Source organism: Brevibacillus sp. (assembly GCF_003521185.1).
Taxonomy (GTDB): domain Bacteria; phylum Bacillota; class Bacilli; order Brevibacillales; family Brevibacillaceae; genus Brevibacillus; species Brevibacillus parabrevis.
On sequence record NZ_DOTK01000089.1, the window covers coordinates 1 to 57,671 of the forward strand.

51 protein-coding genes and 1 other annotated feature are annotated in these 57,671 nt (G+C 54.4%); of the genes, 37 read left to right on the plus strand and 14 right to left on the minus strand.

The genetic code is table 11. The features are described 5' to 3' along the window. Positions 1-36: 36 nt before the first annotated feature. The gene (locus DEP07_RS25755) at positions 37-426 is read right to left on the minus strand and encodes a VOC family protein (RefSeq protein ID WP_063228603.1); all 390 of its coding nucleotides are present in this window, start codon (positions 424-426) and stop codon (positions 37-39) included. Between the two features lie 20 nt (positions 427-446). After that, entirely contained in the window at positions 447-1,310 is an 864-nt protein-coding gene (locus DEP07_RS25760) for an S-layer homology domain-containing protein (RefSeq protein WP_122963036.1), read from the minus strand. A 187-nt stretch (positions 1,311-1,497) separates the two neighbouring features. Between DEP07_RS25760 and DEP07_RS25765 the strand changes: the two genes are divergently transcribed. Next, positions 1,498-1,947, plus strand: a complete 450-nt coding sequence (locus tag DEP07_RS25765; protein WP_122963037.1) for a DinB family protein — start codon at positions 1,498-1,500, stop codon at positions 1,945-1,947. Here DEP07_RS25765 and DEP07_RS25770 read toward each other — a convergent pair. Beyond that, positions 1,944-2,765 (minus strand): MBL fold metallo-hydrolase, encoded by an 822-nt coding sequence (locus DEP07_RS25770; protein ID WP_122963038.1) that lies wholly within the window; start codon positions 2,763-2,765, stop codon positions 1,944-1,946. The two genes, DEP07_RS25765 and DEP07_RS25770, sit on opposite strands and share 4 nt — an antisense overlap. A gap of 174 nt (positions 2,766-2,939) precedes the next feature. Between DEP07_RS25770 and hrpB the strand changes: the two genes are divergently transcribed. Then, positions 2,940-5,462 (plus strand): ATP-dependent helicase HrpB, encoded by a 2,523-nt coding sequence (gene hrpB, locus DEP07_RS25775; protein ID WP_122963039.1) that lies wholly within the window; start codon positions 2,940-2,942, stop codon positions 5,460-5,462. A gap of 156 nt (positions 5,463-5,618) precedes the next feature. Here the strand turns inward: hrpB and bluB are convergent, their stop codons facing one another. Next, entirely contained in the window at positions 5,619-6,302 is a 684-nt protein-coding gene (gene bluB / locus DEP07_RS25780) for a 5,6-dimethylbenzimidazole synthase (protein WP_063228607.1), read from the minus strand. A gap of 139 nt (positions 6,303-6,441) precedes the next feature. On the opposite strand from bluB, the gene DEP07_RS25785 reads away from it, so the two are divergent. The 6 genes from DEP07_RS25785 (at position 6,442) to DEP07_RS25810 (ending at position 12,530) form a co-directional block, all read left to right on the plus strand. After that, positions 6,442-7,125 (plus strand): response regulator transcription factor, encoded by a 684-nt coding sequence (locus DEP07_RS25785; RefSeq protein WP_122963040.1) that lies wholly within the window; start codon positions 6,442-6,444, stop codon positions 7,123-7,125. Further along, the gene (locus DEP07_RS25790) at positions 7,118-8,524 is read left to right on the plus strand and encodes a HAMP domain-containing sensor histidine kinase (protein ID WP_122963041.1); all 1,407 of its coding nucleotides are present in this window, start codon (positions 7,118-7,120) and stop codon (positions 8,522-8,524) included. Before DEP07_RS25785 ends, DEP07_RS25790 begins: the two co-directional genes overlap by 8 nt. Positions 8,525-8,683: 159 nt before the next feature. Beyond that, complete coding sequence (locus tag DEP07_RS25795) at positions 8,684-10,321, plus strand: efflux RND transporter periplasmic adaptor subunit (protein WP_274875041.1); 1,638 nt, start codon at positions 8,684-8,686, stop codon at positions 10,319-10,321. A 3-nt stretch (positions 10,322-10,324) separates the two neighbouring features. Continuing rightward, positions 10,325-11,047 (plus strand): ABC transporter ATP-binding protein, encoded by a 723-nt coding sequence (locus DEP07_RS25800; RefSeq protein WP_122963043.1) that lies wholly within the window; start codon positions 10,325-10,327, stop codon positions 11,045-11,047. Then, a complete protein-coding gene (locus tag DEP07_RS25805) occupies positions 11,044-12,261 on the plus strand; it encodes an ABC transporter permease (protein WP_122963044.1) in 1,218 nt (405 codons plus the stop codon). Before DEP07_RS25800 ends, DEP07_RS25805 begins: the two co-directional genes overlap by 4 nt. A gap of 53 nt (positions 12,262-12,314) precedes the next feature. After that, positions 12,315-12,530: a hypothetical protein gene (locus tag DEP07_RS25810; RefSeq protein WP_063228613.1), complete on the plus strand. Its 216-nt coding sequence runs from the start codon at positions 12,315-12,317 to the stop codon at positions 12,528-12,530. A 405-nt stretch (positions 12,531-12,935) separates the two neighbouring features. Here DEP07_RS25810 and DEP07_RS25815 read toward each other — a convergent pair whose 3' ends face one another. Next, positions 12,936-13,268: a hypothetical protein gene (locus DEP07_RS25815; protein WP_173596155.1), complete on the minus strand. Its 333-nt coding sequence runs from the start codon at positions 13,266-13,268 to the stop codon at positions 12,936-12,938. Positions 13,269-13,503: 235 nt separating this feature from the next. Between DEP07_RS25815 and DEP07_RS25820 the strand changes: the two genes are divergently transcribed. The 3 genes from DEP07_RS25820 to mscL are packed head-to-tail and all read left to right on the plus strand — an operon-like array spanning position 13,504 to position 15,758. Further along, positions 13,504-14,352: a nucleoside hydrolase gene (locus DEP07_RS25820; protein WP_287103211.1), complete on the plus strand. Its 849-nt coding sequence runs from the start codon at positions 13,504-13,506 to the stop codon at positions 14,350-14,352. Next, positions 14,349-15,281, plus strand: coding sequence for a nucleoside hydrolase (locus DEP07_RS25825; protein WP_122963047.1), 933 nt, complete (start codon positions 14,349-14,351; stop codon positions 15,279-15,281). The genes DEP07_RS25820 and DEP07_RS25825 overlap by 4 nt, the downstream gene beginning before the upstream one ends. A gap of 12 nt (positions 15,282-15,293) precedes the next feature. Continuing rightward, positions 15,294-15,758, plus strand: coding sequence for a large-conductance mechanosensitive channel protein MscL (gene mscL, locus DEP07_RS25830; RefSeq protein WP_063228617.1), 465 nt, complete (start codon positions 15,294-15,296; stop codon positions 15,756-15,758). Positions 15,759-15,889: 131 nt separating this feature from the next. On the opposite strand, the gene DEP07_RS25835 is transcribed toward mscL, so the two are convergent. The 4 genes from DEP07_RS25835 to DEP07_RS25850 form a co-directional block, all read right to left on the minus strand. Then, the gene (locus DEP07_RS25835) at positions 15,890-16,591 is read right to left on the minus strand and encodes a YczE/YyaS/YitT family protein (protein WP_122963048.1); all 702 of its coding nucleotides are present in this window, start codon (positions 16,589-16,591) and stop codon (positions 15,890-15,892) included. 270 nt (positions 16,592-16,861) lie between these two features. Beyond that, positions 16,862-18,589, minus strand: coding sequence for an amidohydrolase family protein (locus tag DEP07_RS25840; protein WP_122963049.1), 1,728 nt, complete (start codon positions 18,587-18,589; stop codon positions 16,862-16,864). 312 nt (positions 18,590-18,901) lie between these two features. Further along, the gene (locus DEP07_RS25845; RefSeq protein WP_173596162.1) at positions 18,902-19,879 is read right to left on the minus strand and encodes a LacI family DNA-binding transcriptional regulator; all 978 of its coding nucleotides are present in this window, start codon (positions 19,877-19,879) and stop codon (positions 18,902-18,904) included. Between the two features lie 180 nt (positions 19,880-20,059). Then, complete coding sequence (locus tag DEP07_RS25850) at positions 20,060-20,830, minus strand: YheC/YheD family protein (protein ID WP_309539004.1); 771 nt, start codon at positions 20,828-20,830, stop codon at positions 20,060-20,062. 181 nt (positions 20,831-21,011) lie between these two features. Here DEP07_RS25850 and DEP07_RS25855 point away from each other — a divergent pair, with 181 nt between their 5' ends. From DEP07_RS25855 to DEP07_RS25890, 8 genes are all read left to right on the plus strand, one after another. Next, positions 21,012-21,890, plus strand: a complete 879-nt coding sequence (locus DEP07_RS25855) for a helix-turn-helix transcriptional regulator (protein ID WP_287103213.1) — start codon at positions 21,012-21,014, stop codon at positions 21,888-21,890. A gap of 90 nt (positions 21,891-21,980) precedes the next feature. Then, positions 21,981-22,358, plus strand: coding sequence for a VOC family protein (locus tag DEP07_RS25860; protein ID WP_122963052.1), 378 nt, complete (start codon positions 21,981-21,983; stop codon positions 22,356-22,358). Positions 22,359-22,591: 233 nt separating this feature from the next. Further along, on the plus strand, positions 22,592-24,538 hold the full coding sequence (locus DEP07_RS25865; protein WP_287103214.1) for a transporter substrate-binding domain-containing protein: 1,947 nt from the start codon (positions 22,592-22,594) through the stop codon (positions 24,536-24,538). Further along, positions 24,519-25,886, plus strand: a complete 1,368-nt coding sequence (locus DEP07_RS25870) for a sigma-54-dependent transcriptional regulator (protein WP_274875044.1) — start codon at positions 24,519-24,521, stop codon at positions 25,884-25,886. The genes DEP07_RS25865 and DEP07_RS25870 overlap by 20 nt, the downstream gene beginning before the upstream one ends. Further along, positions 25,883-26,893, plus strand: a complete 1,011-nt coding sequence (locus tag DEP07_RS25875) for a TAXI family TRAP transporter solute-binding subunit (RefSeq protein ID WP_287103215.1) — start codon at positions 25,883-25,885, stop codon at positions 26,891-26,893. The genes DEP07_RS25870 and DEP07_RS25875 overlap by 4 nt, the downstream gene beginning before the upstream one ends. A gap of 283 nt (positions 26,894-27,176) precedes the next feature. Next, positions 27,177-28,496 (plus strand): MFS transporter, encoded by a 1,320-nt coding sequence (locus tag DEP07_RS25880; RefSeq protein WP_287103216.1) that lies wholly within the window; start codon positions 27,177-27,179, stop codon positions 28,494-28,496. 199 nt (positions 28,497-28,695) lie between these two features. Further along, a complete protein-coding gene (locus DEP07_RS25885; RefSeq protein WP_287103217.1) occupies positions 28,696-30,111 on the plus strand; it encodes an FAD-binding oxidoreductase in 1,416 nt (471 codons plus the stop codon). Further along, positions 30,104-31,402 carry a (Fe-S)-binding protein gene (locus DEP07_RS25890; protein WP_287103218.1) on the plus strand — a complete coding sequence of 433 codons (1,299 nt, stop codon included), beginning with the start codon at positions 30,104-30,106 and terminating at the stop codon, positions 31,400-31,402. Before DEP07_RS25885 ends, DEP07_RS25890 begins: the two co-directional genes overlap by 8 nt. Positions 31,403-31,475: 73 nt before the next feature. Here the strand turns inward: DEP07_RS25890 and ytvI are convergent, their stop codons facing one another. Continuing rightward, positions 31,476-32,507 carry a sporulation integral membrane protein YtvI gene (gene ytvI / locus DEP07_RS25895; RefSeq protein ID WP_122963059.1) on the minus strand — a complete coding sequence of 344 codons (1,032 nt, stop codon included), beginning with the start codon at positions 32,505-32,507 and terminating at the stop codon, positions 31,476-31,478. Positions 32,508-32,771: 264 nt separating this feature from the next. Between ytvI and DEP07_RS25900 the strand changes: the two genes are divergently transcribed. From DEP07_RS25900 to ileS, 13 genes are all read left to right on the plus strand, one after another. Further along, entirely contained in the window at positions 32,772-34,046 is a 1,275-nt protein-coding gene (locus DEP07_RS25900) for a cation:dicarboxylate symporter family transporter (RefSeq protein ID WP_122963060.1), read from the plus strand. A gap of 170 nt (positions 34,047-34,216) precedes the next feature. Beyond that, the gene (locus DEP07_RS25905; protein ID WP_122963061.1) at positions 34,217-35,125 is read left to right on the plus strand and encodes an NUDIX hydrolase; all 909 of its coding nucleotides are present in this window, start codon (positions 34,217-34,219) and stop codon (positions 35,123-35,125) included. A 24-nt stretch (positions 35,126-35,149) separates the two neighbouring features. Next, positions 35,150-35,995 (plus strand): TIGR02452 family protein, encoded by an 846-nt coding sequence (locus tag DEP07_RS25910; RefSeq protein ID WP_173598384.1) that lies wholly within the window; start codon positions 35,150-35,152, stop codon positions 35,993-35,995. Beyond that, a complete protein-coding gene (gene pnuC / locus DEP07_RS25915) occupies positions 35,992-36,705 on the plus strand; it encodes a nicotinamide riboside transporter PnuC (RefSeq protein ID WP_173596172.1) in 714 nt (237 codons plus the stop codon). Before DEP07_RS25910 ends, pnuC begins: the two co-directional genes overlap by 4 nt. Then, positions 36,693-37,715: a multifunctional transcriptional regulator/nicotinamide-nucleotide adenylyltransferase/ribosylnicotinamide kinase NadR gene (nadR, locus tag DEP07_RS25920; protein ID WP_173598383.1), complete on the plus strand. Its 1,023-nt coding sequence runs from the start codon at positions 36,693-36,695 to the stop codon at positions 37,713-37,715. Before pnuC ends, nadR begins: the two co-directional genes overlap by 13 nt. A 78-nt stretch (positions 37,716-37,793) precedes the next feature. Then, positions 37,794-38,381 (plus strand): DUF1802 family protein, encoded by a 588-nt coding sequence (locus tag DEP07_RS25925; protein ID WP_122963065.1) that lies wholly within the window; start codon positions 37,794-37,796, stop codon positions 38,379-38,381. 128 nt (positions 38,382-38,509) lie between these two features. Beyond that, the gene (locus tag DEP07_RS25930) at positions 38,510-39,490 is read left to right on the plus strand and encodes a quinone oxidoreductase family protein (protein WP_173596174.1); all 981 of its coding nucleotides are present in this window, start codon (positions 38,510-38,512) and stop codon (positions 39,488-39,490) included. A 38-nt stretch (positions 39,491-39,528) separates the two neighbouring features. Next, positions 39,529-40,005, plus strand: coding sequence for a GNAT family N-acetyltransferase (locus DEP07_RS25935; protein ID WP_173598381.1), 477 nt, complete (start codon positions 39,529-39,531; stop codon positions 40,003-40,005). Between the two features lie 231 nt (positions 40,006-40,236). After that, positions 40,237-40,677 (plus strand): Rrf2 family transcriptional regulator, encoded by a 441-nt coding sequence (locus tag DEP07_RS25940; protein ID WP_122963068.1) that lies wholly within the window; start codon positions 40,237-40,239, stop codon positions 40,675-40,677. Positions 40,678-40,751: 74 nt separating this feature from the next. Continuing rightward, the gene (locus tag DEP07_RS25945; protein WP_173598380.1) at positions 40,752-41,144 is read left to right on the plus strand and encodes a hypothetical protein; all 393 of its coding nucleotides are present in this window, start codon (positions 40,752-40,754) and stop codon (positions 41,142-41,144) included. Between the two features lie 36 nt (positions 41,145-41,180). Continuing rightward, positions 41,181-41,744 (plus strand): thioredoxin family protein, encoded by a 564-nt coding sequence (locus DEP07_RS25950; RefSeq protein ID WP_173596176.1) that lies wholly within the window; start codon positions 41,181-41,183, stop codon positions 41,742-41,744. A 32-nt stretch (positions 41,745-41,776) separates the two neighbouring features. Next, the gene (locus DEP07_RS25955) at positions 41,777-42,982 is read left to right on the plus strand and encodes an MFS transporter (RefSeq protein WP_122963071.1); all 1,206 of its coding nucleotides are present in this window, start codon (positions 41,777-41,779) and stop codon (positions 42,980-42,982) included. 70 nt (positions 42,983-43,052) lie between these two features. After that, positions 43,053-43,311, plus strand: a binding site (T-box leader). 53 nt (positions 43,312-43,364) lie between these two features. Next, positions 43,365-46,445 carry an isoleucine--tRNA ligase gene (gene ileS / locus DEP07_RS25960; RefSeq protein WP_287103219.1) on the plus strand — a complete coding sequence of 1,027 codons (3,081 nt, stop codon included), beginning with the start codon at positions 43,365-43,367 and terminating at the stop codon, positions 46,443-46,445. A gap of 54 nt (positions 46,446-46,499) precedes the next feature. On the opposite strand, the gene DEP07_RS25965 is transcribed toward ileS, so the two are convergent. Both DEP07_RS25965 and DEP07_RS25970 read right to left on the minus strand, forming a co-directional pair. Then, positions 46,500-46,880 carry an ArsR/SmtB family transcription factor gene (locus tag DEP07_RS25965; protein WP_122963073.1) on the minus strand — a complete coding sequence of 127 codons (381 nt, stop codon included), beginning with the start codon at positions 46,878-46,880 and terminating at the stop codon, positions 46,500-46,502. Beyond that, a complete protein-coding gene (locus DEP07_RS25970) occupies positions 46,881-47,294 on the minus strand; it encodes an SRPBCC family protein (protein ID WP_173596178.1) in 414 nt (137 codons plus the stop codon). It abuts the gene before it with no gap. A 198-nt stretch (positions 47,295-47,492) separates the two neighbouring features. Here DEP07_RS25970 and DEP07_RS25975 point away from each other — a divergent pair, with 198 nt between their 5' ends. The 4 genes from DEP07_RS25975 (at position 47,493) to DEP07_RS25990 (ending at position 53,583) form a co-directional block, all read left to right on the plus strand. After that, the gene (locus tag DEP07_RS25975) at positions 47,493-48,062 is read left to right on the plus strand and encodes a TetR/AcrR family transcriptional regulator (protein WP_173596179.1); all 570 of its coding nucleotides are present in this window, start codon (positions 47,493-47,495) and stop codon (positions 48,060-48,062) included. Positions 48,063-48,158: 96 nt separating this feature from the next. Continuing rightward, positions 48,159-49,412, plus strand: coding sequence for an efflux RND transporter periplasmic adaptor subunit (locus DEP07_RS25980; protein ID WP_173598377.1), 1,254 nt, complete (start codon positions 48,159-48,161; stop codon positions 49,410-49,412). Then, complete coding sequence (locus tag DEP07_RS25985) at positions 49,405-52,509, plus strand: efflux RND transporter permease subunit (RefSeq protein ID WP_287103220.1); 3,105 nt, start codon at positions 49,405-49,407, stop codon at positions 52,507-52,509. The genes DEP07_RS25980 and DEP07_RS25985 overlap by 8 nt, the downstream gene beginning before the upstream one ends. Positions 52,510-52,626: 117 nt before the next feature. Next, entirely contained in the window at positions 52,627-53,583 is a 957-nt protein-coding gene (locus tag DEP07_RS25990; RefSeq protein WP_122963078.1) for a Gfo/Idh/MocA family protein, read from the plus strand. A gap of 94 nt (positions 53,584-53,677) precedes the next feature. On the opposite strand, the gene DEP07_RS25995 is transcribed toward DEP07_RS25990, so the two are convergent. After that, entirely contained in the window at positions 53,678-54,643 is a 966-nt protein-coding gene (locus DEP07_RS25995; protein WP_287103221.1) for a DHH family phosphoesterase, read from the minus strand. A 163-nt stretch (positions 54,644-54,806) separates the two neighbouring features. Then, a complete protein-coding gene (locus tag DEP07_RS26000; RefSeq protein WP_122963080.1) occupies positions 54,807-55,697 on the minus strand; it encodes a LysR family transcriptional regulator in 891 nt (296 codons plus the stop codon). Between the two features lie 116 nt (positions 55,698-55,813). Here DEP07_RS26000 and DEP07_RS26005 point away from each other — a divergent pair, with 116 nt between their 5' ends. Beyond that, complete coding sequence (locus tag DEP07_RS26005) at positions 55,814-56,974, plus strand: MFS transporter (RefSeq protein ID WP_122963081.1); 1,161 nt, start codon at positions 55,814-55,816, stop codon at positions 56,972-56,974. The last annotated feature ends 697 nt before the right edge of the window (positions 56,975-57,671 follow it).

Sequence of the window (57,671 nt, forward strand, 5' to 3'; positions counted from 1 at the left end):
CCCCCTCCTACTCGATTTTTTGCAGTGAAAAGCTTGTTAGCGGGTGCTTTCAAACAACTCCAGCCACTCGCCATCCGGTCCGCGGAAAAACATGTAGCGGGAGCCGTTGGGGAGAGTGGTGATCGCCTCGTCGATAAAGGAGACGTCAAGCTGTTTGAGCCGCGCGATTTCTTCTTCCAGGTTGTCCACAGCGAGTGCGAGATGATGAACTTTGCCCTCTACAGGCAGAGAGTCGTTGTAGCCGTGGATCAGCTCCAGCTCGGTTTCCGGGCGGCCGGGGAAGCCGAGGAAAGCGAGCGTGATAACTTGGTTGGAGTGCACCAAGGTGCCTTTTAGCTCCATGCCAATCACGTTCGTATAAAAAGCGATGGACGCATCCAAATCTTTTACCATCAAGCCGACGTGCTCGATTTTTTTGATCGCCACTTTGATTTCCCCCGTTACATTTATTTGCTGGAATACTTCGCAAGCGCTCCGGTTTGCTTCAGGCGCAAGTACAGCCTGTGCAAAATCGTGACCGCTTCCGCACGAGTCAGCATGTCTTGTGCCTCAAATTCTCCGTTGTAGGCTGTCATGATGCCTGTTTTTTGCAAGAGAGCGAGATCGCTGGCGACAATGCCGCTGTAATCATCCGGGATGTGCAGTTCATTGCCGTCTTTGGCGAACAACAGAGGAAACAGCAGGTTCGTTTTATTGCCCGCGTTTTCGTCGTAGCGCCCATCCTCTTGAAGGGGATGGCCCATAAACAGCTCGTCATCTGAGTAAGAGCTGACGACTATGGGAACATCGCGCATGGCAGAAACGATCTGATACACTTCTTCGTTGGACAGATCCTCCTCCGCCAGCATGAACAGCGGGAGAAGGTTGACCGCTCCGATGCGATTCAGCTTGGCGTCAGGGTAGAACAGATACCCTTTCGGGGAGGATTGGACGGCATTCCACCAGGAGATGTTGATGAGCGAGCTGATTTCTTTGTACGCCCAATGATTGCTAGGAACATCGGCAAATTGCTTGATCGAATAGCTGTTATCGTTCGAACCTTGACCAGAGCTGTTCGGTCGGTAGCGATCAAACAGCCGATAAATCATCACGGTCATCTCCGCTTTGTCTACGAATCTCCCTGGCTTGAAGGTGCCATCCGGATAGCCGCTGATCACGCCTTTTCCGACCATAAAGGAAATGGCGTCCTCCGCCCAGCCGTACTCTGCGGAATTGACGTCGGAAAAGCGCGTAGCAGCCTGCGCGGGAGCTGATGTTGCCAGAACAGTGCCAAAAATGAAAACAAAAAATAGCCAGAGCTTTCTTCTCATGTTGCCTCCTTTGCTGATCGCGTTTGGCGAGGATCATACGGGTATGGAATCAGTGCTTCTTTCTAGTATATCGCCTGAACGAAAAAAAGGAAGACTTCACCAATACCGATGACGGCCATCGAACTCTTCTATTGGTGCAGACGGGCCGGATCTGATAGGGTGAAAAGAAAGCAGAGGAGGAATGAGCATGGAGCAACAAATTGCTAGGCTGGAAAAACATTTGCTTGCCGTTTCCCAAACATTTCAGCAGATCGGAGAGGAGAAGGCGGCAAGCCGTCCTGCTCCCGGGAAGTGGTCCGCCAAGGAAATTTTGGGTCATTTGTGCGATTCGGCGATCAACAATTTGCCCCGATTTGTCCGGGCACAGACTGAACAGCCGTATGTGCTTATTCCGTATCAGCAGGATGAATGGGTGAAGGCGCAGGCGTACCAGCAGCGGACCGTTGAAGAGATTGTTCAGCTCTACAGCAGCATGAACCGCGCGATCATCACCGTGATCTCCGTCATGCCAGCATCCGCCTACGACCATTCCTGTACGACTGCCGATGGCACAGCCGTGAGCTTGCAGTGGCTGGTGCAAGATTACGTGGAGCACATGGAGCACCACCTCGACCAGTTGCAGAGGCAAATCAGCTAGAATAGCGATGACGGCTCGCTGCTTCCTTGATCCGAGAGCACAGAAGTAACGATGTGCCGGGAGTCGAACTCACCTTCCGATAGTGCGATGATCGGAGATGTTTTTGCAAAAAGCTTCGAATGGATCTCTGCGGCAGTCAGTCCTTGCTGGTGCAAGTGCACAATCTCTCCCTGCAAATGGAGCAGGTCGTCCAGCTTGCGCGACAACAGAGCTTTTCCCTCGGCGATGTAACCCGCGTGCGCGCAGAACATGGCGCCAAAATCGCGTGTCAGCACCTGGCGAAGCGATTGGATCAGCAGCGGGATGGATTCGTCTTGCAAAATCACTTTCGTTTTCGTCCCGAGAAACAGGTCGCCAGAAAACAGGCGGCCTGTTTGTTTGTCAAAAAACGCGACGTGGTCATGCGCGTGTCCAGGTGTATGGATGACCTCCCAGTCGATGGAACGGGAATGAACAGTCTCTCCCAGAGGCTGTGCGGCAAAAGGCTCGCGCACTCCCCAAACCAATTGGCGATACAGCGGGTAGTCTGCTGGCTGCAAGCATTGCCCTACCCCTTTTTCATGGATGAAAATGGGCACGCCTTTGGTGCTGGCGATCCAGGCTGCGTTGCCGCTGTGATCTTCATGGCTGTGTGTCAAAACAACCGCGTCGAACGAGGCTTGCGAAAAACAGTCGATCAAATCAGTGGCAAGTGATTGCGGGCCAGTATCGATCATCATGCCGTCTGCCACATACACGCAGATGCCGGATTCGCGGCCAGCTCTTTTCACCACGCCTTCCAGACATAAAACATTTTCATGCTGATGGACTTCTACCACGTTAACACCCCCGTATTTTCTTCATCCTGCTGCCAGATCCGCTTCCGCCCTGCATTGAACGTATGCTCATTATACTATTGAATGATTATTCAGTCATTTGTCAATCTCTTTTCCTGTCGCTCTAATCGTGTATGATGATTACAGAATGGATTTGGACATGAGGTGAAACACAACATGGCATTGCCTATTGATACCGTGTTGCCGCAGCTGATCGAGACGCTTGCGGCAAGCAACAGCGCGGTGCTAGTCGCAGCTCCCGGCGCGGGAAAGACGACCAGGGTGCCGCTTGCTTTTCTGGAGCAGGCGTGGCTGTCCAACAAGCGCATTCTCATGCTGGAGCCAAGGCGTCTGGCAGCCCGTTCGGCGGCGGGTTACATGGCGCGCAAGCTTGGGGAGCAAGTGGGAGAGACGGTCGGCTATCGGGTCAAGCACGATACGCGAATCGGCCCGAACACGCGGATTGAGGTCATTACGGAGGGTGTCCTGACACGCATGCTTCAGGACGATCCGGGTCTGGAAGCTGTCGGTCTGCTTATTTTTGACGAGTTTCACGAACGCAGCTTGCATGCCGACCTCGGACTTGCCCTCAGTCTTCAGACGCAAAGCCTGTTTCGCCCCGACCTGCGCATTTTGGTCATGTCAGCGACGCTTGCGGCGGAGCCTGTCGCCCGGTTGCTCGGTGACGCTCCGATCATCGTCAGCGAGGGCAGGGCTTTTCCGGTCGAGACGCGCTTTTTGCCCAAACCGCTGAATGGTTCCGTGGAAGAAGAGATCGTCCGTCTCGCGCTCGCGGCGCTTATGCAGGACGAGGGAGACATGCTGGTATTTTTGCCGGGAGCCAAAGAAATCCGCACGACGCAAGCTCTGTTGGCGAAAAGTCAGCTTGGGGCACAGGTGCGCGTATGTCCGTTGTACGGAGCGCTTTCGCAGCAGGAGCAAGATCGGGCGTTGCGTCCCGGGCAGCCAGGAGAGCGCAAAATCGTGCTCGCGACTTCCATCGCGGAAACGAGCCTGACCGTAGAAGGCGTGCGGATTGTCATCGATAGCGGTTTGAAAAGGTATCCGCGCTTCTCTTCGCGCACCGGGATGACGCGACTGGAGACAGGGCGTGTATCGAGATCGTCCGCAGAACAGCGCATGGGCAGGGCGGGCAGGCTGGACACGGGCGTCTGTTATCGCTTGTGGACGGAGCAGGAAGACCGGATGCTTGCCGCGCACGATTCGCCGGAAATCATCGACGCTGACCTAGCGCCGCTTGCTTTGGAGCTTGCGGCTTGGGGCGTGAAGGATGTCGAGGAGCTGCAATGGCTGGATATCCCGCCAAAAGCGGCACTGGCCCAGGCGCAAGAGCTGCTTCAGCAGTTGGGAGCACTGGACGCTCATGGGCAAATAACGGCGCATGGCCGGGTGCTGGCCGGGATGGGACTGCATCCGAGGCTTGGGCAGATGATTCAGCGAGCAAGCGAGCTGGGACTGCTCGATTTGGCTTGCGAATTGGCTGTATTGCTGGAAGAGCGGGATATCGTTCGCGGGAGAGGGGCTGCGGCTGACGCGGATATTGGCTCGCGAGTCGAACTTCTGCGGTTCGTGGCAGGAAATCGCGGGGAGGGACGTTCTGTTCACGGACATGGGCTGCAAGTGGAAGAAGCCGTTTGCAGCAAGCTGTGGAACGACGCGGCGCAGTTGAAGCGGCAGTGGAGAAAAAGCGGGGAGCCAAAGACAAGCGTGAGCGGCGACATCAGCCAGACAGGCAGACTGCTGGCATTTGCTTATCCAGATCGGATCGCGCAGCGCAGGGGCGACGGGCGATATTTGTTGCGCAATGGCCGTGGAGCAGCGTTTGGGCTGGAGCAGCCACTGGCTTTTGCCCCGTATGTAGTAGCGCCGCTTCTTGACGATCAGGGAGTAGACAGCCGCATCATGCTGGCAGCGCAAATCGAAGAGAGCGAACTGCACCAGGACTGGGCCGGGCAGATCAGCGAAGAAACAGCCGTCTGGTGGGATCGTTCCGCTGGCGCTGTGCGGTCGCGTACCCGCAAGAAGCTCGGTGCGCTCATCTTAAAAGAGACGGCGGCAGACCGGGATGACGACGCCGTGTTGCACGCCTTGCTTACCGGCATCAGGACAGAGGGCCTGGCGATACTGCCATGGAGCCGTCACGCCCGCCAGCTCCGGGAGAGGTTGCAGTTCATGAGCGACCTGTTCCCGGAATGGCCTCGCGTCGATGACGAAGCTCTGCTCGCTACGCTGGAAGAGTGGCTTGCGCCGCATGTGTACGGCATGCGAAAAAGAGACGAGCTGCAACAGCTGTCTCTGGCTGCCATTTTGGACGGGATGCTCGGCTGGGACGAACGGCGACAACTGGACGAGTATGCGCCCACCCATGTGCGAGTTCCAAGCGGATCGAACATTCCCGTCGATTACAGCGATCCGGCTGCGCCCAGTCTGTTTGTCCGGCTGCAGGAGCTGTTCGGCTGGCAAGACACGCCGCGCATCGGGCGTGGAAAAGTGCCGCTAACGCTTCACCTGCTGTCTCCGGCACAGCGTCCGGTGCAAGTGACGAAAGACTTGGCGAGTTTTTGGCAGCAAGCGTACTTCGAAGTGAAAAAAGACTTGAAAGGGCGCTACCCGAAGCATTACTGGCCGGACGACCCGCTGACGGCTGTTCCGACAAACAGGACGCGCCCGCAGAACTAACTCATCTGCTTGCGCTGCCAGCACGATCGGGTGATATTTCCCAATTTCGTAGTTCCATGTGAGCAAGTCGGCTTTTCGCTGAAACTTGCGGGCAGGGTAGTTACGTCAGGAACATACCGAGATTCACGTACTACCCTCCACTTTGATTGGGGCTGCCTAGTTTTCCGGCAGCCCTTTTTGTGCGTGCCGGGCACTTTCTCCCCAGCTGTTGCGATAGATCAGTTGTTGCAAGTCTTGCCGCTGTGCCCATTTGTGCAGCTCTAAAAGCGGCCGATCCGGGTAGTGGTCTGTATAGCCAATAGATAGCAAGGCAACCGGATCGATATGCGGCGGGATGTGCAAAATGCGGCGGACGTCTGCTTTTTTGTAAAAGCTCACCCAGCCCATCGCCAAGTCTTCGGCATACGCTGCCAGCCACATGTTCTGGATGGCGCAGCTGACAGACATGATATCTGTCTCGGGGATAGAATTGCGTCCGAGGACGTGGTCGCCGCCCCGCGTCGGATCACAGGTAACGCAGATCGTAATGGGAGCTTCTTTGATCCCTTGAATTTTCAAGTCGAGAAAAGCGGATTCGCGGCCGGTTCCCTCGTAGTGGATCGCGAGCGCCCGCCGTTCTTTGTCTGCACAGTCTGCCAGCTCCTGCTTGATTTGCTCATCCTCCACGAGAATGAAATTCCACGGCTGCATGAAGCCGACGGAAGGAGCGTGGTGAGCAGCGGCGAGAATCATGGCAACTTTTTCAGGCGGAACCGGGTCGCGGCGAAAAGTGCGAATATCCCGCCGATTGCTGATCGCCTTGTACAGTCCGGTTTTTTCTTCCTCGGTCAAACGTTTCATAAGTATAGCCTCCCTAAATCTACTACAGCTTTCTTCATTTTAATGCCAGTCTAGCTATTGATCTAGACATTTGCTTGACATATTCATGTCCTACGCTAGAGAGGGAAGACCTGTCGTTTTCGAGGGGAGAGAAAGTGCAATGACAAACATCTTGATCGTGGAAGACGAACTGCCCATCTCTCGGGTACTAAAAGCGTATCTGGAGAAGCATCAGTTCCAGGTCGAACAGGCTTTTACCGGAGACGAAGCCCAGAGCAAATTCGATGCCTTCAACCCGGCGCTGGTCCTTCTGGACGTCATGCTGCCAGGACGAAGCGGGTGGAGTCTCTTAGAATACATACGTTCCAAAAGTTCTTGTCCCGTCATCATGCTGACGGCACTCGGGCATATCGACAACAAGCTCGCCGGGCTGGAGCAAGGTGCCGACGATTACATTACCAAGCCGTTTATCGCGGATGAAGTCGTTGCGCGGGTCAAGGCTGTGCTTCGCCGCTCCAAGCAAATTATCGAGGGCGATCAGGTCAAGCAGTTTGGCAGTCTCAAAGTCGATTTCAAGGCGTACACCGTTACCTTGCATGGCATTGAGCTGGCGTTTACGCCGAAAGACTTGTCCCTGTTTTTGTTTCTCGCCCAATACAAAAACCAGACATTTACCCGCGAGCAGCTGATCGAGCAAGTGTGGGGGATGGATTACGAGGGAAGCGACCGGGCCGTCGATCTCGCCATCAAGCGGATTCGCCGATCGTTGGAGAACTGGCCGGCTTCTGAAGGGGAAATTCGCACGTACCGCGGCTTGGGTTACAAGCTATGTGTCTATGAGTGAGAAAAAGCGGATTACTTTGTTCCGGTATTGGACGACCCGGTATTTGATTACGCTTTGCATCGGCCTGTTGGTCATCGGTATCGCTTCCAGCTTCTGGATCAACTACAGCGAAAAGCAAAAGCGGCTCGACTTCATGCGCTTGATGGCGGCGGAAGTATCGGACCGCGTCGTGGATGCGGACGGAAAAGTCGTCATTTCGCCGTTTTTGTTCCGCCTGCTCGACAGTCGGCAAGAGTCGCTGCGCGTCAATTACAAACCGTTCATGGTCATTTTGGATGCCAATCATCGCGCCGTGTTTGGCGGGCGTGATCCGCTCAACTCTGAACTGCGGCGGATGGCCCAGGACCTGGTGGAAGCAGACGAAAGCATGTCACAGGTGAAGCTGGAACGCGGCGAAGAGCTGCTGTTCGTGAAAAAAAGCATCCGGGTCAACCAGCAAACTGTCGGCTGGGTCATGCTTTTTACCCCGAAGCAAGACTTGATGCGCAGCACGACCGAGTTTCAGCTGATGTTCATCATGCTGATCAGTCTCGGACTGCTCGGCTGGCTCGTCATCTATTTGTTGACGAAAAAGCTGTCTACCCCGATCAAGGACGTAGCAGACGCGGCCAAGCAAATCGTCATGGGCAACTACGAGATTCACTTCGAGAAAGACAGGCGCGAAGAGGAAATTGACGAGCTGATTCATTCGTTCAAGGAAATGGCTGATCGCTTGCGGCAGCTGGAGCTGATGCGCACCGAATTGCTGGCAGGAGTCACGCACGAGCTGAAGACGCCTGTTACGTCGATTAGCGGGCTGGTACAGGCGGTCAAGGATGATATCGTCAGCGGCGAGGAAGCCAAGGAATTTTTGGAGATATGCGCGAAGGAAACCGTACGCCTGCAAAAAATGGTGGAGGATTTGCTCGACTTCAACTCGTTTGCGGTCGGGGATATCCGCATTCGCCGCGAGCAGCAAAACATGTACGAGCTGGTGCAGGAAATTACGCACCAGTGGCAGATTATGCAGGAGGCGGAGCAGATCGAGCTGTCCATCCAGAAGCCAGCCGAACCGATCATCGTGAACACGGACCCGTTGCGCGTGCAGCAAATTTTGTACAATCTGCTGAACAATGCGGCACAAGCGATGGGCTCGCGAGGGAAGATCGACGTGTCGCTTTCGGTGGTCGGCGAAGAAATTCGCGTAGATGTCAAAGATACGGGGCAAGGAATCCCGGAGGCGGAGCAGCCACTGATTTTCGAGCGGTTTTACCGTGGCGAGGAAAAGAAGCAGGTCGTTCGCGGGCTGGGGCTGGGTTTGTCTTTTAGCAAAATGATCGCGCAGGCGCTCGGGGGCAAGCTGCTGCTTGCGGAAAGCTCCAAGGACGGCAGTACCTTCACCCTTGTTTTGCACCAATAACATAGGCTTGCCACAAGCGACCATGCCAAATCGGCTGGTCGTTTTTCACATCATTCCCATTCATCTGACTTATCCCTGACGTATTCGTTCCGTATATTGATCGCAACAGGGAAGACAAGGTGTTTCCCGCTTATTACGCACAAGGCAGGAGGATTTGATGTGACGCAATCGGAGAAGAAACGGACGTTGTTTTCGGCGGCGCGAAATAGCAAGAAGAAATGGCTCATCGCCGGACTGGCGGTCGCGGTGATCGCGGGAGGGGGCGTGTATGGATACAAAGCGTTTGTGACCCCTGAGCAGGCGCAAGCAGCTTTTCAGGTTGTCACGGTCCAAAAAGGCGACGTCTCCGAAACCGTGCTGGCATCCGGGACCGTTCAGGCTTCCAAGCGTTCCTCGCTATCGTTCTCAGACGCAGAGGACGCCAAAGATTCCATCTCGACCATCCAGGTGAAAATCGGTGACCAGGTCAAAGCGGGACAGGTGCTGGCAACGATGGATGATTCCGTGGCGAAAATCCAAGTGACGAATGCGCAGGCTAATCTGTTGTCCGCGCAAGCCAAGCTGGAAGATGCGCAAAAGCGCAAGAGCACAGCGGAAATTGCCTCGCTCCAGGCGGCGGTCACTCAAGCGAAAAGCGAGCTTGAACTGGCGAAGCAAAACATCGACGGGAAAAAGGCGACAAACGATGTAGCGAAGGCCAAAGCCGCGCTCGAAAATGCGCAGAAGACATTTGACTCGCAAAAAGCGCTGTTTGCGGCAGGAGCCATCTCGCAGACCGAATACGACAACGCGAGCGACTCCTTGGAGCAAGCGAAGCGCGACTACAACTCCGCTACATTGACAGCCGGACAGACGACATCGCAGTCCAGCGTCAAAGTCGATCAGGCGGAGGCAGCCTACCAGACGGCGCAAGAAGCTTTGAAAGAAGCGAATGAAGGCCCGGATTCTGCGACGATCCTCGCAGCGAAGGCAGCGGTAGAGCAGGCGAAAGCCGAGCTGCAAAAAGCGCAGAAGGCTTTGAATGCCGTGACACTGAAAGCGCCGATGGACGGGGTGATCGTTCAGTTGAATGGCAACGTAGGTGAAATTCCCGGCAATGATTTTATTATTATGGATAATTCCAACTCGGGTGACCTTGAGGTGCTGGCGCAAATCAGCCAGAGCGACATCGGAAAAGTAAAAGAAGGTCTGCCCGTGTCTTTTACGACCAGCTCTTATACGGATGATACTTTTACAGGCAAGGTCAAGCTGATTTACCCCGAGGCGAAAACCGATTCGGGTGTGACGAGCTATGATGTGCTGCTGTCTGTGGCAAACAAAGACAACAAGCTGAAGATCGGAATGACGATGAACGTGACGATTGAGCTTGGGACGCACAAGGATGTGCTCTACGTGCCAGCTGCTGCCCTGCAAACGCAAAACGGCAAGGACGGCGTCTACCTGATGGCAGGAGAGCGTTCGGGTACGGCGGCAAATGCAACCGCAACGGCTGCGCAGACTGAGACAAAAACGGAAGCTGCCGACAAGTCGCAAGAAAAGCCGAGAAGTGAGCGAGCCAACAGAATGGCATCGATGCCGTACCATTTCACACCGATCAAAATCGGATTTTTTGCGGCGGATCGGGTAGAGATTTTGGAAGGCTTGAAAGAAGGCGATCGGGTCGTCATCCCGGTCAGCACAAGCACAGCCTCAACGTCCGCCAACTCGGGTAATATGCGCATGGGCGGAAGCGGATTCCCGGGGATGGGCGGAGGCTTCCCTAGCGGCGGAGGCGGCGTCCAGATGAGGGGTCGATAAAAGATGAGACCAGTCATTCAAATCGAAGACTTGAAGAAACAGTATCAGATTGGCGACCAGGAGATCATGGCTTTGCGGGGCGTCAGCCTGACGATTGACGAGGGCGACTTCGTGGCGATCATGGGGCCGTCCGGCTCAGGCAAGTCGTCGATGATGAACGTCATCGGCTGCCTCGATAAACCGACCTCGGGAGAGTTTTATTTGGACGGGCAGCCTGTGTCTTTGGCTCACGATGACGAGCTGGCTGTAATCCGCAATCAGAAGATCGGATTTGTCTTTCAAAATTTCAACTTGCTCCCGCGCACGACTGCGGTAGAAAACGTGGAGCTGCCGCTTCTGTACGGCGGTGCGTCAGCCAAAGAGCGGCGGGAGAGAGCGATCAAGGCACTCATCAGCGTAGGACTGGCCGAGCGGCTGAACAATAAGCCGAATGAGCTGTCTGGCGGCCAGCAGCAGCGGGTGTCGATTGCCCGGGCACTGGTCAACGATCCGGTCATCTTGCTCGCGGACGAACCGACAGGCGCATTGGATACGAAGACGAGCGAAGAGATCATGGGAATTTTCCAGCGGCTGAATGACGCAGGCAAGACGGTGATTCTCGTCACGCATGAGCCGGACATTGCCGAGTATGCCAAACGGATCGTCCGTTTTCGCGACGGTCAGATCATTTCCAATGAAGTGGTACAAGAGCGCAGAATAGCGCAGGCAGAGGAAGTGAGAACATGAGCTTGATTGAATGTGTACGTGTTTCGTTTCGCAGCATCCGGGCAAATGGCTTGCGCTCTGTGCTCACGATGCTGGGGATTATTATCGGGGTGGCAGCCGTTATTGCCATGGTTGCGATCGGGGAAGGAACGTCTTCTTCTGTCGCTTCCCAAATCAACGGACTGGGGAGCAATCTTTTGATCGTCTCGCCGGGACAGGCGACACAAGGCAGGGTAAGCCTCGGGGCCGGGTCGCTGAATACGCTGACGATGGCTGATGCCGAAGCGATCGCCGAGAACGATTCGGTCGCGGGAGTGGCACCGAGCGTCAACGGACGCGCGCAAATCGTCTGGGGAAGCAACAACTACTCCAGCTCACTGGAGGGAACGACTGCCGACTTCCTGCAAGTTCGCAATGCGGAAGTAGCGCAGGGACGCTTTTTCTCGAACTTTGAGGTGACGAGGCAGTTCAACGTGGCTGTCGTCGGGACCGAGGTCGTCAGCAATCTGTTCAAAAATGCGACGACAAACCCGATCGGGCAAACCGTTCAAATCAACCGGGTTCCTTTTACAATCATCGGGGTGTTGAAAAGTCAGGGCAGCTCGGGGATGACGAACAATGACGACAGAATCCTCATTCCGATTACGACCGCGATGAGCCGTCTGACGGGGGGCAAAAATGTCGGCACGATCTACGTGTCCGCTGCTTCCTCTGATGTCATGGACAAAGCGCAGCAAGACATCCGCCAGACGTTGCGCGCCAAACATAACTTGCGGCCGCAAAAAGAAGATGATTTCCGCATTACCTCCCAGTCCGACATTTTGAGCACAGCGCAAGAAGTGTCCAGCTCCATGACGGCGCTGTTGTCCGGCATTGCCGCGATCTCGCTTATTGTCGGCGGGATAGGCGTCATGAACATCATGCTGGTGTCCGTGACGGAGCGCACCCGGGAAATCGGCATTCGCAAGGCGATCGGAGCCAAGCGCCGAGACATTTTGCGCCAGTTTTTGATCGAAGCGGTCACTCTCAGCCTGATTGGCGGCATTTTAGGGATCGCCTTCGGTGTAGGGGCGGCGCTGTTGATCAGCAAGCTCGGATCGCTTTCGACCTCGATCAGTCTCACCCCGATTTTGTACGCCTTTTTGACCTCGTCATTGGTCGGCGTCATCTTCGGTGTCTATCCAGCGCGCAAGGCAGCCCAGTTAAAGCCGATCGATGCGCTGCGGTATGAGTAAGTGTGTATTTTTTCCAATCGGGGCATACTAGCTTCGGTGAGGTGTTTGTACAGATGGAGAAAAACGTCCAATTTTCCGTGTCGTGGCGAGAAGCGGTGCGCATCTTGAAACGGCTGAAAACGAGCAAATTGCGGTATGTTGTCAGGCAGCATGCGGGGAAAGCGGGCGTCGCCTTTGTCTTTCCGCGAGTCAGTGTCAGCCAATACGTCTATTTGTACATCATCTTTGGGCCGAGAGCTGCTGATGTGATGGACAAGGATACGAAGTAGCAGGGAATCCCTGATCGGATAGTCGGGTCAGGGGTTCGCTATTTTTCCACTTTTTCTATCTATTTTCCCACTATTTCGCTATAAAACAAAACCTGACACTTTTCGATAGAAGAGTTTCATAGTACAATTCCAATATGAACGAACTTGGGGAAGTTCGGGATGGCGGTACCCAAACTGTGCAGGAGGGCCGCCTACTTTTTTTCAAGAGCGGGCGAATGTGGCTTTGCAGGTGGATAGAACAGGTTTTTTTGCCTAAACATACAGCTAGACCCGATAGGTACTTGGATATACAATAATCGTATTCACGTGAATACTTCCGTACTACCCTTCCCAGGAGCATATCCTGGGTTTTTTGTTGTCCAAAAACAGCAAACAGCCACCCGAAGTTGCTCATCTGGCTGGCTGTTACGATGCGGGTGTCTTGGGGGAAAAGCTGCCTTTCAACAGGGCGTCAATCAACTGCTCCTGTGAGAGCGAAATAGAGATTCCGGGATCGGGAAGATCGGCGTGAAAACAGTCTTCCTTGTGCAAATACCAGAGGGAGCCTGTTGGCTGAAGAAGATAGAGGCGGATGTTTTCCCGGCGTTGCCGCCCAGTTTTGGCGATGTCCCGCAAAGCGGTAAAAAGCTCGCCCCACACGGGTAAATAAGGCTTTGTTTTGGATTGGATAATCGCGCGAAGCAAATGCTGTTTGGCGAGGGAAATCGAGTCAGTCGGGTGGTTTTCCACAGAGGGCATGTCGCTTGCTCCTTTTGTGAAGATTGTCGAATCGCAGGAGAATGAGTATAACCTACAAAATGGAAGTTGACGAACTTTGTCGAATATAAAGATAAGTGTAAAATAGACTGCCCCGCGATGCAAGAGGATAGCTGGCGCAAGTGTGCTGACATTTGACGACTGCTGCCGATTTCGTTAGCATAAGTACAGCACATTTTGCAAAAAAAGACATAGACCAATGCGGGAGTTGAGAGCCATGGCATCAAAACAGCGGCTGCTGATCGATTTTAGCGGTGACTCCGATCAAGCGATAGGGCTGTTGTATGCACTACAGTCGCCAAAGGTTCAAGTGAGCGGAATTATCGTGAGCGATGCCGAGCCAGATCGCGGCATCCAGCTGGCACGCAGACTGGTAGATCAGGTTCGGCCAGGTGAAGAGATTCCTGTCATGGCAGGAACGCAACAGCCGCTATTTCGCGGGGAAGCCGATCGCGCGGCTGATTCCGTCATGACCAGTGAAGCGGTCACCTTTTTGACTGAGCTTGCGCCCGATCCGGACAACCCGCTCACGCTCGTTACTTTAGGGCGTCTGACGACCGTGGCCAAGGCGATTGCCAGAAAGCCTGAGTGGCTGCAAGTTGTGCAGCGAATCGTCGTGCGCGGGGGAGCGATCCGCGTGCCGGGAGATGTGACGGCTATTGCGGAAGCCAATTTGCATGCCGACCCGGAGGCTGCTGCTTTTGTTCTCGCTGCGAAAGGACCGCTTTTGTTCGTTCCGCTTGATGCGACCGAATCGCTCGGCGTGACGGATGAACAGGCGGCGTTGTTGGCGAAAACGGTAAGGGGAACCACAGCCACTGGAAAAGCAGGCACTGTAAAAAGCGTGCTGGGAGCGATGATTGCGGCTGTAGCGCCTGAGCAGATCGAAACCGAGCGGCTGAAGCTGAGCATCGACTGCCACAGCCTACTGTCTCGCGGCGCTCTTATTGCCGACCTGCGGGCCAAGCCAAGTGCAGGAACAGATGCCGACGTCTGCATGGCGATACAATCCGAAGCGATCGAGACTTGGGTCCGGCAGCTGACGGAGGGGGAGGACAGAGCATGAAAAAGGTCATTCTGGACGTAGATACGGGAATCGATGACGCACTCGCGATCTCTTACGCCGTACATTCCCCTCATTTAGAAGTGTGCGGCATCAACACGACCTTCGGGAACATTACAGTGGAGGAAGCGACGAGAAATACGCTGCAAATGCTGGAGCTGCTCGGGGCTACCCACATACCTGTCTACCAGGGATCGTCTCGTCCGATCGTGCGCGAGCTGACGGGCAAGGCGAGGCTGTTTCACGGGGAAAACGGGCTTGGCAACGTCGTGTTGCCTGAACCGACTGCAACTGCGCAGCCAGAGAGCGCCACGCAGTTTCTGATTTCGACGATCAAGGCGAATCCCCATCAAGTCACGCTGATCACGGTAGGCAGCATGACGAACCTCGCCCGGGCGATTATGGCGGCGCCAGAAATCGTGACACTCATCGAGCAGGTCGTCGTAATGGGCGGAGCGGTCAGTGTGCCCGGCAATCGCACTCCGGTCGCGGAAGCCAATATATGCGCCGACCCGGAAGCGGCTGCCTTTGTGTTTCAATCAGGCATCCCGCTGACGATGGTCGGACTGGATGTGACGATGCAGACGTTGCTCACCCGCGATCATCTGCGGGAATGGAGAGCGCTGGATACACCGCTTGCCCATGTGTTCGCTGATATGTGCCAGGTGTATATGGACGCGTATGCCACAGTCGGCAACCTGCGCGGCTGCGGCTTGCACGATCCGCTGGCGGTCGGTGTGGTGATCGACCCGACTTTCGTGAAAAAAGTGCCGATGCACGTCGAGGTGGATACGTCCGGCGGCGCGAGCGATGCCCGCACGATTGGCGACAGACGGGCCAATCCGGCCAAGCCTGCGAATGTGCAAGTGTGCCTGGAAGTAGACCACGAGCGGTTTGTCGAACATTTTTTGCAGCATGTACTGGGACATTAAGGAGGAATTTGCATGTTAAAAGAATTTAAAGAGTTTGCTTTAAAAGGCAATGTACTGGATCTCGCTATCGGGGTCGTCATCGGGGGAGCCTTCGGAAAAATCGTGACCTCGCTCGTCAACGACATCATTACGCCGTTAATCGGTCTGTTGCTGGGCAAAGTTGACTTTACCAATCTGTTTATTACGTTGAGCGGCGGAGATTTCCCTACGCTGGCGGAAGCCAAAAAAGGCGGAGCAGCGACGCTGAACTACGGACTTTTCCTTAATTCTGTCATCGATTTTCTGATTATCGCCTTCTCGATCTTCATCGTGATCAAACAGCTGAACCGCTTCAAGCGCAAGCAGGAAGTCGTTCAGGCGCCGGTAACAACCAAAGAGTGCCCGCACTGCATCACGTCCATTCCGATCAAGGCAACCCGCTGCCCGCATTGCACCTCCATGCTGGACGGGAACAAAGCTGCACTGGCGCACGAGTAAGCGGGGGCGCAAGTCAAACGCGCAATCACACAATCACAACGATCATGGAAACGACAAAAGCAAGCCGACCAAAAGGAGCGGCTTGCTTTTGTTTTGTTTGCAACCGAATGTTTACCGTCAAAAGGATGCAGCTAGTTTTTGATAATGTTCGGATTTTGCGGGACTTTTCCGGCCTGCGATTTTTTGGACAGGTGCGTGTACAGCTTGATGTATTGGCCGACGAGGATGGCGTTGATAATCGTTCCTTCGCGGATGAACTTGATTTCGCCGAGGAACAGCAGGCCGATACATGCCGAGGCGACCAAAAGGGAGCAGTCGAATGCGGTCTTGATGTTCCCCCATTTCCACCCGGTTTTTTGGAACAGCGTATTGACGAACAAATCGACGGGAATCAGGACCAGGTTCGCCTGGAGCATGAGAAACAGTCCGAAGGCGAGAGCCGCGTCAGCGACAATCAGCAGCATGACTTTTGCCGCGTACAAATCCAACTGGATGAAGCCGGTCAACAGCAAGTTCAGGTCGAGAAACAGGCTGAGGGCAAGCGCCGGGATCAATCCGGCAAAATACTTGAGCTGGAACGCCTTTGGCATGACGAGAAAGGCAAGCAAAAGCATGAGCAGCTCCAGCATGAAAGAATAAGTGCCTTGGGTCAAGTTTGGATAAATGACAGTGAGCGTCCGGGTAAGGCTGCTCTGCGGCGAAATACCGATTCCCGCCCGGATCGCCAGGCTGATGCCAAGAGTCAGGATATAAATGCCGACCAAGTAAATGATCCACCGTTTGGTCAAACTGCCCTTCAGTTGCAGTTCCGTCGAATCCCCGTGAGTGTGCATATACCAATCCCTCTTTCTAAAGAAGTTTTATGATGCTGACAGCAAACCACCAGGCGTGAAAATGGGGAGGGAAAGTAGCGCGAGCAGGATACGATACAGCGTGAGATAGCAAATGTTCCCCCGAAATGTGCGCAGGCATGGGGGAGATGAGGCTTTTTGAGAGATCATCCCCCCATACGTTAAAGCGCTTTCTTTTTTTGTGAAAAGGATTCAGGCAAAAAAGATTCCGATGATTCAGACAGTGAATGACAGTCTTGACGAGCTTTGCCATTATTCCATGAAGCGGAAGCGGTGCAGGGAGATAAACAGGCTGAGCAGCTTGTTTACAACAGGTTCGCCTTCGTTGCGGTTGCCCATCTCTTCCAGAGCGGCGTCGATGGCATCGGCGCTTTGCGTCAGTTCGCTGACAGTCATGTTCGCCATCACCCCGTAAATTTCCAGCGGCAGCACGCTTTTGTTGGTCTTGTTATCGGTGACGATGCAAGCTCCGGAATACTTGTCCACTTCTTTGGCGCAATAGCACATTTCCTCGCTTTCTTGCCCGACGACGACGAAGTACGGGATCGGTGCTGGCCAGGAGGTTGCCACAGCGCCGTGTTCCACGTAAACGCCTTTGAACAAACCGTTGACAATATGGCGTTTGCCATCGGCATAGCGGCGAATGACAGACAGGCGGCTCAATTTTTCGCCTTCATGCTCCGCGACGACTTTGCCGTCTACTACAGGCACCCAGATTTCCTGATAAAACTTGGCGTGGCCGCGGCCGTATACGTCAAACAGGTACACTTTGGCTTGTTGCCCGTCTTCGGACAGTTCCAGCGGCACGATGTCAAGCTGCTCCGGCGTCAAGTCGTCCAGCCCGGTGACGCCTTTTGTGCACATGGCAGAGTAGTCGATGTCGGCATTTTTCAACATTTTTCTGTCTTTGGCAATCAATTCCCCGTCCTTGAAGACGTACAGCGGGTTGATTTGCGACAAGCTATCTGTCAACACGATATCGGCAAAACGGCCTGGTGTCAAAGAGCCGATTTGATGATCCATGTTAAACGATTTCGCCGTGTTGTAGGAAGCCATTTTGATCGCCTTGATCGGATTGATGCCCATTTGGGTGCAGAGGGAGATGATCCAATCCATGTGTCCCATTTTCAACAAGCGCTCAATCGAGATGTTGTCGGTGCAGAGCATGAAGTTTTCCGTCGGGAACTTGCGGTCGACGATGGAGCGGAGCAATGTTTTGATGACTTCGCTGCTGCCGACGCCAAATTTGATTTGGGTAGGGAAGCCGTAGCGGATGCTTTTTTCGATGTCGTCTCCGTTCCAGACGTCATGGTTGTTCGATACCCCGATGGCTGGCAAGTAGTTCAGCACCATGTCTGGCAGAGCGGTCAAGCCCCAGTGGCCATTCATGAAGCCGCCTTTGGCCCGCACCCACGCTGCTTTCTGGAAATCGTCCTCATCGCCTTTGCTGTAGGTGAAATGCTCAAACTCGCCCAAACCGATGACTGGCTCCATCTCCAGCACTTCTTTGGTCACCCAAGCTGCGGTCTTTTTGCCAGGCGCAAAAGCGTACAGGCGATACGGCAGCTTGTCGTAATCGCGGAACAAGTTTTGCGCCGCGCGCACGCCATCTTCGCCAGCCGCGCTTAACAAGTCCAGACACTCTGCAAAAATCGTCGTCGTCCCGCAAGGCACCATCGCTTCCGCAAGCGCCGTCGGATGAGCGAGCTGCGATTCGAAGTGCAGGTGGGCATCGATCAAGCCCGGAATGGCATACAGTCCTTGACCGTCAAATACTTCTTTTACCTGGATGACCGATTCGTCCGGGTTGAGCGCAACGATTCGTTTGTCGTAAATCAAGAGGGAGCCATGGTAGACGGTTTCTCCGTGAACATCCAAAATGTTCAGGTTTTTCAGGAGCAGGTCGGCTTCCTTTTTCCCGTGCAAAATATCGAAGATCGCACGGACTTTTTCAAGGTGGTTGATTTCTGTTTGCTTCATGGCTGAGTTCTTCCTTTCCTTGGCAAAAATTTTATATAAGTAGAGCTAGGCTCTGCACTTATCGGGAGTAGGGTGATGATCGTTAGTTAATCGTTTAACTAAAAGGGAACAAAAAGAGATTGGCTGCATGGGACGAAAATTTGCTTAGTTAAACGATTAACCAAGTGGGTGTAAAAAAGCAGCTTTCCATGCAAGCCCAAAAACGAAGGGAACTTCCAGTTAATCGTTTAACTAAAAGAGGAACGAAAGGCCAAAAGACGTGTGGTCCTTTTGCGGCCTGGTGACTGTTCTACCAACTGTCGCGCCATCCAGTCACGCTGATTTTCGCACGACGATGCACGGCGCAAGCACAGTGACAGGTTCAAACTCTTCTTTGCGAATCTGGCTTAAAATCATTTCTGCGCTTTTGATCCCAAGCTCGCGGTTCTGCAAATCCACACATGTCAGCTCAGGGGTCGATATTTGCGACATCAAGGAATTGCCCAAGCTCAGCACAGCCATGTCTTCCGGAATCCGAATGTTGGCTTCAACGAGTGCTTTCGTCAAATAGACAGCGCTCAGCTCGTTCAGCACAAAAACGCCTTCGATGCTGTTTTCGACAAGAGTCGGAATGCAGTCTTTGACAAGCTCCAGCTCATCGGAGATTTCCAGGAGCAGTGGCTTCTCGTCGCTGTTCGTCGCCTGGCGATACCCTTCCAAAAATAGCGCGAGCAGCTGATCGGGCACTTTTTTGTGGACAAAAGCGAGCTTGTTTTTGCCACTGGCTTGCAAATATTCGGTTCCTAGCTTGCTGGCCTGGACCAAATCGGGGTACAGCAGCGGGAAGCCTTCGAACGGCATGCAGCGATTGGCGTAGACGACGGGAATGTTCCAGTCGATGACGTTCTGGATGCTCTCGGAAAAGGAAGTGTCCGAGAACAAGCCGATGAAGATGATGCCCGCTACCATGTTTTCGCGCATGAGCTGGAGGATGGCTTCTTCCTGGAGGTTCAGGTTGTCGACTTCATAAATATAGAGATTGTAGTGATGCTTCCCCAAAGTTTGGCTGATGCCGGAGGTAATCTCGGAATAGTAAAGGTTGTTGATTTTCGGCAGGATGACAGCGATGTTGAACGTCTCCTTGCGCTTGAGCGATTTTGCCACCACGTTGCGGACGTAGCCGAGTTCTTTGATGGCGTGCAAAATGCGTTCCTCTGTTTCTTTTTTGATGACGATATCATCGTTCAAATATCGGGAGACGGTGCAGGCACTGACATTCGCATGCTTGGCAATGTCTTTTAAAGTAGCCACGGGAACCTCCTTGCCAAAGCTTAGTTAAACGTATCAGTTAATCGATTAACTTGTTCTGTTGAGAGAATAGTAGCATTGTGTTTGTTGAATTGCAAGAAAATTCTGTTGTTGTTTTTCGAAAAAAGCAAAGATAGAGAATCCAGAGGCGATCTGAAAGCTCTATCCCGAAAAATGGCCCGCTCACACTTTTTTCTTTTTGCGCCTCACCCGGTTTTTGTACTGGTAGTGCAGCCGCTTGATGTTGTGGAAGTACGTTTTGTCCTTGAGCTTGGCAAAAAGCGCGTGCGACGGAAAGTCGTAGTTGACCTCGATGATCGAGAGCTGGCCTTGCTTGTCGATGGCAAAATCAACCCCGATTTGCGCGCTGTGGCGGTACTTGTTGAAGTGCGCACAGACGCGATGACTGACCTGGATGAGCTTCGCGACGATGGCTTTGACTTGTTCCGGCTCCACGGCTTTCGACTTCGTCAAGGCATACGGAACGGTAACCGCATATCCGCCGCCGCGGGCGACGTTCGTAATTATGCTGTCGCTGCCAGCCACCTTTGCCAGCATTCCGGCATACTGCCATTTCCCGAGGCCGTTTCGCATCATCATGACGCGTATATCGTACGGTCGTCCGTCCAGCTCCGCCAAGTCCAGCCCTTTTTGAATCACGTAGTTTTTTTCCGTGCATTGGCGAGCGAGCTGTTGCTTCAACTCGGACAAGGAGCCTGCCTGTACAGGCTCTCCGCGTTCTTTGACGAGCGAAAAGCCGTCTGCTGTTTTCCAGACGCGCATGATGCCTTTGCCCATGTGGGTTCTGGTCGGCTTGATATAAACCGTGCCGTACTTGCCGAGATAGTCTTCGAGAAGCGCAGGCTGGTAGAGCGACGTGGGGGGCAAATACGGGCGAACGTACGGGCTTTTGGAAAAGAACTGATGAAGACTCCATTTGGATGAGGAGATCAAATCGTGCACCTCGCCTTTCTCCAAAGATCAAAGTTCCATTCTTGCTAACATATACAACAAATTGGGAAAAAGTGAGCAGGAGTTGGGCCATCGTGGGGAAAATAGGTTCTAGAAGCAAAGAAGCCCGCTTCGCTTCGCAAAAGCCAGTGAAGCATGCTCGCCAAAAGAACGGAGAAACACGATGAGACGATACCGACCTGTGCAGCCGCCGACCTTGCAAAAGCCGGACTGGCCTGACCGTTACCATTATCACGAATACTTGCCGAGCGAGCGTCTGGCGAACTATGTGGCTTGCTATTGGACGTCGCAGTTTCACGGGCAGAGCACGCCGCACTTGCACCGGGTCATACCGGATGGCTGCGTCGACATCATTTTCGATCTGCAAGCCGGGGCGTTTGCCAGCGGAGCTTTTGTCACCGGGTTGATGACCTCTTATGAAGTCATGCCACTGGCAGGGCCGCAGTCGATGTTCGGCATTCGCTTTTTCGTGGAGGAGGCAGACCGTTTTTTCCGCTTTCCCGTAGCAGAAGTGAGTGCAGCCCATGTCTTTTTGCAAGATTTGTGGGGGATGGAGGCGCTTTGGGCTATGGAAAGAATTTTGGAGGCGGCGAATACGGCGGAGCGGATCGCCCGTGTCGAGCAAATGCTTATGCAGTGCCTGAACCGCGACAGGCCACCGACAAACTCGTTGCTGTTGACCAGCATGCAGTACATGTACGAGCAGCGCGGAACGCTGTCCATCGCGGCTTTGGCGGACAAAGTGGCGTACAGCGAAAGAAACGTGCGCAGGCTGTTTCAGCAAGCTTTTGGCGTGGGGCCGAAAGAGCTTATGCGCATCATTCAGTTCCAAAGCTTGCTGCAAATGCTGTCCCGCAATCAGGCGTTGCCTTTTGTCGAAGCGGCTTTGCAATGCGGCTATTACGATCAGTCGCACGTGATCAAAAGCTTTCGCGCCTTTTACGGCGAGCCGCCAAGCGGAGTTTTTGCCCAGCCCCAGCGTACAGGTGTGCAGGTGCAGCAATCGCCCGAAGCTGTCCGTTTTTTACAATCCGGCAACTAGGCTTGTCTGATATGGTTGAACAAGACCCCCGCTGACGCCTGGATCGCTCTGGCGGGAGAAGCTGTGAACAAGGACAGGAGGTCATTAAACATGACAATCAAGCTCGATATGGTAGGAATTGTCGTACAGGATATGAAAAAAGCGCTGGACTTTTACCGCACGCTCGGACTTGCGATTCCAGAAGAGGCGAATGGGGAGCACCACGTAGAAGTGGCGCAGGATGGCGTCCGCTTGGCTTTTGACACGGTAGAGATCGCGAAAAGCGTCTACGGCGGTTGGGAGCCTGCCAGCGGCCACCGAATCGAGCTGGCCTTTTTATGCGAGGATGCCGCCGCTTTGGACGCTTTGTATGCAAAAGTCGTCGAGCGCGGCTACGAAAGCCACCGCGAGCCGTGGGATGCCGTCTGGGGCCAGCGCTATGCGATCGTCAAAGACCCGGATGGAAACTTGATCAGCCTGTTCGTCTGAGATTTAGCGGCGTCCGGCATTCTGCGATCCGCCAGATGCAGAGGAAAGAAAAGCAAGCCGATTCTCCATGCCAAAAGGAGACTCGGCTTGTTTGGTTTTGGTTTTGGCTGTAACTGTAGTTTTGGCGTTCGGGCGCATGCATTCTTTTCAAGCATGCTTCCTTCGTCCATAATAAGCTTGTTGCATCAACCCGTCTGGACGGCACGAAGAGCAGGAGAAAGGAGGCGGGCTTTTTGCGCAGGTTCGCATGGCTCATCGCTTTATTCACCTTGGTTGGCTTGTTCGTACCAATCGCTCATACGAAAGCGCAGGAAGAGCGGCTCATCCGCGTCGGCTTTGACAAAAGCTTGCCGCCGCTGTCTTACGTGGATAAAAACGGGGAAGCAGCCGGGTTTGATATTGAACTGATTCGCAGCATGGACGCCTTGCATGGCTATCAGATCGAGTATGTTCCGCTCGAATGGGAGGATGCGGTCATCAAGCTGAGAGAAGGACAGCTGGACGTGGTTGTCGGGATGAAATACACGAGTACGCGCGATACGCAGTTTGACTTCAGCGACTCGTATTTGACCGCGGCGGACGCGTTCGTCATTCCGCAAGCGATGCGGGATATTGCGGCGATCAGCGACCTGCGGGGCAAAGTCGTGGCAATTCAGCGCGACGATGCAGGCGTGTCGCAATTGGAGAGCATTCGCGGCGGCAAAAGGCTGGCTGCGTTCAGTCAGACGGATGCGCTGGAGATGCTTTTTCTCGATCGGGCCGACGTGTTTTTGGGCAACCGCTGGACAGCCGAGTATATGCTGGAGAGAACGGGCAAGGGGAGCGACTACCGGATTCGCACGGGACTGATTCCGCCGTCCGACTATGCGTTTGCCGTCCGGGAAGGAAACTACGAGCTGGTGAACAAGCTCAATGCCGGACTGGCGCAACTGCACCGCAACGGCGTATATGAACAGTTGTATTCGCGGTATTTGGAGCCGTACAGCGCACTGGCGATCGACTGGTGGCGAAAGCTGGTCTACGGGCTGCTCATCGTGATGGGCATCGTCATCGTCGTGTTGACGGGCAGTTTTTTGTGGAACAAAAGGCTGCAAAAAGCAGTTCGGAGGCAAACGGCAGCTTTGGCGGACAGCTTCGCTTTTCAGACGACGGTTCTCAACAGCGTGGACAACGGAATCTTGTCGTTCGACCAAGAAGGCAGGATTACACTGATCAACCATGCGGCACAAAAATGGCTGGGGAACATGGACAAGCCGGAAGCAACGTCAGTAATGGATTGCTTGCCGGAGCTGCCCGTCCGGGAGCTTTTGCACATGCAGGATGCCCGCGTGCTGGAAGGCGAGCTGCACTTGGGGGATGGCACGGGGCGGATTGTGCAATACTACCTCGCTACTTTGACGAACGGGGCTGGACAGAGAACGGGCGGGATACTCTGCTTGCAGGATCGGACGGAGCAGAAGCATTTGCAGGCCCGCTTGATTGCCCAGGAAAAAATGCGCGCGTTGGGCGAACTGGTCGCGGGCATTGCTCACGAAATCCGCAATCCGCTTACCGCGATCAAAACGTTTGCCGAGCTTTTGCCGAGGAAGCTGAATGACGAACGCTTCCGCGCACAGCTTGTGGAGCACGTTCCCGAAGAAGTGGCGCGCATGAACCGCATCATCGAAGACTTGCTCGATTACTCCCGGGAAAAGCCGTTGCAGCGCAAGCGGGAAAATCTGCTGGAGATTGTGCAATCCGTGCAGGGACTTTTTGCCAAGCGGCTGGAGAGCGAGCGGATCGAGACAAAGCTTGACCCTACGCTCGATGTGGACGTGCTTGTCGATCGGGACCGGATCAAGCAAGTGCTGATCAATCTGTTGCTGAATGCCAGCGAAGCGATGGCGCAGCAAACTACTGACAAGCAATTGACGTTTCGCGTACTGCCCGGAGAAGCTCGTGCGGTGTGCCTGGCGATTTCCGATACCGGGCCGGGCATGAGCGAACAGGACAGGCTGCATTTGTTCCAGCCTTTTTTCACGACGAAAAGCCAAGGAATCGGACTCGGCTTGTACCTCAGTCAAAAAATCATGCACGACCACGGGGGAGAAATTACCGTGCAGAGCACAGAAGGAGCGGGAACGACGTTCTACCTGCATTTTGCGAAAGGAGAGACTGGCGATGAACATCTTGATCATTGATGATGAACGGGCGATCTGTTCGTCGCTTTCCTTTGCCCTGGATGACGAGTATCGGGTGTTCACTGCCTCCGGGCCAGAGGAAAGCTTGCAGTTGTTGGAACAGGAGCCGATCGACGGCATTCTGCTCGATTTGAACTTGCGCGGGACGAGCGGGATCGAGCTTTTGCGCCAGATCAAGGAAAAGCAGCCGGACGCAGTCGTCATCATGATGACTGCCTACGGCTCCATCGAGTCGTCCGTCGAGGCGATGAAGGCAGGTGCCTACCATTACTTGACCAAGCCGCTCAATTTGGAGGAGGTCAGGCTGCTGCTCGGCAAGGCGCTCGCTTTTCAGCAGCTGCATCGCCAGGTTCAGGTGCTGAGTCAGGCTGTCCGCCAGCAGGAAACGTACGCGGGGATCATCGGCAAGAGCCATGCCATGCAGAAAGTGTTTCAACTGGTGGAAAAGGTCAAGGACATCAATTCGCATGTGCTGATTAGCGGAGAAAGCGGGACGGGAAAAGAGCTGGTCGCCCGGGCGATCCATTATCAAGGCGACAGGCAAAAGCGCGCCTTTTCCGTCATCAACTGCGCGGCTATCCCTGAGTTGCTGTTGGAAAGCGAACTGTTCGGGCATGAAAAAGGGGCGTTTACCGGAGCGTACGCGCGGCAGCAAGGTCTGTTTGAGCGCTCGGATGGCGGCACGATTTTTCTCGATGAAATCGGCGAGATGCCGCTTGCTCTGCAAGCCAAAATTTTGCGCGTCATTCAGGAAAAGGTGGTCACGCCGATCGGCTCGCAGCAGTCCAAGGAAGTCGACGTGCGAATCATCTCCGCAACGAACCGTCAGTTGCAGGACGAAGTGGCAAAAGGAACGTTTCGCGAAGATTTGTACTACCGGCTGAACGTGATTCCGATTCATCTGCCGCCATTGCGAGAGCGCAAGGAAGACGTGCCGCTGCTCGTGGAGCACTTTTTGGCCTTGTATTCGGCGAATATGGGGGTCAGGACGAAAACGCTCAGTCCGGAGGCCAAGCGAAAGCTGTATGACTATGCTTACCCTGGCAACGTGCGGGAGCTGTCCAACATCCTCGAATATGCGGTTGCCCTATCGGAAAAGGAAGTGATCGGGCCGCATGACTTGCCGGAAGCAGTGCGCGAAAAGCGGAGCAGCAGCCAGGTGCAAGCAGCAGAAGAACAAGCGCTGTTGATACCGCCAGGATTGACTTTGGCAGAAGCAGAGCGGATGTACATTTTGTATACGCTGGACAATAACAACGGGCATCGGTTGAACACGGCCAAGCAGCTTGCGATCAGCGAACGGGGCTTGCGCGAGAAGCTGAAGCAATACGGGAGAGGCGCGCAATGAGGCAGGCTCGCGCATGGATTGCCGTGACGGCTGTCGTTGTTGGATTGGCGCTTTTGGCAAGCGCTGGCGGGTGCGCTCCGAAGCTGGAGTCGGCCCAGCCTGTTCCCGGTGAAGAACAAGCGCTGCTGACGATCGCAACGGGCGGCGCGTCAGGTCCGTACGACGTCATCGGGGGAGCGTTGGCTAAAGTGTATCAAACGAAGCTCGGCTATCATACGGCGGTGCGTTCCTCTGACGGCTCTGTGGAAAACGTGCGCCTGCTGGAGAGCGGAAAAGCCGATTTGGCCTTTGCGATGTCGGATGTCGCTTCGTTCGCGCTCGGCGGGCTGGAGAGCTTCCAGTCAAGCGGGCCGGTTGCGCGCATGAAGTCGGTGGCCGGGCTGTATTTGAACTACGTGCAAATCGTGACGAAAAAAGACCGGGACATTCATTCCGTGTACGATCTGAAAGGCAAGCGGGTAGGCGTAGGTGCGCCGAACAGCGGCGTCGAGGTCAACGCGCGGATGATTTTAAACGAGCACGGCATTACGTACAACGATCTGCGGCCGGAGTATTTGTCTTACTCGGAGGCGATCGAGCAGTTGAAAACCAATGCGATTGACGCAGCCTTCGTCACGTCCGGCTTGCCCAACACGGCTGTGCTCGCGCTGCAATCCACCGATGAGGTGCAAATCGTCCCGATCTTTCCCGAGCATATCGAAAAGCTGACCAAACGGTTTGCCTTTTTCGAAAAAGCCCAGCTTCCGCCTGGCGTCTACCAAAACGAAAAAGCGATCCCGACGGTTGCGATCCGCAATATTCTTTTGGTTCGCTCCGATTTGCCCAACGAACAAGTGTATCGGCTGACGAAAGCCTTTTTCGAAAATCTGGACGCCTTGCAACATGCCCATGAAGCCGCGAAGCAAATCGACAGGCAAAAAGCGGGCGAAAACCTGGTCGTTCCGCTTCATCCGGGAGCAGCCTTGTACTACGCGGAGCTGGCCCGAGCGAAGGAGCCACAGCCGTAAAGGAAAAAAAGTACGCGTCATGTTACCGACCCGGCAAAAAATTCCGCCTCAACCGGAGTTTTTTGCCGGGTTTTTGTGTGGGCCAAGAAAAATACAGATGGACGCAGGCGGCTGATTTGCTAGACGAAACATTTTGGCAGATCGGAAAATTCCATGGATAGCGCGCGCTCAGAATCGTTTGCCTGTGACCTGCCAGCAGTTTGCGACTGGTTTGGCATGCAACTTGCTTTTGTATATTCGCGAATGATTTTTGAAACCGATTACATTTGGAGGAGGAAAAAAAGTGAGTCAAGCAAACGATCGCGCCAATTCGCGACGCATCACGGGCAACATTTTCAAAGGTTCGATCGGAAACCTGATTGAATGGTACGACTGGTATGTGTATTCCGCATTCGCAGTGTACTTCTCGTCCGAGTTTTTCCCGAAAGGTGATCCGACCAGCCAACTGCTCAACACCGCAGCGATTTTTGCCATCGGCTTTTTAATGCGTCCAATCGGAAGCTTGCTGATGGGGCGTTACGCCGACCGTCACGGCAGACGCGCAGCATTGACGCTGTCGATTACGGTGATGGCCAGCGGTTCCTTGATTATCGCCTTGACGCCAGGCTATAGCACGATTGGCATTTATGCGCCTATTATTCTCGTTCTCGCGCGCCTGCTGCAAGGTTTGTCACTGGGTGGAGAATACGGAACTTCCGCTACTTATTTGTCAGAGATGGCGAGCAGCGGACGCCGCGGCTTCTACTCCAGCTTCCAGTACGTTACGTTAATCGCCGGACAGTTGCTTGCCCTCGGGGTGCAAATCGTCCTTCAGCAAGTTCTCAGCGAAGCGGACATGCATGCATGGGGCTGGCGCATTCCGTTCGTGATCGGGGCGCTTGGAGCTTTGGCTGTCCTCTGGCTGCGCCGCTCGATGGATGAGTCGGAGCAATTTTCGAAGATGGAGAAGAAGAGCAAGGAAAGCGCGGGTACCCTTCGCGCGCTGATGAAGCATCCGAAGGCTGTGCTGACCGTCGTCGGACTGACGCTCGGCGGAACGATTGCTTTCAACACGTACACGACGTATTTGCAAAAGTTCATGGTCAACACCGTGGGGCTTCCGAAAGAAACGGTAAGCTGGATCAACTTCACGGCGTTGCTCGTCTTCGTCGTGCTGCAACCGATTGCCGGAAGGCTGTCTGACCGGATCGGCCGTCGTCCGCTCCTGATGGGATTCGGTATTTTGGGAACGCTGTTTACGGTGCCGATGTTCCTGTTGATGGAGCAAACAAAAAGTCCGATGGTTGCCTTCGTCTTGATGCTGACAGGGCTGATCATCGTCACTGGCTACACTTCGATCAACGCGATTGTGAAAGCCGAGCTGTTCCCGACGGAAATTCGCGCATTGGGCGTAGGCTTCCCGTATGCGATCACGGTTGCCGTCTTCGGGGGAACGGCTGAATTTATCGCCCTCGGCTTGAAAAACATCGGCTCTGAATCGCTCTTCTACTACTATGTCGCCGGCTGTATTGCGATCAGCCTGATTACGTACTGGCGCATGGGCGAAACATCCAGCGCTTCCCGGATCGAGGCTGAGCTGGATGACCAGAAGAACGCAAGCTAACGAGGTGTACACAGAAAAAAGGCGCGTATTGCGTCTTTTTTTGTTTGGGGGTGAAAAAATCTTTTGAAATAAAATTTACTAAAAACGATTTTACTAACGTAATTTCATTACATAAAATGAAAACGGATGATAAAGAGCGAATATTTGAACGATTGATGGATGGATGCAGAAAGGGATTGCCGGAAGGGAGAGATTTTGGATGTTGCCTGCACCGATTCGCGCACAGCTTCGGGCCATTGTCGGCGAGAAACATTGCCTGGACAGCCAGGAAGCGCTTGTAGCCTATTCGTATGACGCGACTCCTATGCAACAAGCTTTGCCCGATGCCGTAGTCATGCCGGGGAGCACCGCAGAAGTTCAGGAGGTGATGCGGCTATGCGCCTCCGCCCGGATTCCCGTCGTGACACGCGGCGCTGGCTCCAACTTGTGCGGCGGGACGATTCCGCTGGGAGGCGGCATTGTGCTGGTGCTCAACCGCATGAATCAAATCGTGGAGATCGACGAGCAAAACTTGACGATTACGGTTCAGCCGGGAGTACGGACAGTCGACATTCATCAGGCGGTGGAAGCGCGCGGACTGTTTTATCCGCCCGATCCGGGGAGCATGGTCATTTCGACCATTGGCGGGAATATTGCGCTCAATTCGGGCGGACTGCGCGGTTTGAAGTACGGCACGACCAAAGATTACGTATTGGGACTGGAAGCGGTGCTGCCGAGCGGAGAGATGATTCGCACCGGAGGAAAGCTGATGAAGGACGTAGCGGGCTACGATCTGACGAAGCTTCTGGTAGGCAGCGAAGGGACGCTGGCGATCATCACGGAGGCGATTTTGAAGCTGATTCCCAAGCCGCAGACGCAGCGGGTCATGCTGGCGATGTACGCGGATATGGCGCAGGCGGCGAAGTCGGTGTCGGACATTATCGCCAACCGGATCATTCCCGGCACGCTGGAGTTTCTCGATCAGGGCACGATTCGCGTTGTCGAGGAGTTCAAAAAGATCGGGCTTCCTACAGACGTGGCGGCCATTTTGCTGATCGGACAAGATGGCGACCCGCTGACGGTCGATCAGGATATGGACAAAATTGCTGCGATCTGCCAAAAAAACGCTGCGGTACAAATCAAAGTGGCGACGACAGCGGAAGAAGCGGACGAAGTCATGACGGCGAGACGGAGTGCGCTTGCCGCCCTGTCCAGAATGCGGCCGACGACGATTTTGGAGGATGCGACTGTGCCGCGCGCAGCCATTGCTTCGATGGTCGCCGCCATTCAGGAAATCGCCAGCCGCTACGGGCTGCAAATCTGCACCTTTGGCCACGCGGGAGACGGCAATTTGCACCCGACCTGTATGACCGATGCCCGGAATACGGAGGAAATCGAGCGCGTGGAGCACGCTTTTGAAGAAATATTCGCCGCAGCGATCGAGCTGGGCGGGACGATTACCGGAGAGCACGGCGTCGGAATCGTCAAAGCGCCCTATTTGGAATGGAAAGCAGGGGCTGCCGGAATGGAAGTGATGAAGGGAATCAAGCAAGCTTTTGACCCAAATCATTTGCTGAATCCGGGAAAAATGTTCGCCAAAGAGTCGCGCCAGAGAGTGGTGGTGCAGCGTGCTTAAAGAAGCGCTCGTCAAAAAGCTGGATTACGAGGAATTGTCCAATTGCATGCGCTGCGGCTTTTGTCAGCCAGCTTGTCCGACGTTTCGCGAGACAGGCTATGAGGCGGCATCTCCGCGCGGCCGGATAGCCCTGATGAAAGCGGTGGCAGACGGCGTCATGGAACCGGACAAAGACTTTGTCGACCAGATGAATTTGTGCCTGGGCTGCCGGGCGTGCGAGCCAGTTTGTCCGGCTGGCGTGTCTTATGGACAACTGATCGAGCAGACGCGGGAGGCGATCGAGGACGTGCAGCAGCACCCGTGGTGGGTCAAAGCCGTGCGCAAGCTCGCTTTTGTGCATCTGTTTCCCGAGCAAAAGCGGCTGCGACAGCTCGGCCGACTGCTGCGCTTTTACCAACGCTCCGGGCTGCAACAGGCAGTGCGCAAGCTGGGCTTGCTGTTCTGGCTGCCCCGGCACTTGCGGGAGATGGAAGCGATCATGCCGGAAGCAGCCGCTGGCAGTCTCGCGGACGAATGGCAAGCTGCGGTCATCCCGGCCATCGGGGAACGCAAGTATCGGGTCGGGATGTTTTCCGGCTGTATTATGGATGTGTTGTTTCAGGAGACGAACAAAAATACGGTGCGCTTGCTCGCCGAAGCGGGCTGCGAGGTTGTCATCGTGCCCGGTCAGGTTTGCTGTGGCGCGCTCCATGCCCATAGCGGAGAGCGCGGCATCGCCCGCAAGCTGGCGCGGACCAATGTAGCGGTCTTTCACGCAGCGAATGTGGACATGATCATTTCCAATGCGGGCGGGTGCGGTGCCATGCTGAAAGAGTACGACCATTTGCTCACGGACGACGCGGAGGTGCGCGAGCAGGCTGACTGGTTTGCGGCGCGAGTCAAAGACATCAGCGAGGTGTTGGGCGAGCAAATGGATGCGCAAACATGGCAGTCCTTGCCGCAGCGAATCACCTATCAGTCTTCCTGTCACCTGCGCAACGGGATGAAGGTGAGCAACGAACCTGTCCAACTGCTGAAAGCGATCCCCGGTGCAACGTATGTCCCGCTGTTTGAAGGGGAGCGCTGCTGCGGCTCGGCAGGCATCTACAACTTGCTCCAGCCCGAGATGGCTTCCGGTTTGCTGGATGAAAAAATGGGGCACGTCGCAAAGACGCAAGCGGACATTCTCGTCACCTCGAATCCGGGCTGCCTGCTTCAGATGAAGGCCGGGATTCACCGCGCCGGATTGGACGGGCGCATGGAAGCTGTACATCTCGTCGATCTGTTGGCCCGCGTCTCCCCCAAGGAATAAGAAAACCGTCTGGATTGTCCAGGCGGTTTTTTGCTGTTGCTTCATATAGACGTCCAACGCCGCGGCCTGCGTTTTAAAAATCAATTTTGAAGTTCAAAAAGCCCGCCTTGCGCAAGGCTTCGTAAATGATCACCAGCGCGGGGCCGATAATTAACCCGAAAAATCCCATGACCTGAAAACCGAGGAAGAGGCTGACGAGAGCCGCCAGGGCGCTGATCCCGAGGTTGGACGCGAGAACTTTCGGCTCAATAATGCGCCGGACAACGGTAATGACGAGGAACAGGATAATCAGCCCGATCCCCAGGCGGGCATTTCCGGTCAAAAAGTTGTAGACCGCCCACGGAACGAGAAAAGAACCTGTTCCGAGAATGGGTAAAATATCGACGAGTACGATCAGCAAAGCGACGACAGCCGCGTATTTTACGTGCAAGATGAGCAGCCCCAAAAACGAAAGCAAAAACGTCAGGAGACTGAGGATGATTTGTGCGCGCAAAAATCCGACGGTGGCGCGGTTCAACTGGGAAAAGACAACATTGACCTTCTCTCTGGCCGACACGGTGAACATCCGCAGGAAGCCAGCCCGCAGCCTTGGCAGATCCAGACTGATCAGGAACAGCGCGACCAGGTAAATGATCGTGCTGATCAAAAAGCCGGGGATGATCGCAACGGCTCCGAGAATCGCTCTGGCGACGCCTGACGCGCTCGTGATCGCCCAGTTTTTTAATCCGGCAAAGACGCTCTGGATTTGTACGACCGTGTCTGCCGGCAAAGTAGCGTAGTAGCTTTCCCAGCTCAACAGGTACGATTCCACCAGCTCGAACAAGTGCTGGGAAAAGCCCGGCAACCGCTGGGCCAAATCAATCCCTTGAATGACGATCTGCGTGGCGATCCAGTACAAAATGATGCCAAAGGAGACGAGAAAAAGCAAAAAGGAGACGCTGACGGCGCCCATCCGGTTCATTTTGACCCGACGGATGAGGAACAAAACAAGCGGCTCAAGCAAAATCGCGGTCAAAAGCGCGAGCAGAAACGGGACAGAGTATGGCAATAGAAATAGTGCAACGGCCAACAGCAAGCCCAGAAGCAACATTTTCCGAATTGTCATGAAAGTGCTCCATTCATGTTTAATGAGTCCAGCGTATTACGGTAGGCTTATTTTAGCATTTTTGCCGAACCGAGCACAATCTGCCCGCTAATTGCGGAAAAAGAACTGGTTGTCAAAAAATAAAGAGAAATAAAAAGAATAGAAAAAAACAGGGTAGCCAAAAAAACATGATATGATTCTCATCTATATAACACTTCGTTTCAGACGGATGTGTATATAGTGTGACAAACCATTCTTTTCAAACTATACTAGCGAGGTGTCAGAATGAAGCGGTTTGGGTTAGCGATTCAAATTGTCCTCGGACTCATTCTGGGTATCCTGGTGGGTGCCATCTTCTATGGCAACCCGGCAGTGGCGACCTATTTGCAGCCTATTGGCGATGTATTTTTGCGGCTGATCAAAATGATTGTCGTTCCGATTGTCATTGCCACTCTGATCGTTGGGGTAGCGGGAGTCGGAGACATCAAGAAGCTCGGTAAAATCGGCGGAAAAACCATCCTCTATTTTGAAATCGTTACCACGATTGCCATTGTGGTCGGTCTTTTGGCCGCCAACCTGTTCCAGCCGGGTGTGGGCGTCGACATGTCCCATCTGACGAAAACAGACATTCATACGTATGTTGAGACAGCGGAAACGACGCAAAGTCACAGCATGATTGACACATTCGTAAATATCGTTCCGAAAAACATATTCGATGCCATTGTCCGCGGAGACATGTTGGCCATTATTTTCTTCTCTGTCTTGTTTGGACTTGGTGTTGCCGCTGCCGGGGATAAAGGAAAGCCCGTGCTCGCCTTCTTCCAGGGAGTTGCCGATGCGATGTTCTGGGTTGTAAACGCGATCATGCGCTTTGCCCCATTCGGTGTATTCGCCCTGATCGGGGTGACGGTATCCAAGTTTGGCTTGTCGTCCCTTGTTCCATTGGGAAAACTGGTCATCCTCGTTCACCTGGCGATGCTGTTCTTCATCCTCGTCGTATTGGGAACGATCGCCCGCATCAGCGGAGTCAAGATCACGTCGATTCTTCGCATTTTGAAGGACGAGCTGTTGCTGGCCTACTCCACGTCCAGTTCGGAGACGGTACTGCCGAAGATCATGGAAAAGATGGAGAAAATGGGCTGTCCAAAGGCGATTACTTCCTTTGTCGTTCCGACGGGCTACTCCTTCAACTTGGATGGCTCGACCTTGTACCAGGCACTGGCTGCTTTGTTCATTGCCCAAATGTACGGCATTGATATGCCGATCAGCGCTCAAATTACGCTGATGCTTGTGCTCATGGTAACTTCCAAAGGGATTGCCGGTGTTCCAGGCGTATCGTTTGTCGTATTGCTTGCGACTCTCGGTTCCGTAGGGATTCCGCTGGAAGGACTCGCCTTTATCGCTGGTGTCGACCGACTGCTGGACATGGCTCGCACCGTCGTCAACGTGGTAGGAAACGCGTTGGCTGCTGTCGTCATCTCCCGTTGGGAAGGCCAGTTTGACCAACAAAAAGCAGAGCAGTACATTCAAGAAGTGAAAGCCGAAGCAAGAGCGGCTTAACCATCGAAACATACGAAAGCCTCCTGTTAGGATGTCCTGACAGGGGGCTTTTTGCTTGACACCAAAAACAGGAAGCAGTAATATGATGAAAACAAATTGATAATAACATTTTGTTAATAACAAAACATGCGTAACAATAAGCGATTTTTTACAGAGGTGATTTTATTTCCATGACCGATAAACCGCTTGTCAATAAAAGAGGCCAGACCGAGCAGGAGTATTTGCGCACGTACGATGCCAGCCAGTTCGAGCGGCCGTCCGTGACAGTCGATATGCTTATTTTCACCGTAGTGGACGAACAGGAAGAAAACTACCGCAAGCTCTCGCCCAAATCGTTGCAAATCTTGCTCGTGAAGCGCGGAGAACATCCGTTTTTGGGCCAATGGGCGCTGCCGGGCGGGTTTGTCTCGCCGCGCGAAAGTTTGGAGGATGCGGCCAAGCGCGAGTTGTTTACGGAAACGAACATCCAGAACATTTACCTGGAACAGCTGTACACGTGGGGAGACGTCGGGCGTGATCCGCGCATGCGAGTCATCAGCACTTCCTACATGGCTTTGGTCGATAGCTCGACTCTCAGTTTGCAGGCAGGGGATGACGCGGACGAGGCAGAGTGGTTTCGCATCGAGGACAAGTGGCTGAAGGAAACGAAAACGGCGACAGAGAACGGCACGGTGACAGAAAAATGGCTGGAGCTGCGGCTGGTCAATGCCAAGGAAGAGCTGTCTGCCACGATTAAGATTACGAAGACGATCGCCAACCGGATCGTGCAGGAGAAGCGCGAGATTGTGGACGCTGGCAATATCGCGTTCGATCACGCCAAGCTGATCCAGTACGCGCTGGAGCGGCTGCGCGGCAAGATTGAATACACCGATATCGCGTTTGCCTTGATGCCGGAGCTGTTTACGTTGAGCGAGCTGCAACAGGTGTATGAAGTCATTTTGGGCAAGGAGCTGCTCGCAGCGGCATTTCGCCGGAAGGTGGCAGACAAAGTGCTGGAAACGAACCAATACAGAAAACATGCCGGACACCGTCCATCCAAATACTATCGCTTCAACCCGGAGTGGATGGAACAGTCATAGGCGCAAGCAGGGAGAGAAGAAACGATGAGCCAGGGAAACAACCGTGGCGGCCGCGCAAAAACGGCCCACGAAACGTTGCACATATTGGAGCAAGGCGAGTACGTGAATCGCCGCGGGCAAAAAGTGCAGATCGCAGCCGAGCTTGCGACAGCAGTCAGCGGCACTCTGTTGTATCGTCCAGCTGATTTGACCGAGAACTCGGCGGCAGGGGTAGCGAGAACGGGCCGAGGCTCGATCCAGGTGACCTCCGAGTCGAGCTTGGGGGCAGCGGAAAGGCTCATTGTGCGGGAAAAGCGCAGCGATACGCTCTGCCTGAACTTCGCTTCGGCGAAAAATCCGGGCGGCGGCTTTCTCGGCGGGAGCCAGGCGCAGGAGGAAAGCTTGGCCCGGGCGTCCGGACTGTATCCGTGCCTGGTGCAAATGGAGGAAATGTACCAGTACAATCGCCAATTGAAAACATGCTTTTATTCCGACTACATGATTTACTCGCCCGACGTGCCCGTGATCCGCAACGCGGCAGACGAACTGCTGGATGAGCCGTACCTGCTGTCGTTTGTCACCGCTCCGGCTGTGAACGCGGGAGTTGTCCGCGAGCGCGAACCGGAAAATGTCAGCCTAATCGCAACTGTAATGAAAGAGCGCATCCGAAAAGTGCTGCGCCTGGCTGCGATGCACGAGAAACGCACAATCATTTTGGGCGCTTACGGCTGCGGCGTCTTTCGCAATCACGCCCGGGATGTGGCGGACTACTTTGCCCAGGTGCTGCTGCAAGAAGAGTACGCGCCGCTGTTTGACCAGATCGTCTTCGCCATCTATGACCATTCGGCGCGGCAGGAAAACCTGCGGGCGTTCAAGGAGAGATTCGCATGATCGCAATGAGTCGCCGGTTTTTGGCAGACTGGAATTGGTTCGAGCGGATTTGGCTGGCTTCGTTTACGCTTGTCACCGTCTATTTGTACGTAGTGCTCGATGATACGTGGATCGGCTTGTGCGCGTCATTGACCGGGATGCTGAGTGTCGTGCTGGTCGCCAAAGGCAAGACGTTCAACTACTATCCGGGCATCGTCAATGTGATTTTGTACGCCTTCGTCGCGTATGGGCAAAAGTATTACGGCGAAGTGATGCTGAATCTGCTCTATTTTTTGCCGATGCAGTTTATCGGACTGATCATGTGGCGCAAAAACAAAGTGTCGGAGCAAAAGCAAAACGACGTCAAAATAGCCGTATTGCGCTCGTCTGAACGCATTTGGTGGAGCGTGCTGTGCGTAGTCGCTACGGTCGCCTACGGATTTGTGCTGAAACAGCTGGGCGGAGCCTTGCCCTTCATCGATTCGCTGACAGCCGTTCTCTCGATTGTGGCGATGATTTTCATGGTGAAACGGCTGGTAGAGCAGTGGGTTGTCTGGGTCATCATCGACTTGTTCACGATTTACATGTGGGTAGTCGCTTTTCTCGCGGACGGCAATGACATCTCGATTCTCGTCATGTGGTCGGCTTACCTGGTCAATGCGCTTTACGGCCTGCTGAACTGGATTCGCCAATATCGCGCGCAAAAGGAGGGGCAGCTATGGGTACCGTAGGCTTTATCGGCGGCAAGTTTTTGCCGTTGCACCAAGGGCACGTCTACGCCATTACCCAGGCGGCGTGCCGCTGCGACGAGCTGTACGTGGTGCTCTCGCACAGCCCCGTTCGCGATCAAAAGCTGTGCGAAGCGGCGGGGATGAAGCCGATACCGTACGAGGTCAGGCTGCGCTGGCTGTCGACACTGGTCAAGGATATGGAAAATGTGCGGGTAATTGCGGTGGAGGATGGCGCGGAGAGCGACGAGACGTACGATTGGCAGGCGGGCGCTGCCGACATCAAGCGCAAAATCGGCAAGCCGATCGATTTCGTCTTCAGCTCGGAGCAGTCGTATGATCCGATTTTTCGCCGCTTGTACCCGGACGCCAAACACGTCGTGCTCGATGGTGCGCGCAGTCAGGTGCCGATCTCGGCTACCCGGATCAGAAACGAGGGCGTCTTCGCCCATTGGCAGCACATTCCGGCCGTGGCTCAGCCTTTCTTTGTGAAAAAGGTGGTCGTCGTCGGGACGGAAAGCTGCGGCAAGTCGACGCTGACCCGCTATCTCGCCAAAATCTACAACACCGTGTTTGTCGAGGAGTACGGCCGCACGATTTGCGAAGAGGTGGGCGGCTGCGACACGATTTTGACGAAAGAGTATTTCCCGCACATCGCCTACGGGCACAAAATGAAGGAATACGAAGCGCTCCAGCGGGCCAACAAGCTGTTGTTCATCGATACGGAAGCGATCGTCACGCAGTTTTATTCAGAGCTTTACACAGGGACTTCCTTTCCGGTGCTGGACGAAATCGCGCGCGAACAGCATTACGATTTGTGGCTGCTCCTCGCGCCGGATGTCGCCTGGATTGATGACGGCCTGCGCGTCCACGGCGCTGAGCAAATCCGTCTGGACAATCACCAAAAGCTGTGCCGGATGCTGGATGAGCGGGGCATCACTTATGTGACGATTACAGGTGACTATGAAGAGCGTCTGCATCGCGCTGTGCAGCAAGTCAATCAATTGCTGTAAATGTCTTCCCTTTTAGTCGGAATTAAGCTAGACTATGGTCATCAAACGATTCTGACAGAGAGAAGGGAGACGTACTGCATGCAGACGATCGTACAGCCGCAATCCCCCTTGAGCCTGAAGGAATGGGCGGTCGCTGTCAAAGCGCTCGGGGAAGGCGAGCAGATCATTACGATCCGCAAGGGCGGGTTATACGAAGAAACACGAGAATTTCGATTGGAAAACAATCTGTTTTACTTGTACCCTACTTACGAGCATCAGAAGCGCGACATGGTGAAGCCAGCTTACCACCATCTGCTGGATGCGACGCTTGCAGGCTGGTCGAGTGATCAGACGACCGTCTCCATCGAATATTTTGCCGAAGTGACCGACGATGTGGAGCTGATGGACGAAGCCAAGCTGCGCGCGCTCTCGCCTTACCACATCTGGACAGACAACTTTGCGGATGTGCGCCTGCACTGGAAAAAGAAGCAGCCGCTGCATATTTTGTTCGTCCGCATGTACCGTCTGGCGCAGCCGGTCGTGATTCCGATTGAGGCCGCTTACCAGGGGTGCAAGTCGTGGCACGATTTGCTCGCAGACTTGCCGCGCAGCGAGTTTGCGCCCGTGCTTGCCGACGAAGAGTTTGCGCGGAAAAAGGCGGAAATCTTGGGCATTTTGCAAGCATAAAAGCATAAAAAAGCGAGAAACCGTTCACGCCTTGAGCGGTTTTTTGCGTCTGATCGGCAGGAACTGGCAGGGAATCGGAAGCTCATGCGGAAGTAAAAGAGCGACCAATCAGCATGGGAGGCATGTTCATGAAGGCGATCTTGGTAACACAACTGGGCGGCCCGGAAACGATGCAGTACACGGACGTGGATATACCGAAGATTTCAGCTGCGCAAGTGCTCATTCGCGTGGAGATGGCGAGTGTCAATTTTGCCGATATCAAGTCGCGCTACGGCAAAAAGGGAGCAGCCAAGCTGCCGTTTATTCCCGGACTGGATGCGACAGGAGTAATTGAAGAAGTCGGGTCAGAAGTGAAAAATTTGCGCGTCGGGCAGCGCGTGATCGCGTTTCCGGCGAACGGCTCGTATGCGGAATACGTCGTTGCCGATGAGGCGCTCACCTTCGCGATTCCCGACTCGATCAGCACGGAAACAGCCGCAGCTTGCCCTGTGGTGTCGTTTACTTCCTATCAGTTGCTGGCAAAAGTCGCCCGTTTGGCCGAAGGAGAAACGGTGCTGATCCACGCGGCGGCGGGCGGGATCGGCACGACGGCGATTCAGTTGGCCAAGCTTCTCGGAGCGGGGCGCGTCATCGGGAGCGTGGGCAGCGCGGCAAAAGCCGCAGTCGCTTTGGCTGCCGGAGCGGATCATGCCATTTGCCACGACACGGAAGACTTTGTGGAAAAAGTACGCGAGCTGACGGACGGGGCTGGCGCTGACGTCATTCTGGACTCGATCTCCGGCCGGGTGAGCGAACGAAGCATCGAATGTCTCGCCTGGTACGGCCGACTCGTGCATTTTGGCAATGCGAGCGGAGAAATCGGGCAAATCCGCACACTTGATCTGCATGCAAGCTGCCGCTCGGTGCTCGGTTTCAGCTTCGGCACGACGCGGAAGCTGCGTCCGCATCTTTTGCAGGATACAGCCCGGCAAGTGATCGACTTTTTGGCAAAAGGACAGCTCGACGTCAAGATCGGCAAAGTGTTTTCGCTGGAAGAGGCGGCAAACGCCCACGCATGGGTAGAAAGCAGACAGAGCACGGGAAAGGTACTGCTGCAAGTGCGGCCCTAGCATACGGGAGAATCGAAACGGCTAAAGAGGTGCAGAGCATGAACATCATAGCGGCAAGCGAACTTTCGAAAAGCGTCATTACGGACTTTTTCATCACCAACTGGGGAAGTCCGCAAATGGTGATCGGAAGCGGCATTTTTACATGTGACGAGCTGGACGGCTATGCGCACATCGGCGCGGATGGCGCGATCCAGGGGTATGTCAGTTATGTGCTGGAGCAGACCGAGTGCGAAATCATTTCGCTGGACAGCCTGGCGGAAAACAGGGGGATCGGCTCTGCCCTTTTGGCGAGAGCGGAGCAGGCGGCGAAGGAAGCGGGCTGCGAGCGGATGAAGCTGGTGACGACCAATGACAACTTGCATGCGCTCGGCTTTTATCAGCGGCGCGGCTATCAGTTTCACGAGCTGCATGTCAACGCTGTGGAAAAAGCGCGTGCGATCAAGCCGGAGATTCCGCTGATCGCGGACAACGGGATTCCGATTCGCGACGAAATCGTGTTGGTCAAGCTGATTTAAACAGTATGAGCATGAGAGGGGAAGAGGAAACCAGAACGGAAGCCAGAGCATCAGCTAGAGCCAGAGCACCAGACCAAGGCTTCCTCCCGCTCAAGCCCGCCACCGCCACCACAACCACGGCAAAAGAAAAACCAGCATATATGGAATACAGTTACGCCTCCCGCAATTGTTGACATTCTTAACTGTAAGAATTATGATTACAGTACACTTTCGGAGGGGGCCGTCTCAGACGTGAATAGTGAGTTTACGATAGCTGTTCACAGCTTGGCCTTGTTGGCTCATATACCGGGACATATGGCAAGCAGTGAGCTCATCGCGCAAAACGTGTGCACCAATCCTGCCAGAATACGCAAAATTATGGGTATCCTGCGAAAAAACGGATTTGTGAAGACAAAAGAAGGCGTAGGCGGCGGATACATTTTGGCTTGCGATCCGCATGCAGTGACACTGGCCGAGATTTACCATTCCATGTCAAAAGGAACCTTGAAGCCGCATTGGTGTTCGGGTGACCCGAAAGAAGCCTGCCTGGTGTCTGCGAATATCCACAACGTGATGGATCAAATTTTTACGGAAGCAGAGCTGTACTACACGAAGTATTTGGAGCAGCTTACCATTCAGAGCGTTCTGGATAAAATTCGTCAAAGCACGTGTCAGGATCAGGTCAGCGAATAAGCAAAGCAGACGAAGCGACTTGTTTGACTGGAAACTGTAACTATTTTTACTACATTTTAAGGTGGTGCGTTCGTATGAATCGGGAACAGTTGCTGGAAATCAGTGATTGGGTATTGGGCAAGACCAAGCATGGCGAGTTGGTTCAAGGCTTCGTGGAAACCGTCGATTCATTGCGGGGCATTGCGAAAGTCTACGTCGTCAAATGCGACAACGAAAACACGGTGGGCAAGATCGTGGCCATCCCGTTGCAATGGCTGGAGCGCATGTCGACAGGCACTTTTGACGATCTGGAATCTTTGCATGATTTGATCGACCTGTCGCTGCTCATTCGCGACAAAGCGTGGTTCCTGGAGCTTGCGGCAAAAGCAGAAGCGGTGCGGGACTCGGCAACTGAGGTGCAAACGGGCAAGGCCAGACATTTTTCTGTGCGAAATCGCCTGGGCACGTCAGCGATTTGGGAGCAATAATTTATCATTTTTGCATATAGAGGAGGAGTACCCATTATGTCTAACGTGAATCAGAGCAGTTGGTTTGAAAAAGGAATGACGTTTGAGCAGTATCGCGACAGCATGAATGTGAACAAGCAAGAGTTGAGCCGCGTCTACGAGCAGCTGACGTTCAGCGAGGAAGACCTCGCGTTTTGGAAGGAGCTGTCCGCGCGCAACTGGAAAGGCATCGTGCTGACAGCCGACTGGTGTGGAGATGCGGCGCTGTGCGTTCCGGTCATTCAACGCATCGCGGAAGAAAGCAATATCGAGCTGCGCTTCCTCATTCGCGACGAGAATCTGGAGCTGATGGACCAATACTTGACGAACGGTACAGCGCGGGCGATCCCGATTTTCGTTTTCCTCGACCAGGATGGTTACGAAGCTTGTGTCTGGGGGCCGCGCTCGCCAGAGGTGCAGGAAATGATCACAACTGCGCGGGCGACGCTGCCTGCGACCGATGCGCCGGATTTTGAGGAGAAGCAAAAGCAGCTGTATCGGACGTTCAAGGAAACGATCACGACTGATCCTGCGGTGTGGCGCACCGTGATCGAAAGCGTGAAGGCGAGGCTCAAAGCGTAAAGAGAAAAAATAAACAGGATAGGATTGGATCAATGAAAAGTGAAAATGCAGAGAATAGCGGGCGACCGATTCTCTTTTTGATGATGAACATGTTTATTGCCATGCTCGGAATCGGCTTGATTATCCCGATTTTGCCCGAGTTTTTGAAAGAATTTGGAGCAGGCGGGAAGACGGCTGGCTACCTGGTGGCAGCGTTTGGTTTGACGCAGTTTCTGTTCTCTCCGATCGCGGGAGAGTGGTCGGACAAATACGGTCGGAAAATCATGATCGTCTCCGGCCTGGTGTTGTTTACGATTTCGAATCTGGTGTTTGCCCTGGCCGAACAGACATGGGTGCTCTACCTCTCCCGTTTGATCGGGGGAATCGGCGCCGCTTCGATGATTCCTTCCATGCTCGCGTACGTCGCCGATATTACGACCGAGGACAAGCGCGGAAAAGGCTTGGGACTGCTCGGCGCGGCGATGTCTCTCGGGTTCGTGATCGGGCCGGGGATCGGCGGTTTTCTCGCCGAGCTTGGGCTGCGGATGCCGTTTTACATTTCCGCGGCGGTAGGGGCCGTGGCGACGATCGGCTCCGTGCTCTTTTTGTCTGAGTCATTGCCAAAAGACAAACAGCTGGCAGCCCGCCGTTCGGAGCAGAAGAAAGAAAATATTTTCCTGCAACTCGGCAAGTCTTTCCAGTCGTCGTATTTCATCATGCTCGTGCTGATTTTTACGATGACTTTCGGGCTGGCGAACTTTGAAGTAATTTTTCCGCTCTTCGTAGATGCGAAGTTCGGCTATACGCCGCGTGACATCTCGATCATCATCACGGTCGGAGCGTTGGCTGGAACGATTGTGCAGGCTATGCTGATCGGGAAGCTGATCTCCCGTTTTGGAGAAAAGAAGCTGATCAACTGGACGTTTTTCAGCTCGGCGGTCACGATGGTGCTGATGCTTTTGTCAGGGAACTTCTGGTATATGCTCGTCCTGACTGTGCTGTTCTTCACCTTGACCTCGATCATGCGTCCGGCGATCAATACGCTCATCTCCAAGCGGGCCGGGGATGAACAAGGCTTTGTCGCCGGGATGAACAACGCCTACATGAGTCTGGGCAACATTTTTGGCCCGGCTGTGGCGGGGACTTTGTACGGAATGCATGTGAACGCACCGTACTTGTTCGGAGCGATCGTCCTTGTCCTAAGCTTGTTCCTGTCGCGCGTGGAAAGCCGCAGAAGCTTGAAGCGGGTCGCGGCGTAACAGACCGCTTGCTTTCGTTTCTTGACAAAGCTGGAAAACTGATGTAAAAAGAAGGTACGAATTGAACCGATCAAATTCATTGACGAGAAAGAGTACGCTAAACCCCTTGTTCCCCAGAGAGTTGGCCTAGTGCTGAAAGCCAACGTTCAAGACTTAGCCGAAAATCCTCTCCGAGAAGGAAAGCTGAAGCGCAACAAAGTAAGCTGACCCGGGACCCCGCCGTTACAAGGGGCGCGTATGATGGTACGTAGCAGAGGTGTCGAAGCGTCACGTTTTCGTGATCGTTTCGGAACAAGGGTGGTAACGCGAGATGAAATCTCGTCCCTTCGGGGGCGGGATTTTTTTGCGTTTTCGGACATCAATCATAGGAGGGATGAGTGAGATGAGAAAAGTCGACGTCAAAGAAAAGGCGAGGGCACGCGAGCTGCGTGTGCTGGCGCAATGGAAAGAGGATGGCACCTTTCAAAAATCGATGGACAATCGGCTTGGCAAACCGAACTACGTGTTTTACGAAGGGCCGCCCACGGCCAATGGTCAGCCGCATATCGGCCACGTGCTCGGACGAGTGATCAAAGACTTCATCGGGCGCTACAAAACGATGTCCGGATACCGCGTCGTGCGCAAAGCAGGCTGGGATACGCATGGCTTGCCAGTGGAGCTTGGCGTGGAAAAGCAGTTGGGCATCTCCGGGAAGCATGAGATCGAGAACTACGGTGTGGCGAAGTTCGTGGAGCGCTGCAAGGCGAGCGTGTTCGAGTACGAGAAGCAATGGCGGGAGCTGACGGAGGCAATCGGCTACTGGACGGATATGAATCATCCGTACGTGACGCTCACTAACGACTACATCGAAAGTGTCTGGCACATTTTGGCTACGATCCACAAAAAGGGGCTGTTGTACAAAGGGCATCGCGTCAGTCCGTACTGCCCGGATTGCCAGACGACGCTCAGCTCTCACGAAGTAGCGCAAGGCTACGAAGATGTGAAAGATTTGAGCGCGACGGTCAAGTTCCGCAGCAAGCAGGGGGAGGAAGTGTTTCTCGCCTGGACGACCACGCCGTGGACGCTTCCGGCAAACGTGGCTCTCGCCGTCAACAAAGAGCTGGACTACGTGCGCGTGAAGCAAAACGGCGAAGTGTACGTCGTCGCGAAAAATCTCGCAGACAAAGTGTTCACCGATGCATATGAAGTGTTGTCTACGCACAAAGGGGCGGAATTTGTCGGGACGGAATACGAGCCGCCGTACAGCTACGTCCGCGTGGAAAAAGGGCATGTCATCGTCGACGCCGAGTATGTCAGCGATACGAGCGGGACGGGGATCGTCCATACGGCTCCCGCCCACGGAGAGGACGACTATCGCACGACCCGTCAGCACGGACTGGACTTCGTGAACGTAGTCAATCTGGCTGGGCGTTACACGGAGCAAATTACCGATTTTGCCGGGCGCTTCGTCAAGGAGTGCGACGTCGACATCGTCAAAGACTTGGCCCATCGCGGACTGTTGTTCTCCAAGGAACGGTACGAGCACAGCTATCCGTTTTGCTGGCGCTGCAAGTCGCCCTTGCTCTACTACGCGATGGAAAGCTGGTTCATCCAGACGACGGCGATCAAGGATCAGCTGATCGCCAACAACAGCAAAGTCGAATGGTATCCGGGCCATTTGCGCGAAGGGCGGTTCGGCAATTTTCTCGAAGAGCTGGTGGACTGGAACATCAGCCGCAACCGCTATTGGGGAACGCCGCTCAACATCTGGCTTTGTCACGATTGCGGCAGCGAGTACGCGCCTGGGAGCATCGCAGAGCTGCGCGCAAAGGCAGCCGTGCCAATCGACGAGTCGCTGGAGCTGCACAAGCCGTATGTGGATGAAGTCAAGCTGCGCTGTACATGCGGCTCTGTGATGGAGCGCACCCCGGAAGTCATCGACGTCTGGTTTGACAGCGGTTCGATGCCTTTTGCCCAGTACCATCATCCGTTTGGCGACGACAAGCAGTTCCAGGAGCAATACCCTGCCGACATGATCTCGGAGGGGATCGATCAGACGCGGGGCTGGTTTTTCAGCCTGTTGGCTGTCTCCACGCTTTACAACGGGCAAGCGCCGTACAAAGCGGTCATCTCGACCGGGCACGTACTGGATGAGCACGGCCAAAAAATGTCGAAGAGCAAAGGCAACGGAATCGACCCGTGGGAAGTGATCGAGGAGTTCGGGGCAGATGCATTCCGCTGGGCGCTTTTGTCGGACAGCGCGCCGTGGAGCAGCAAGCGCTTTTCCAAGCGGATCGTCGCCGAGGCGAAGTTCAAGGTGATCGATACGATCCACAACACGCACGCCTTTTACTCGCTGTACGCGGGTATCGACCAGTTCGATCCGCAGCAGCATCCGGCAGTTGCGTCTGAAAACGAGCTGGATCGCTGGGTACTGTCCCGCCTGCATACGACGTTGAAAAATGTGCGCAAAGGGCTGGACACGTACGACTTCATGAATCCGGCGAAGCAGATTGAAGCATTCGTCGACGAGCTGAGCAACTGGTACATCCGCCGTTCGCGCGACCGCTTCTGGGAAAGCGGCCTGTCTGCCGACAAAATCGCCGCTTACCATACGCTGCGCGAGGTGCTTTTGACACTTGCGCGGATGATTGCGCCATACGCTCCACTGATCGCGGATGATATGTACGGCAATCTCGGCGAAGCGGGCAGCGTTCATCTGGCAGACTATCCGCAAGGAAACGAGGACGTACGCGACGAAGCGCTTGAGCGCGACATGGAGACGGCGAGACAAATCGTCGAGCTGGCCCGCAATATCCGCAACGAAACCGGAATCAAGACGCGTCAGCCGCTATCCGAGCTGATCGTCTCGCTCGATCGACCGTTTCGCCTCGACCAGTTTGCCGGCATCATCCGGGACGAAATCAATGTGAAAAGCATTCGTCTGGAACGGAGCGACGACGGTTTTGTCACCTATCATTTCAAGCTGAATCTGAAAGTGGCTGGCAAAAAATACGGCAAGCTCGTAAGCGGGCTGCAAGCGCATTTGAAAGAACTGTTGCCAGCCGCAGCCAAGCAAGTGATGGAGTCGGGGCATCTGGACGTGGTGCTGGACGATGAGCCGATTCGCGTTCCGCTCGAAGACTTGCTCGTCGAAAAGCAAGGAAAACAAGGCTTTGCCTCCGCATCCGGCTATCAAATCCACGTGGCGCTGACGACGGAGCTGACAGAGGAGCTTGTCCAGGAAGGGCGGGTGCGGGAAGTGATCCGCGTCATTCAGGACTACCGCAAACGCATGGAGCTGCCGATCGACAAACGGGTAGTTGTCACGCTCGCGGTCGACGAGGAGCTGCGGGCAGCGCTGAACCGTTTTGAGCATTTGCTGCGGGAGAGCGTGCTGCTGTCCGATGTGGTGTACACGTCCGGGCAAGAGCTTGCGACGGTGTCTTTTGGCGAAAAATCGTTCGGCTTGCATATCGAATAAGCAAAAAGGATAGGGAGAAGCGGCACGAATGCTGCTTTCCCTATCCTTTTTTCATTACAACTCATCCCGCTTGGTTTCCACAAGACGCGGCCCTGTCAGCGAATGATCCTCAGGCTGCTCGGCTTCCACCAGCCGTTTCAGTGCGGTCAGCTTGTTGTCCCAGAAACGGTCATAGTAGGACAGCCAGCTTTTCAGCTCGGCAAGCGGCTCCGGTTGCATCCGATACCTCGTCTCGCGACCTACACGCTGCTCCTTGACCAGCCCTGCTTCGGACAAAATGCGCAAATGCTTGGAAACGGCAGTGCGGCTTATCGGAAAGTGCCTGCTGATCGCGGTCACAGGCATTTCCTGATCGGTCAGCAATTGCAAAAGCTTGCGGCGCGTCGGATCGGCGATGGCTTGAAATACGTCATGCTTGGCGGCAGAGCTGCTCATTTACGCTTCCACATACGCTTTCAGCTTAGGCAGCACAGAAGAATCCCAGCCCTGGTTCATCCTGTCGCGGACGACGGCATGGCTTTCCCCAAACTCCGTTACTGTATCGGCAGACCAACCGGAATGAATCAGCGTGAACTCTGTTGTTTCTCCCAAATCTTTTAACGCGAACGTGATCACCCAGTCTTTGCCCCATTTGAACACGAGACGGTTCGGCGGGTCGATTTCTTGCACGACGCAAGGAGAATCGCCGTATGGGGAATGGATGGTAAAGGCATGTCCAGCTACTGGCTGAAAATCGTTTGGCATGAACCAGGCGGCAATCCCGTCTGCTGTAGCGACGGCATCCCAAACTTTTTGCAGTGGAGCTTGAAATACTTGTGTCTGAACGATATCAGGAATGGTGTTGGACATGAATACGCCTCCGTAAAAAGAAAGTAGTTTCCTAGTTTGCACATGGAAACGAAACCAAAACGTTTCGCTTTTTGCAGTATACGAAACCAAAAGGTTGCATGTCAACGGATGATAGGAAAGAAAGATTTGACAGGTTCAGGAGAAATTGATTACAATCAAAACGGAATGAACATTCATTCCGAAGTGAGGAGGTCTGGCATGTCTGAGACAAAGCGGGAGTTAATATTGGAAGCGGCGATGGTTCTGTTTGAACAGCGAGGCTTCGACGGCACGACTGTTCCGATGATCGTCGACAAAGCAGGCGTGGGCGCCGGGACGCTGTATCGCTATTTTGAAAACAAGGAAGCGCTGGTCAACACGTTGTTTCAAGAGTGCGTCAACGATGTGCTGGAGACGCTGAACCAGGGCTATCCGCACGACTCGAATGATTCGCGCAAGCAATTCGCTCATATTGCCAAGCAGTTGGTCAGCTATGCGAATAAAAATCTCACGGCCTTGCTGTTTGTCGATTCCCATGTCAATGGCTACTATTTGGACGAAGCAAGCCAGGCAGCTTACATGCGCCTGCGCACGTTTTTTTATGAGTTCATTGACCAGGGGAAGAAAAACGGAATCATTCGTCCGTTGCCTGCCGACGCATTGATCGCGATTATTGACGGTGCGTTTATATCGCTGTACAAGTCTTGCCGGGCGGGCGAGATCGAGGAAACACCGGAATTGCTGGCAGGCGTGGAAGAGGCTTGCTGGGATGCGATCAGAATTCATTGATTCTGATCTTTCTTTTGAACAAAACGGAATGAATATTCATTCCGTAAAACCGACATCGCTTGGACATGTACCTAATTAAGCAGGAGTGAAGAGAACATGAATGCATGGATCAGGAAAGCGGCGGGAAGTGTAGCGCTCCTCTCGCTTGTGCTGGTGGGAACGGCTTGCACAACAGGGGAGCAGCCTGCAAGCAGCGTGGAAACCCGGCTGGATGCAAAAGTGGTGGAAACGAAACGCGTTCAAACGAAGACTGTCCGTACCGAGAGCGAGCTGTCGGGAACGCTTGTTCCTGTAGAAGAGGTGACGGTTGCTTTTGAAATTGCCGGGGAAATCAAACGGATGCCGTTCAAGGAGGGGGATTCGGTTAAAAAGGGAGACGTCCTGGCGGTGCTTGGCACCACGGACTACTCGCTCCAGCTCGCAATGGCAAACGCAGAAGCAAACGGCGCGAACGCCCAATTGGCCAAAGTGAAAAACGGCTCCCGCAAGGAAGAAGTCCAGCAAGCGCAGGCAGCGGTTGAAGCGAAGCAAATCTCTTTGCAGCAGGCCGAGAGCGATTACCGCCGCATGGAGCAGCTACATAAAAATGGGGCGATCTCGCAAAGTGAGTTTGAACGGGCGAAAAATGCGCGGGAGCTGGCGGAAAAAGACCTTTTCCAGGCAAAAGCGACCTACTCTCTGGTCGTCGAAGGGGCGCGCGCGGAAGATGTGAACGCGACGCAGGCGAGCTATCAAGGAGCGATGGCAGCACGCAATCAGGCGGCGGCGACACTGGCGAAAACCGAGGCGAAAGCGCCTTTTGCCGGAACCGTACTGGCAAAAATGGCGGATGTCGGTCAGCTTGCAGGCCCGGGTGCTCCCGTGTATCGCATCGGCAACATCCAGCAGCTGAAAACGGTTTTGCCTGTGCCGGATAAAGACATCTCATCCTGGCGGGCAGGCGACGAGGTCGAGCTTGCGCTGTACGGGAACAAGCGCAAAGGCAAAGTGACGAACATCTATCCGGCTACGAATGAACAGACGGGCACGATCGGCGTGGAAGTGGTGGTCGACAATGCCGCCAAAGACTGGTTTGCCGGGCAAGTGGTCAGTGCGAAACGAACCTTGGAGCAAAAAGAAGCGATTTTTATTCCGACCCAAGCTGTTTTCAGCCGCGGGTCTGAACCTTATGTCTTCCTTTTGACAGAAGGAAAAGCCCGCAAGACGACGGTAACGCTGGGGGAGTATGTCGACAACGAGCTGGAAATTACAGCAGGGATAGCGGCGGGCGATGTCTTGATCACTGACGGGGCAGACCGCTTGCTCGACGGGGATCAGGTCACTGTCAAAGGAGGCGTGAAGCATGATTGAATTTTTGATCAAGAAGCGAAAAATCACGCTCGTCTTTTTTGCGATGCTGATCTTGATGGGGGTTTACGTCTTGTTCTCGCTCCCGAGACAGGAGCAGCCTGACATCATCGTCGGCACCGCGACAGTGACTACGGTCTATCCGGGAGCGACTCCGCAAAAAATCGAGCAGACCGTCACAAAAAAGCTGGAAGAGAAGATCAATGAAGTGCAAGGGATCAAGTCGATCAACTCCGAGTCGCGTTCAGGGGTGTCGATCATTACCGTACAGACGGAAAATGATGCCAAACCGAAAGCCGTGTTTGAAGACATGCGGAAAAAAGTGAAGGACGCCGAAGCCGACCTGCCGGAAGAGGCGGAGCAGCCGATCATCAATGATGACATGAGCCGCACTTTCATCCAGTCGTTCCAAATTACCGCCGATTCTTTTGAACAAATCGTGCAATTGCGCGATACGCTCGACCTGTGGAAGGATCAGCTGCGCACCGTTCCGGGCGTGTCCGATGTCTCGATCCTCGGATTGCCCGAGCAGGAAGTGAAAGTCAACGTACAGGCGCAAAAGCTCCAGCATTACGGCATTTCTTGGGCGCAAGTCATGAACGCGATTCAAACGAAAAACGAGACGGTTCCACTCGGAGACATACATGTCGACAAACGCCAATACCAACTGACCATGCCTGTCAGCTACGATCCGACTTCGCTCGGAAAAGTGGTCGTGACCCGTACTGCTCAGGGGGTACCCGTCTATTTGCAAGATGTCGCCACGATTTTGGACAGTACGAAACGGGTGGAATACAAGACGTACTACAACGGAAAGCCCGCCGTCACGGTCAGCATCAACGCCGAGCTGGGCAGCAACGTCCCGAGCGTCCAGCGCGCGGTCGACGAGAAGCTGCATTCTTTAGAAGAGCAGCTGCCTTCGTGGGCGAAAAAGGAAACGGTTTACGCCCAGATGGATCGGATCGACAGTTTGTTTTCCGAGCTGTTGCATGAAATGCTGATCGCGATTGTGGCCGTCCTGTTCGTTTGCAGGCTCGGCTTGAACTTGACGACTTCGATGATGGTCGCCCTCGCGATCCCGATCTCGCTTGCGTCAGGGATGGCTGTTCTCCCTTTGCTCGGGATCACGCTGAATCAGATGAGTGTCTTTGGCATGATCATCGTTCTCGGGATTTTGGTGGATGACGCCGTTGTGGTCAATGACAACATTGAGCGCAGGCTGTCCGTGCTTGGAGAAGAACCGTATACGGCAGCCGTGCTTGGCACGAAAGAGGTTGCCGTTTCGATTGTCACGGCGACATTTGCCACGATCAGCGCATTTGGCCCGATCATTTTTTTGACAGGCGATGCCGGGCAGTTCATTTTTCCGGTGCCAGTCGTCATCATTTTCACGATGACCGCCTCCATGATCATGTCGCTCTCGCTCATTCCGATTTACCGGGAGTGGAACGAGAGACGAAAAAACAAGCGCGCGAAAAAAACGGCAGCAGACCGCAAGCCAGCCGGACTTTTGGGCAAGCAGATCGATGCGCTGACCCGCTGGTACGGAGATCGGGTCATGCCGGCGATGCTGAAAAACCCGTTGAAAACGGGAGTGATCGGGGTGCTGGTCGCTACAGCCTTTTACGGACTGGCTGCGTTTATTCCGATCCAGCTGTTCCCGGATGACGACAGACCGCAGATGATTGTCAACATAAACATGCCGATCGGCAGCAATTTGCAGGAAACCGACCGGATCGTCCAAGGCACCAGCGACTGGATTGTCAAACAGCCGCACATTCAAAAGGTGGCTGCCTTCGTCGGGGGAGCTGCCCCGCAGATGATCACGAGTGCCCCGTCGATCGGAACAGGCGAAAACATGGCGCAGCTCGTCGTCGTCTTTGACCATACGCAGATGGATGCGCGCAAAGTCGTCGAGCCGTGGACTGTGCAGCTGAAAGAACTGTACCCGGAGGCGAATATCATTCCGTACAGCGTGAAGGCGGGCATGTATTCGGGCAGCCCGGTCGCCATTCGCGTGTATGGAAATGACTTGTCCGAGCTGTATGCGATTTCCGAGGAAGTCAAAGCGATGATTAAAGAGACGAAAGGAACTTACAATATCAATGACACGCTCGGGAATGCGCAATATTCCCTCCAATTCCAGGTGGAGCAGGGGAAAATGGACAAGGCGCTGGTCCATGAAGCGGATTTGACGAGAACGTTGCGTCTGATCAGTCAAGGCATCCCGGTTGGACAGTTTGACAACGGGAAAAAGCTGATCGACATGACTTTGCTGGCTGATCAGGCGAACATGACTCCGCAGCAGCTTTTTAGCCAGCTTACGGTTCCGAATAGCCAGGGGCAGCTCATTCCGGTGGCGCAAATAGCGGAAATGAAACCGAGCTTGTCCATCCAGAGCATTCCCCGCTACAATATGTCCCGCAGTGTCACGATTACGAGCGATGTGCGGGGGCGCACGGCGGATGACGTGATGAGCGAGCTGGTGCAAAAGCTGGAACACGTCGAAATGCCGGATGGTTACGCCTGGAAGGTGACGGGTGAATCGGAGGAGGAAGGCGACGTGCTGGCCGATTTGGGGCTGCTCGCGGTGGTGGCTGTGCTGCTCATCTTCCTGTTGATTGTGTTGCAGTTCAATTCCTTGTCGATACCGACTTTGGTGATGAGCACAGTCTACCTGGCGATCGCCGGAAGCATGATCGGGTTGTTCATTACCGACACGCCGATCGGCTTCATGACAGTAGCCGGGTTTATCTCCTTGGCCGGAATTGTCGTGCGAAACGGAATTGTCCTGATCGAGTTCATCGAAGAAGCACGGCACGCTGGCATGGGGTTGCGAGACGCGGTGATCGGCGCTGGAAAAGCGCGGTTGCGCCCGATTTTGCTGACGACTTTTGCAGCCGTGGCTGGCCTTGCCCCGATGGCGATTTCCGGGAGCGTGCTGTTCAAACCGCTGGCCATCACGATTATTTCCGGGCTGCTGTTCTCGATGCTTTTAACTTTGATTGTTGTGCCGTCGCTTTATACCGTCGTGGCGCTGCAAAAGGAAAAGAAGCGTGAGCGGGTGGAGAAGCAGCAAGAGGCTCCGGCTTGCGTGTAGCGGTTTTGGCAAAGCTTTTTTGCGCGATCTCGTTTTTTTACAAGGAATTTTCAGACAAATGGAGAAATGGGGGAGGTGCAAAAAAGACGTACTTCATCAGGAAGCGAGGAAAGACAGATGAACCAGAGCAAGTGGAAAGTGGGCGTCATCGGCGCAGGAGTCATGGGCGAACGAATGATGAACGCCATTCGCACGCACGAAACATTTTGTGTAGCGGCAGTCAGTGACGTTTCGGCGGAAAGAGCGCAGGAGGCTGCGCAAAAATCCGGAGACGTGCCGTGGTACACCGATTACAAGGAATTGCTCGCAAAAGAAGAGCTGGATTGCATCTATCTGGCTGTTCCGCCAAAATTCCACCACGCGATTGCCTTGGACGTGCTGGCTCACAAAAAGCATTTGCTGTGCGAGAAGCCGCTCGCCAACTCGCTTGGGGAAGCGGAGGAAATGCTGGCCGCAGCGAAAGACGCAGGTGTCGTACACGCGATGAATTTCCCGCTCTACTATCAGGGCATTTTCCCGGAGCTGCGCCGCAGGCTGGAGGAGATCGGCGATGTGCGCAGAATCGACATTTTGACTCATTTCCATACATGGCCGCGCCCGTGGCAGCAGACGCCGTGGCTGTCCGGTCGGGAGCAGGGCGGCTTCATCCGCGAGGTTTTGCCGCATTTTACCCATTTGACGTACGCTTTGTTTGGCGACTTGCAGGTGATCCGCTCGGAGGTAGACTATCCGGAAGATCCGCAAGCGTGTGAAACAGGCGTATCTGCCTTCTTGCGCCTGGCAGACGGCACGCCTGTGACGATCAACGGGCTGGCGGGTATCGCGCATCAGGAGCATTTGGACTACCGCATTTACGGTACAAAAGGCACGCTCAGTGTGGTCAACTGGAGCAAGCTGTCTGTCGGAAGAGACAATGAAGCTCCTCAGGCAGCGGGCGTGCCCGAGCAGGACCGTCTGTCGCTGTTGCTCGATGAGCTGGCGCTGGCTCTGGAAGGCAAGGAAGCCAGGCTGGTTACGTTTGAGACAGGTGTAAAAGTGCAGAAAGTATTGGAAGCGTTGCTGGGTCACGCGTAACGGTAAGGCAGGAAAAATCCCCTCGCGGAAGCGTCCGCGTTCGTCTCGTAACAGCTTGGGACGGACGTGGATGACCGGAGGGGATTTTTTGCGTTTAATGGACGCGCAGGGCTGGGTAGACGAACGTTTTCAACGTCAGCCCTGTGAACGAGCAGCCCGCCGCTTTTGGATGTCCGCCACCGCCGTAATGGGCGGCGATCACAGAGAGATCGACGTCATCGCGGTTCGTGCGCAGGCTGATCCGGCCTTTTCCCGGATCGAGCATGGCGACAAAGTCGATTGTCTCGTCGCTTTTGCACAAAAAGCTTCCCGTCGTAGAGTGGTATTGCTCCAAAAAGACGACCCCGACTGTGTACTGCTTCGGCTTGTCCAGGTCGATGTCGACCGGAAGCCGCTTCATTTGCCGCAGCTTTTTTTGCTCGTAGGCAGCGATTTTGCGTTCCTCCGCATAGATCAGGATCGACTCCCATTCCGTGAACACAAACTGATCCGTGTCGTCGCCTTCCCCGCGCAATCGTCCGATTACTTGATCGGCAAAAGTCTCCCGTTCTGCCAAGTAAAACAACAGGTTCAACTGATGCGCCTGGTCGTTGCCGCTCGTCTCCCAGTCCCACGTGTCAAAAGCGCGAACCAGCTCTACGTAGTGGGAGAGCACGTCGGTAGGCGCAAGCGCGCCCTTTTGGATCAAGTAGTCGTAGTAAAGGCTTGTGGCCGAGGGCTTTTTCCCCGCCTCCTCTACCACGACATTCGCCCAGTCGTACTTGGCTGACAGCGGCAGCGCTGTCGGGTGGTGGTCGATCAGGACGAACGAATGCCCGCGCGCGACCTGTTTTTGAATCAGGGCGGCGGCTTTTTCGTTGACGCTGACATCGGTAATGACAACGGACATTCCGGGGGCAAGCTCCTGCTCGATAAACGTCTCGATCTCCTGGCTGACGGTATACGGAGATACGCCGCGGACGAGGACTTCCTGGTCGGCATAGGCGATTCGGCTCAGGATGGCGCACGATTCTCCGTCGAGGTCCTTGTCGGTGAAATGGATGATGGCTGGCTGATGCATTGAAGGCTCTCCTTGTGTTTGGCTTTTTGTGGGATAGCGAAGCTACCACTTAGGATGTCCTTTTCGGCTGGTGTTCGAACCAGCGGGAGGGCGAGCCGAGCCATTTTTCAAAAGTGTGTGTCGTCTGAAGTTCGTTGATGAACAAGCAGTCCGCCTGCGTTTGTTAACGAAAGGTGCGAAAAGACGTCTCCAGCTTATGGATAAACGCTTTGGCAGCCACACTCATGTACTTGTCGTTGCGATACATGATCACCATTTCCCGGATCGGCGAATCTTTGATCTCGATCGCGCGAATGTTGAGCGAGGGGAAGCTTTCGATCAGGCGGCTGGGCTGGATCGTGGCTCCGATTCCGGCGTGAACGAGTTGGAGCAGAGAGGTGGCAGAGCCTGTTTCCATGATCGTCTCAACGGTCAGCCCGTATTCCAGCCCCCATCTGTCGATCAAATCCCTGCCGTAAAAGCCTTTCGGATACATGACAAACGGGATGGTGCGCAAATCGTCGGCAGACACAAATTCGTTCTCGGCAAGCGGGTGGTCGGCATGGACGTAGAGACTGTACGTTTCCGTGTAAAACGGGATGCGGGTCAAGCGCTGGTCGGCAGGCACGGCGGGCATGGACAGACCGACACCCAGGTCGACTTCAATGTTCAGCACCTGATTGACGATGTCGATGGAAGGAAACACTTGCACTTTGGTTTGCGGGAATTGCTTATGAAAGTCGATGAGCAAAGAGGTGAGCCGATAGTCCAGGTCGGAGGGCAGTACGGCAATGCGCAAGTGGCTGGCATGCAGGCGGGTCAAGTCTGCGATGGCTGTTTTCGCATTTTCAAGCTGCTGCGCGATTTGTCTGGCGTGATGCTCCAAAATTTCTCCGGCTTCTGTCTTTACCGTTTTTTTCCCGATGCGGTCGAACAGGGGGACGCCGACTTCGTCTTCCAGAACGCGGATTTGCTGGCTCAATGTCGGCTGGGTGATGCCGAGCTTGTAGGCGGCTTCGGAAAAATGCAGTTCGTTGCACAGCATGAGAAAGTATTGCAGCTGGCGAAATTCCATCGCTTCCGCTCCTTTATACATAGTCTGTAGCTATTGTTTGTATAGAAAAAATAGAATTGATCTATTATAATCCGGCATTTACACTTCATTCAAGGACTGAGGAAGGAAGTGCTTGCGTGAAGTTTTTTTATTTGGGTTTCGTCGTGTTTTTTCTGTCGCTGAACTTGCGGCCGTCCATTACGTCTGTAGGACCGTTGCTTGACATCATTCAAAAGGATTTGGGCATGAGCGGCGTGACCGCCAGCCTGATTACGACGCTTCCGGTCTTGTGCATGGGGCTGTTTGCGCTTTTGTCGATCACGCTTAGCCAGCGTTTTGGGCTGGAGCGAGCGTTGTTTGTCTCTATGGTGATGATTTTTGCGGCTACGGCGTTTCGGGCGGCGGTCAACGACAGCGTCAGCCTGCTGGCGACTGCCCTGATTTCCGGAATTGGCATCGGCATCGCAGGCCCGCTTTTGTCAGGCTTTATCAAAAAGCATTTTCCTGGCAGGCCGGGTGCTACGAGCATCTACTCCGTATCGCTGGTCATCGGGGCGGCGGTCGCTTCGAGCTTGTCGATTCCGATTTTTGAAGGGCTGCACCAGTCGTGGCAATATGCGCTGTGCGTCTGGGCAGGCTTGGCGGTGATTGCGGCGGGGCTGCTGCTTCCGCTGACGAAAGAAAAAGCGGCGAAATCGGAGCTGACACGGCCTTCCTTGCGGGTGAAAAATGGGCGAATGGGCAGCAGCATGGTGTTTTTCGGTTGCATGTCATCGATGTTTTACATGATTACCGCCTGGCTGGCGCCGCTCGTGCAATCGGCAGGAATCAGCCACGAGCAGTCGGGACTCGTTCTGACGTTGTTTACGATCATCCAGATTCCCGTCAGCTTTTTCGTCCCGGTCATCGTCAGCCGCACGGGCAAACGCAATCTGTGGCTCGTCATCTGTGCCCTGTCCGAGCTGATCGGCGTCGCTTTGCTGCTCGCTCACCTGTCGCCGTGGTTGGCGACCGTGTTTCTCGGAATCGGGGCAGGCGGTCTGTTCCCGCTGGCGCTTTTGATCCCGATTCAGGAAGCGGAGAGCGCTGCAGAAGCAACTTCCTGGTCAGCGGCAATGCAATGCGGCGGCTACATGCTCGGCTGTCTTGGGCCGATGCTGATTGGGTTGACTGTGGATGTTTTTGGCAATTTTACGGTTGGGTTGATCGTGATGCTGTTCATCATCGGTTGTCTGCTCTGGTCGATCAGCAGGCTCGGCGGGCGGAAGCAGGTGGTTAAAAGGACGGTGGCGACATAGGGGAGGAAACAGGAGAAACCGCCGCAGGGCATCTGGCCTCTTGCGGAGAAGGGGAGACTGGAGGAGTCCGAAAGCCCTGCCGCTTGTTTCTCCTGTTTCCTCGGCCAGCGTTTGGCTTTGATCGGAGTTTGTTTGTTGAAAGTTAAGCGGAGGAGAAAATTTTGGATGAGGTTTGTGGTGGTTGATCAGGAACTGAAATGTTAGTGCAGCTGTTGATCGGTGCTGCAGCGAAGGGAGGAAACAGGAGAAACCGCCGCAGGGCACCTGGCCTCTTGCGGGGAAGCCTAGACTGGCCGCCTGCGGTGAAAAAGGAAAACCGCGGCAAAAGTAGTATGTTCGAAGAAGTGTGCTCACGTTGCCGCTTAAAAGCCGTTTTCCTTTTTCGCCTCCGGCTGGGGGGAGTCCGAAAGCCCTGCCGCTTGTTTCTCCTGTTTCCTCGGCCAACGTTTAGCTTTAGGCGGATATGCTTCTTGATCGTTAATCGGGGATGAAAAATCCAATGCAGGTAGTAACGAGCTTTTACATGGACGAGTTGCACGCAGTAACCTTCTTCTAGAAGAACCCTCATCATGTTTTCATGTCTTGTTGAAACGGACGTTGAACTCATCCGCCCCAGACGAGGAAAGAGACGAAATGCGCGAAAGCTCTTTGGGATACCGACCGAGGTTCCGAGGAAAAAGCGAAACACGGTTTTAAG

Excerpts from the sequence above, each read along its gene's own strand:
- DEP07_RS25760 (WP_122963036.1), bottom strand. The coding sequence starts at position 1,310 with ATGAGAAGAAAGCTCTGGCTATTTTTTGTTTTCATTTTTGGCACTGTT.
- DEP07_RS25765 (WP_122963037.1), top strand. The coding sequence starts at position 1,498 with ATGGAGCAACAAATTGCTAGGCTGGAAAAACATTTGCTTGCCGTTTCC.
- hrpB (WP_122963039.1), top strand. The coding sequence starts at position 2,940 with ATGGCATTGCCTATTGATACCGTGTTGCCGCAGCTGATCGAGACGCTT.
- bluB (WP_063228607.1), bottom strand. The coding sequence starts at position 6,302 with ATGAAACGTTTGACCGAGGAAGAAAAAACCGGACTGTACAAGGCGATC.
- DEP07_RS25785 (WP_122963040.1), top strand. The coding sequence starts at position 6,442 with ATGACAAACATCTTGATCGTGGAAGACGAACTGCCCATCTCTCGGGTA.
- DEP07_RS25790 (WP_122963041.1), top strand. The coding sequence starts at position 7,118 with ATGAGTGAGAAAAAGCGGATTACTTTGTTCCGGTATTGGACGACCCGG.
- DEP07_RS25800 (WP_122963043.1), top strand. The coding sequence starts at position 10,325 with ATGAGACCAGTCATTCAAATCGAAGACTTGAAGAAACAGTATCAGATT.
- DEP07_RS25805 (WP_122963044.1), top strand. The coding sequence starts at position 11,044 with ATGAGCTTGATTGAATGTGTACGTGTTTCGTTTCGCAGCATCCGGGCA.
- DEP07_RS25810 (WP_063228613.1), top strand. The coding sequence starts at position 12,315 with ATGGAGAAAAACGTCCAATTTTCCGTGTCGTGGCGAGAAGCGGTGCGC.
- DEP07_RS25815 (WP_173596155.1), bottom strand. The coding sequence starts at position 13,268 with ATGCCCTCTGTGGAAAACCACCCGACTGACTCGATTTCCCTCGCCAAA.
- DEP07_RS25820 (WP_287103211.1), top strand. The coding sequence starts at position 13,504 with ATGGCATCAAAACAGCGGCTGCTGATCGATTTTAGCGGTGACTCCGAT.
- DEP07_RS25825 (WP_122963047.1), top strand. The coding sequence starts at position 14,349 with ATGAAAAAGGTCATTCTGGACGTAGATACGGGAATCGATGACGCACTC.
- mscL (WP_063228617.1), top strand. The coding sequence starts at position 15,294 with ATGTTAAAAGAATTTAAAGAGTTTGCTTTAAAAGGCAATGTACTGGAT.
- DEP07_RS25835 (WP_122963048.1), bottom strand. The coding sequence starts at position 16,591 with ATGCACACTCACGGGGATTCGACGGAACTGCAACTGAAGGGCAGTTTG.
- DEP07_RS25840 (WP_122963049.1), bottom strand. The coding sequence starts at position 18,589 with ATGAAGCAAACAGAAATCAACCACCTTGAAAAAGTCCGTGCGATCTTC.
- DEP07_RS25855 (WP_287103213.1), top strand. The coding sequence starts at position 21,012 with ATGAGACGATACCGACCTGTGCAGCCGCCGACCTTGCAAAAGCCGGAC.
- DEP07_RS25860 (WP_122963052.1), top strand. The coding sequence starts at position 21,981 with ATGACAATCAAGCTCGATATGGTAGGAATTGTCGTACAGGATATGAAA.
- DEP07_RS25870 (WP_274875044.1), top strand. The coding sequence starts at position 24,519 with ATGAACATCTTGATCATTGATGATGAACGGGCGATCTGTTCGTCGCTT.
- DEP07_RS25875 (WP_287103215.1), top strand. The coding sequence starts at position 25,883 with ATGAGGCAGGCTCGCGCATGGATTGCCGTGACGGCTGTCGTTGTTGGA.
- DEP07_RS25885 (WP_287103217.1), top strand. The coding sequence starts at position 28,696 with ATGTTGCCTGCACCGATTCGCGCACAGCTTCGGGCCATTGTCGGCGAG.
- ytvI (WP_122963059.1), bottom strand. The coding sequence starts at position 32,507 with ATGACAATTCGGAAAATGTTGCTTCTGGGCTTGCTGTTGGCCGTTGCA.
- DEP07_RS25900 (WP_122963060.1), top strand. The coding sequence starts at position 32,772 with ATGAAGCGGTTTGGGTTAGCGATTCAAATTGTCCTCGGACTCATTCTG.
- DEP07_RS25905 (WP_122963061.1), top strand. The coding sequence starts at position 34,217 with ATGACCGATAAACCGCTTGTCAATAAAAGAGGCCAGACCGAGCAGGAG.
- DEP07_RS25910 (WP_173598384.1), top strand. The coding sequence starts at position 35,150 with ATGAGCCAGGGAAACAACCGTGGCGGCCGCGCAAAAACGGCCCACGAA.
- pnuC (WP_173596172.1), top strand. The coding sequence starts at position 35,992 with ATGATCGCAATGAGTCGCCGGTTTTTGGCAGACTGGAATTGGTTCGAG.
- nadR (WP_173598383.1), top strand. The coding sequence starts at position 36,693 with ATGGGTACCGTAGGCTTTATCGGCGGCAAGTTTTTGCCGTTGCACCAA.
- DEP07_RS25925 (WP_122963065.1), top strand. The coding sequence starts at position 37,794 with ATGCAGACGATCGTACAGCCGCAATCCCCCTTGAGCCTGAAGGAATGG.
- DEP07_RS25930 (WP_173596174.1), top strand. The coding sequence starts at position 38,510 with ATGAAGGCGATCTTGGTAACACAACTGGGCGGCCCGGAAACGATGCAG.
- DEP07_RS25935 (WP_173598381.1), top strand. The coding sequence starts at position 39,529 with ATGAACATCATAGCGGCAAGCGAACTTTCGAAAAGCGTCATTACGGAC.
- DEP07_RS25945 (WP_173598380.1), top strand. The coding sequence starts at position 40,752 with ATGAATCGGGAACAGTTGCTGGAAATCAGTGATTGGGTATTGGGCAAG.
- DEP07_RS25950 (WP_173596176.1), top strand. The coding sequence starts at position 41,181 with ATGTCTAACGTGAATCAGAGCAGTTGGTTTGAAAAAGGAATGACGTTT.
- DEP07_RS25955 (WP_122963071.1), top strand. The coding sequence starts at position 41,777 with ATGAAAAGTGAAAATGCAGAGAATAGCGGGCGACCGATTCTCTTTTTG.
- ileS (WP_287103219.1), top strand. The coding sequence starts at position 43,365 with ATGAGAAAAGTCGACGTCAAAGAAAAGGCGAGGGCACGCGAGCTGCGT.
- DEP07_RS25965 (WP_122963073.1), bottom strand. The coding sequence starts at position 46,880 with ATGAGCAGCTCTGCCGCCAAGCATGACGTATTTCAAGCCATCGCCGAT.
- DEP07_RS25970 (WP_173596178.1), bottom strand. The coding sequence starts at position 47,294 with ATGTCCAACACCATTCCTGATATCGTTCAGACACAAGTATTTCAAGCT.
- DEP07_RS25975 (WP_173596179.1), top strand. The coding sequence starts at position 47,493 with ATGTCTGAGACAAAGCGGGAGTTAATATTGGAAGCGGCGATGGTTCTG.
- DEP07_RS25980 (WP_173598377.1), top strand. The coding sequence starts at position 48,159 with ATGAATGCATGGATCAGGAAAGCGGCGGGAAGTGTAGCGCTCCTCTCG.
- DEP07_RS25985 (WP_287103220.1), top strand. The coding sequence starts at position 49,405 with ATGATTGAATTTTTGATCAAGAAGCGAAAAATCACGCTCGTCTTTTTT.
- DEP07_RS25990 (WP_122963078.1), top strand. The coding sequence starts at position 52,627 with ATGAACCAGAGCAAGTGGAAAGTGGGCGTCATCGGCGCAGGAGTCATG.
- DEP07_RS25995 (WP_287103221.1), bottom strand. The coding sequence starts at position 54,643 with ATGCATCAGCCAGCCATCATCCATTTCACCGACAAGGACCTCGACGGA.
- DEP07_RS26000 (WP_122963080.1), bottom strand. The coding sequence starts at position 55,697 with ATGGAATTTCGCCAGCTGCAATACTTTCTCATGCTGTGCAACGAACTG.